Below are 54,923 nucleotides of genomic sequence, written 5' to 3'. Positions count from 1 at the left end.
CACGAAGCGCATGCAGAACTGCGCCGAGGTCTCCTGCCGAACCCAACTCGTCATCTGCGACGCCTGTGCCGAGGAACAGCCGCCCGCCTGCGCCGAACACGCGAGCATCGTAGCCGGATAGTTTCCACAGACTTATCCACAGGCCGATCGGCCTAGGCTCAGCTCATGAACACCAAAGACAAGGCTCATCAGCTTCTTCACCTCCACGAGCAGCGCGCCATCCTGCAGGTCGTCAACGTCTGGGACGTCGCGAGCGCCCGTGTGGTCGCCGATCTTCCGGGTACGACCGCCCTGGCCACGGCCAGCCACAGCATCGCCGCCACCTTCGGCTACGACGATGGCGAGAACATCCCGCTCGAACTCATGCTCGACATGTGCGGGCGCATCGCGAGTGCGACCGACCTGCCCGTCTCGGCCGACCTCGAGGCCGGGTACGGCGACCCGGGCGAGACCGTGCGCCGCGCCATCGGAGTCGGAATCGTGGGCGCGAACCTCGAAGACCAGATGAAGCCGCTGATCGAGTCGGTCGAGAACGTGGCCGAGGTCACGAAGGCCGCCGAGCACGAAGAGGTGGGCTTCGTTCTCAATGCCCGCACCGACGCGTTCATCAAGGCCGGCGACCGACCCCTCGACGATGTGATCGCCGATGCCATCGAACGCGGCCGCGCCTACCTCGACGCGGGCGCCGCGTGCATCTTCGTGCCCGGGCTACTCAGCGAGCAGACCGTGATCCGTCTCGTCGAGGGAATCGGCGAGCACCGCATCAGCGTCATCAATGTTCCCGGATCGCTCACCCCGGCGCGGCTCGAGCAGCTGGGCGTCGCGCGCATCTCGTACGGACCGTGGACGCAGCGCGTCGCACTCACCGCGCTGCAGGCATCCGCCCGCGAGCTGCTGGCCGGCGGCCACCTGCCCGAGGGCACTCAGCCGCTCAACTGACCAGCGGTCAGAACGCGCTGCTCGGCAGGTCACGGGCGCCGGATGCGATGGCCTCGACGATCACGTCGGCCACGTGATCGGCGTCGTGACCCGCCGGGAATGCCGGCGGGGTTCCGGCGATCGCCCGAGTCACGAGGCCGGTCTCGGTGTGGCCGGGTCGCGCGTCGAGCATACGGATGCCGGCCCGTCGGTTCTCTCGAGCAGCGGCCACCATAAAAGCAGCGAGGGCCGCTTTCGATGCCGAGTAGGCGGCGAGTCCTGCGGTTGGAGCCTCGGCCACGATGCCGCTGATCGTCACGACGACGGGTGCGCGCTTGGCCTCTGCGCTGCGCGCCAGGGCGGGTAACGCGGCGCCGATCAGCTCGATCGGAGACGCGGCATTGACCGAGAACAGCTCGGCGACAGTGCCTGATTCGAGTTCTGCTGCCGGACCGAACGCCACGACCCCACTCGCCACGATGACTGCGTCGATGCCGCCCAGGCGACGCTCGGCCTCGGCCACAACGGCCGCCGAGTCGCTGCGCAGATCCGCTGCGATCGTTTCGGCGGCGATGTCGAGAGAGTCGAGCCTGCCGGCGTCACGGGCGCTGAGCGCGAGAACGGCGCCCGCATCCGAGAGGCGCTGTGAGATCCGCGACCCGAGACCTCCGGTCGCCCCGACCACGAGAATGCGTAATCCGCTGAGTTCTGTCATGCGCCCACGCTAGGCGCGACCGCAGTTACGGGCTGAGACATTGACAGATCGGTATCGAGGGCGGATATGGCGGAAAGCTCGCGCCCACGGCCGTGTCCGATTTCCGCTAGCCGCCCGCATCCGGATGCGGCAGGGTTGAGTCATGGATTTCGGCGAGCGGTACCGCGTGATCGAATCGCGCGACGCGCGCTTCGACGGTCGTTTCGTGACCGCCGTGCGCTCCACCGGCATCTACTGTCGGCCGAGCTGCCCGGCGCGCACCCCGAAGCAGGCGAACGTCACCTTCTACCCGACGAGCGCGGCCGCCCATCTGGCCGGATACCGTGCGTGCAAGCGCTGCCTGCCGGAGGCCACGCCCGGCAGCCCCGAGTGGAACCTCCGCCAGGATGTCGCCGCGCGGGCCATGCGACTCATCGCCGACGGCGTGGTCGAGCGCGACGGGGTCGACGGCCTGTCTCGACGAATCGGTTACTCCGCGCGGCAGCTGAACCGCATTCTCATGGCCGAGCTCGGAGCCGGACCCATCGCTCTGGCCCGCGCCCATCGCGCCCAGAACGCCCGCACTCTCATCACGGCAACGACCATGCCGATGGCCGACGTGGCGTTCGCGGCCGGGTTCACCAGCATCCGCCAGTTCAACGACACGGTCGCCGAGGTGTTCGATCTCACGCCGTCCGCGCTGCGGTCTCGATCTCGCACGACCTCGACATCCGGTGCGCCGGATGTCGCCGGTTCGATCCGTCTCGCCTTGCCCTACCGGGAGCCGCTCGACGTCGACGGTCTCTTCGGCTGGTTCCCGCCCCGGGCGGTGCCCGGGGTCGAGACGGTGGGTCCACGCCGCTACGCCCGCACCGTTCGACTTCCGCACGGCGCGGCCGACGTCGATCTAAGCGCACCACAGCACACGGGAGCCCGCCCCCGCATCGATGCGATCGCCCGGTTCGAGAATCTCGCGGATCTACCGGCCCTGCTCAGCAGAGTGCGTCGGCTGCTCGACCTCGATGCGGATCCGCAGGCCGTCGACGCCGTCCTCTCCCGAGACGCGCGCCTCTCAGCCGAGGTCGCGCGCGTGCCCGGCATCCGGGTTCCCGGTGCTCTCGACGCGGGCGAGATGCTGATCCGGGCGCTTCTCGGCCAGCAGGTCACGGTCTCGTCGGCACGCACCCAGCTGGCGCGACTGGTCGACGCCCTCGGAGAAGAGGTGCCGCCCTCGATCGCACCCGCGAGTGCCAGCCCCGGCGATACCGACCTCGATGGGGTTGAGGCTCGCAGCCGCCTCTTTCCCACGGCGGCCGCGATCGCGGAACACGCGCACGAGATCCTCCGCGGCCCCGCAGCCCGAACCGACACGGTGCGCCGCGTCGCCGAGGCGCTGGCCGACGGGTCGCTCGCCATAGATGTCTCCGACACCCGCGACGACGTGACGGCCCGGCTCACCGCGATCAGGGGCATCGGCCCGTGGACGGCCGACTACGTGGTCATGCGCGCGCTCGGACACCCCGATGTGTTCGTGCGCGGCGACGTGGCGATTCGGTCGGGCGCACGATCGTTGGGCCTTGCCGACAGCGCTGCGGCGCTCGCCACCGAGACCGCCGCCTTCGCCCCCTGGCGCAGCTACCTCTCCATGCACCTCTGGCGGGCGGCCGCACCGGCACCCGCTTCCGCTCACCACCCGCCTCCCTCTCCGAAGGAACACGCATGACCGCGACAGCCCTCCTCCACACCATCGACACGCCAGACGGGCCGTTCACGATCCTCGAAGACGACGAGGGCCGAGTGCTGTCGTCGGGGTGGACGGAGTCTTTCGACGAGGTGGTGGCTCGGCTGGCTCCTCGCAACCAGCCCGTAGCTCTGGCAGGACGGTCGCACAATACGCAGGCCGTCGACGCGTTCTATTCGGGCGACATCCACGCCATCGACGACGTGCCCGTGCTGCAATTCGGCACACCCCTGCAGACCGTCTCGTGGGCCGAGCTGCGGCTCATCGATCCTGGTAAGCCCATCACCTACACGGAGCTCGCCGCCCGAAGCGGCAATGCCCGCGCGGTGCGCGCGGCCGCGAGCGCGTGCGCCCGCAACGCTCCCGCACTCTTCGTGCCGTGCCACCGCGTCGTCAACACAGCCGGCGGACTGGCCGGTTTCGCCTGGGGCGTTCCCGTCAAGCGTTCTCTGCTGGCCCGAGAGGCCGCCGCGGCAAACGCCGCGTAGCCGCAGGCATCCGGGGCCGAGCCCACTAGGCCGCTCGTGATGAGCGGCGCAGAAGCCGCCGGCTGCGGCGCGCGTCGCGTCGCCCGTTCGAATTGCTCGTCGTGAAGTCGCGCGCATCCGAGTCGGAGAGGGCGACCAGCACGAGAATGTCGAGCGACAGACCGAGCAGCCCTCCGTTCTCGAGCGTGAACGACGTGCCATCGGCGAAGAAGTCGGCGGCCGACCCCAGCACCAGGATCGTGGCAAGGATCATCGCCACGAACCGCGCCCGGTTGCTGCCCGTGAAGATGAGCCGTGCCACCACGAGGTCGATGACCACGGCGACGCCGAAGAAGACCATCAGCACCACGAACACGATGCTCGAGATCTCGGCTGCATCGGCACCCGTGCCCACGTCGAGCGCGATGTCGACCTTCTTCCAATCGAAGGCGATGTTCACCGCCGTCACGATCGTGGTCACGGTTCGCAGCAGAATCAGCAGCACGCCGAGGTAGATCGAGATGGGCCGCCTCACGACGCCGACCCCGCGCCCGCGGCCGACCCCGCGCCCGACGCCACGGGCACCTGCCTCAGGTCGATCTGCGGAAGGTCGCCGTCGGTCGCAATGGCGTCGCCGCCGCCGTTCACGGCGTGATACCCGGTCGAGAAATTGCGGATGACGGACACGACCGCGGCCGGATTGGCCGCCGTGACCGTCGACACGATGTGGTCGCGTTCCACATCGGTATCGGCGTCGATCTTGTGCGTCACCTGCAACGTGAACAGCGACAGCCCGACGCTGCGATCGTAAGTGCCGGCCGCGAGCCACTGGGTCGGGATCCCACCGGGCAGCAGCCACCCGTCAGGCGCTCGCCAGAACCGCACGTGATGTCTCTGCGCCGGGTTGCCGGCGACCTCCTGCTGGTAGGTGAAGTCCTGGATGTTGCCGAACAGATAGAGCGGGCTGACGGGCGCGTCGGAGTAGCTACGGCGCATGATCGTCGACATCACGATGCGCCAGGCCGAGGTCAAACTCACCTCGTCGGCGCGGGTCCACCCGGCCGCGACCATGGCGGCGTGCACCTGCTCTGCGCTGCCGAAGAGCGACAGATTCACCGGATCGCCGAGCAGACCCTCTCGGGTGCGGGCGCGACCGATGAAGTAGTCGGGCACGTAGATCACGGTGAGCAGCGTGTGGATGCGCGGCAACAGCAGGTAGGCCAGCACGACCCAGAAGATCAGGATGAACCAGAGGTTCTGCCATCCGCGTGTGAACGACTCCGTGACGAGCAGATAGCCCAGCCACGCCGTGGCTATGGTGCCGAACACGAAGAATGCCCGGTCGAAGAGCCGCACGATTCCGAGGCGCTGGCGCGCGGCATCCGGATTCGCGTCGCGCTCGTCGGCCTCGAGTTCGTCGAGCGGCGTCGACATGACTACGCCGACGCAGCCGTGACGGGAACGGCGGTCGACGGCAGCTGCAGCAGCGCGCCGCGGGTGCGGCAGGTCGCGGCAGCCACCGCCATCGCCCGCTCGAGAACCAGTTGCCACTCGTCGCCGGTCTGTGGCAGTTCGCCCGCCCGACGAGCCTCGACAAGGCTGGCCGCGACGCTCGCCAGCGTCGCATCGCCTGCGCCCATCGTGTCGACCACGGGCTCGGACATCAGGGTGATCGGCTGATGCACGAGAACGCCGGATGCCGTCGCGATGGATGCGCCCTCGCGGCCGGCCGTCGACAGCACGGTCTGCGAGCCGGTCGAGGTGAGGCCCTCGGTCAGCATGAGCAACGATGCGTTGTAGAGCAGCGCGGCGTCTTCGTCGCCGACCTTCACGAGAAGCGCGGTGGCCGCGACGCGCTCGAAGTTGGTGACGAAGTCGTGTACCGAGTGCAGCATGCCCTCGCGAGGGTTCGGGTCGATCAGCAGTCGGTTCTGCGGATCAGACACCGCGTCCTCGAGCAGCGCGACCTGGTCGGCCGAGTCGAAGCGCAGGCAGCTGACCACCACGAAGGGGGCCTCGTCGACAGCGCGTCGCACTCGCTCGTCGAACTCGATGAAGCGCTCGACCGAGGCCTCGTTGAAGCTGTAGCGCGGCTCGCCGTCGGTGCGATCGGAGATCGCGCGGGCCGTGCCGCGAGCGCTGGGAGTCGCGATGAGGTCGACACCGTACTCGGCGAGAAACTCTCGGATCTTGTCGCCGTCGGAGTCGTCGCCGACCATGGCCACGAGGGTGGTCTCGACGCCCAGGCGAGCGAGGCCTACGGCCACGTTGAGCGCAGCCCCGCCCACGAAATCCTCAGACCCCTCCGGAGTGCGGAACTCGTCTATCAATGCGTCGCCGATCACGACGACGGAACCCGTCGCATCCACCATTGCGCGCACCCTCACGTTCGACAAGCCTCAGGATGCACACTCTATTACTGGTGACTTCCCACGCGCACCCGAATAGGGTGGTGTGGATGCCTCGACTACTCGCCCCTGACACCCGCCGCGAAGTCCGACCATGACCGCGGGCGTGACCATCGAGTTCTCCGGCCTCACGAAGACCTTTGGGGCGGTCAAGGCGGTCTCCGATCTGTCGTTCACCGTCGAGCCCGGCCGGGTCACCGGTTTTCTGGGGCCCAACGGCGCCGGCAAGACCACGACGCTGCGCATGCTTCTGGGCCTCGTGCGGCCGACATCCGGCACCGCGACCTTCGGCGGAACCGCGTACCGTGACCTGCCCACCCCGCTCGCGACCGTCGGTTCGGCGCTCGAAGCCGCCAGCTTCCACCCGGGTCGCAGCGCCGCGAACCACCTGCTCACCTACACCCAGGCCGCGGGGCTCGACCGCGAGCGCGTGCAGCTCGTTCTGCACCGCGTAGGCCTCGGCGCCTACGGCGATCGACGGGTCGGCGGGTATTCGCTGGGCATGCGTCAGCGCCTGGGGCTCGCCTACGCACTGCTCGGAGACCCCCGAGTGCTGGTGCTCGACGAGCCCATCAACGGGCTCGACCCCGAGGGCATCAAGTGGATCCGGCTGCTGCTGCGCGAGCTCGCCGACGAGGGGCGCACCGTGCTCATCTCGTCGCACCTGCTCAGCGAGGTGCAGCAGAGCGTCGACGAGGTCGTCATCGTGTCGCACGGCAAGCTCATCCACCGCGGTTCGCTGGCCAGTCTCGACCAGAGCGAGCAGAAGCAGGTGATCGTGGATGCGACGGATCGCGCCGCTCTGGCCGCGGCGCTCGAGGCGGCCGGCTACACGGTGAGCCCCCTGCGTGGCGGCGTGCTCGTCGAGAATGCCGAGGCCGCAGACGTGGGGCGCATCGCCTTCGCCGCGGCGATACCCGTCACCGCGCTGTCGCAGAAACGCGTGGGCCTCGAAGAGAGCTTTTTGCACCTCGTCGGAGAGGAGGGAGCGCTGTGAGCCGGTTCGGCGGAGCCCTCCGCTCGGAGGTCACCAAGATCACGTCCACCCGCATGTGGTGGATCCTCGCGATCATCATGGTCGCCTACGTCGCCGTGTGCGCCGGCGGAGCGGCGGCTCTCTTCGGCGCACTCGGTGGTTCCACGAACGGTCCCTCCATCTCGGGTGAGAGCCTGGCTCCCCTGATCTACAGCTTCGGGCCGACTCTCGGCTACGTGTTCGCGGTGCTGCTCGGCGCCCTGGCCACGACGAACGAGTTCCGTCACCAGACGTTGACTCCGACGTTCTTGGCGACGCCTCGGCGCGGTCGAGTACTCGTGGCGAAGCTGGTCGCGCTCACAGGGGCGGGCGCCGTCTACGGCGTGCTGGCCATGGTCGCGGCGGTCGGCGCGGGCGCGGGTCTGCTCCTCGCATTCGGTATCGATCCGCAGCTGGGCGACCCCGCAACCTGGGCGCTCGTCGGCCGGTCGGTTCTGGCCATGGCCCTGTGGTCGGCCATCGGCGTCGGTCTCGGAGTACTGGTGCCGAGTCAGGTCGCCGCGATCGTCATCGTGCTGGCCTTCACGCAGTTCGTCGAGCCCATTCTGCGGCTCGCCTCGTCGATCGCGGAGTGGACGGCGCAGATCGGCCAGTTCCTTCCCGGCGCGGCGAGCGACGCGTTGGTCGGGGCGAGCTTCTTCACTCTTGCGGGAGGCGCCGGAGGACCCAGCCTCGAGTGGTGGCAGGGCGGCCTCGTGCTGCTCGGCATCGCCGTCGTGGTCAGCCTTCTGGGCTGGTTCACGAGCTGGCGCCGCGACGTCACCTGACAACGGCACAACGCCTCGTCACGCACGCACGCCAGGCTGGTTGCGGCGACCGCGAAGCACGCGCAGGATGGATAGACGACGAAAGGAGTTCTTCATGAGCAGCCTGCCTGATCCCCTGCTTGAGCCCGCCCGCGACCCTGACGCGGAGCGCGAGGTCGACCTCGAGGTCGACGAGCTCGACGTGCCGAACACGATCGACCCCGACGAGCGCGTCGAACTCGACGACGACGACCCCGAAGTGCTCGAGGGCGACGGTCCGCGCGCCTGAAGCCCGTCGATCGCTCGACTCGTTAACTTCCTGTTTCCATCTGATTTCGCTGGCTTTTTGCTGTGAATCTGCCGGTTAGGGTTTTGTCGACCCACCGGCGGGCCGATTGCTTGCTCCGCACCGGTGGGGGAACAGCGCATCGGAGCGTGAGGCGGGTCTTCCGACCCCTCTCACCTCAGGAGCAGCTTGTCTATCTCAGCGCGCCCATGGAGAAACGTGGCCCTGGCCACGGCCTTCTTCATCGCAGCAACACCCGCTTTCGCCAGCGTTCCCGCATTCGCGGCCGGCGTGACCCAAGACGTCGCGCCCGCCGCCATCAGCGGTGACGACTGGAGCATCACCGAAGTTCCCGGCGGCTACGAGGTCAGCAAGACCCTCGCAGAGCCCGTCGAGATCCGCAGCGACTACCCGACCCTCTGGGCCGACGGCGTCGAGCTCGGCATGGCCACCACCTCGCTCGACGGCCTGACCCTCACGGTCACGACCGATGACGACAGCGTCCTCTCTGCAACGTCGGTCAGCCAGGGCTGGTCGGGCGCGGGCGACCCGGCGGCAGACGACTCGGCCGCCGACCGTTCGGGCGCCGCGTCGCGCCAGGTCAACAGCCTCGCCGCCCCGGCCGTCGCGCCCGTGCTCGACGCCGACCCGACCGCATCCGGCCCGTACGCCGTGGAGCGCGACGACTACGACCTCGGCGACGAGGCGGTCGTGATCCGCGACTTCAACCGCAAGGGCGAGATCCGCGCGGCCGTGTTCATGCCCGTGGGCGCCACCGGCGAGCGCCCGGTCGTCGTGTTCCTGCACGGACGCCACTCCTCATGCTCAGGTGCGATCCCGGCAGGAGCCGTCGCGCGCGCCTGGCCCTGCTACCCCGCGGACCCGGCCACCGGCTACCGCGGCCAGGTCGACATCGAGAGCTACCTCGGCTACAACGACGCGGCCACCATGCTCGCCTCGCAGGGCTACGCGGTCGTCTCCATCTCGGCCAACGCGATCAACGCGCTCGACGGATCGCTCGCCGACGACACCGGAGCCGCCGCCCGCGCCCAGCTCGTGATGGACCACCTGTCGCTGCTGCGCCAGGCCAACGCGGGTACCGCCGCGGGCCTCAGCGCGTCGCTCACCGGCAGGCTCGACCTCGACAACGTGGGGCTGATGGGCCACTCGCGTGGAGGCGAGGGCGTGATGCGCGCCGCACTGCTGAACGCCGAGCAGGCAGAGCCGTTCGGCATCAAAAGCGTCCTCCCGCTGGCGCCGACCGACTACACGCGCATGACCGTTCCCGGTGTCACCACCGCGGCCGTGCTCCCCTACTGCGACGGCGACGTCGAAGACCAGATGGGCCAGAAGTACATCGACGACACGCGCCACGCGTACGACGATGACGTGCTCCGCTCCTCGGTGTTGATCATGGGAACGAACCACAACTATTTCAACACCGTGTGGACCCCCGGCAAGTACCCCGTCGGCACCAGCGACGACTGGGCGATCATGGACCGCAACCAGACCGACCCCACCTGTGGAGCCAGCGCCCCGACGCGTCTCGACGCCGACGAGCAGTACGCCGCCGGAAACGCGTACATGGCGGGGTTCTTCCGCCTCACCCTGGGTGGCGAGCAGCAGTTCCTGCCCATGTTCGACGGATCCGACGCGAAGCCCGCGTCGGCCGGTCGCGCCGACGTTCGCGTCTCGGCGACCCTCCCCGCATCCACCCGGGTCGACATCACCAACTTCGACACGACCGACACCACCATTCAGGCCGTCGGCGCGGGAACGTATGCGACCTGCGAGAGCATGAGCCCGCTCGAGGTGCCGGCCACGCTGCCCTACTGCGTGACGAAACTCGGATTCGCGCAGGCACCGGATTACGGCTTCCTAAGTGCGCCGTTCGGCAACGGTCGGGCCACGTCGGTTCCGTCGACGCCGTCGATGCACTTCACCTACACGGCGCCGGCAGGAACCGCCGCCGCCGGTGAACTGCGCGTCGTCGTTCCGGATGCCGCCGCGGACTTCTCGGCTCACAAGAGCTTGTCGTTCCGCGTCTCGCCCGACGACTCGATCCCGGTGGGCGGCAACACCGACCTCACGGTGACGGTCGTCGACGGAGCCGGCGGCTCGGCCTCGGTGACGGCGTCGCAGTTCGGCGATGCACTCACCGTGCTTCCCGGCTCGACCGATCCGCTGCGCAAGGTCCTGCTGCAGCAGATCGCGGTTCCCGTCGAGTCGTTCGTCGGCGCCGACCTCTCCGACATCCGCCAGGTGCGCTTCACGGCTCCCCGCGCTGCCGGTGGTGTGCTGCTCTCCGACCTCACGCTGCAGGATGCCGCGACGATCGGAACGCCCGAGCTGTCGACCCGGCCCGTCGCATCCATCCCCGACGTGACGATCGAAGAGGGCGCCGGTATCGGCTCGGTCGACCTGCCCGTCGTGCTCTCGCGCGCTGCGGAGGAGGCCGCGTCGGTCTACGTCTCGACCATCGGAGTGCGTGCCGCCAGCCAGGTACTGCCGGCCATGCAGAAGGTCGACTTCGCACCGGGCGAGCAGTGCAAGGTCATCAGCGTTCCCGTGCAGGGCGACTCGACAGCCAGCCGCAGCGCCACGACCTCGTTCATCACGAATGTGACGAACACGCAGCAGGGCGTCACGATCGGCGACTCGTTCGGCAAGATCATCATTCGCGAAGACGACGGAGTGGTCACGTCTGCGGGCCTCCCCGCTGACTCGGTCCCACCCGTCGGCATCCAGGGCGATGCCTGCGCCGAGGCCCTCTCGGGCACCGGGGCCCTCACGGTCACCCCTGCGGCCGCCGTTCCCGGCACGCCGGTCGTCGTCTCCGGAGCGGGCTTCCGCGCCGGAGAAGCGGTGGACTTCGTGTTCCACTCCGAGCCGGTCGCGCTCGGCCAGCTCGTGAGCGTCGACGGAACGGTCACGTTCGAGACCGTGGTTCCCGCCGACGCCGAGTTCGGTGCGCACGAGTACACCGCAACGGGCTACGGCTCGGCGCGTGCGCTGGCCGCCCCGTTCGAGGTGCTCGATCCGGATGCTCCGGTCACCCCGACCGATCCGGGCACAGACCCCGAGGCGCCCGGCACCGACCCCGGCACGGGTGCTCCCGGAACTCCGGGCACCGGCGGTGGCACCTCGGTGCCGGCCGGTTCCGTCTCGGCCGGGGATGCGGCATCCGGCAATCTGGCGGCCACCGGCCTGCAGGTGACCGGCTGGGCGCTGGCCGCGTCGGTACTGCTGGCCGGAGGCATCCTGTTCGTGATGTACCGACGGCGGTCGCGGGCGGAGTCGCGCGACTAGCATCGGCGTTCACCGATCGAGGGGCCCCGCGCTCGCACATGCCATGCGAGCGCGGGGCCTCTTTTTCGTCGTCAGGAATGATTTCGTCACACTGACGTGTTTGCCAGAGAGGCGCTCTAGCCTCGACAGACACCTCATCGAACGAAAGAAGCATCGTCGTGCAGCTTTTCTCCCCCGTCTCGCTCGGCTCTCTCAATCTCGACAACCGTGTGGTGATGGCACCGCTCACTCGTCTCAGGGCTGAAGAGCACGGCGTTCCCGGCGAGCTCATCGCCCTGCACTACGCGCAGCGTGCCACCGCCGGACTGGTGACCACCGAGGGAACCTTCACCTCGGCCGGCGCCCAGGCCTACGCCGGCCAGCCCGGCATCGAGACCGAGGAACAGGCCGAAGGGTGGGGCCGCGTCGCCGCCGCCGTGCACGACGAAGACGGCCTGATCGTGATGCAGCTGATGCACGCGGGCCGGGTCACTCATCCGCTGATCAACAGCGGGCTCACGATCTACGCCCCCAGCGCGACCGCCATCGAGGGCGAGGTGCGCACGCCCGACGGAGCGTTCCCCTACCCCGTTCCGACCGCCGCCACCGAAGACGACATCGTGCGCATCATCGAGGAGCACGTCGCCGCGGCCCGCCGTGCGGTCGAGGCCGGATTCGACGGCGTCGAGGTGCACTCGGCCAACGGGTACCTGCTGCACCAGTTCCTGTCGCCCACAAGCAACACGAGAACGGATGGCTACGGCGGCTCGCCCGAGAAGCGCGCCCGTTTCGGCGCCGAGGTCATCACGGCGGTGGCCCGGGAGATCGGGGCCGACCGAGTCGGCGTGCGCATCTCACCCGAGCGAAACATCCAGGACGTCTTCGAGAAGGATGCTGACGAGACCCGCCTCACCTACGAGACGCTGGTCGACGCGATCGCCCCGCTCGGCCTGGCGTACCTCAGCGTGCTGCACCCCGAGCCGGGCTCCGAGCTGGTTCAGGACCTTCGCCGTCGCTTCGGAGGCGCGATCATTCTGAACAACGGATTCACGACGCCGACCACCCGCGAGGAGGCACGCAGCCTGGTCAACGACGGACTCGCCGACGCGGTGGTCGTGGGCCGCGCGCTTCTCGCGAACCCCGACCTGGTGCGCCGCTGGCGCGAAGACGCCGAGCTCAACGAGCCCGACGCGAAGACGTTCTACGGGGCCGGAGCCACGGGATACACGGACTACCCGACGCTGTAGCCACATTTCTGCGCTGGTCGAGTAGACGCGCGACGCAGGAGCCGTCGTATCGAGACCACTCTTGAGGGTCTCGATACGGCCGCGAGCGGCCTACTCGACCAGCGACATAATCAGTCGGTGGCGATCTCCTTGGCCGGGTCTTCGATAGCCGGCGGCAGCCGCAGCGCCCGCAGCAACTCGAGCGCGTGCGTCGTGGTGATGATCACGCGCATGAACTCCGACCCGTCGCCGTCGATGTCTATGACCACCGAGGTGCGGGTGCCCTTGATGAGCAGGAAGTCCTTGCCGTCGTGCACCTTCCAGGTGCCGATGGCCAGTGTCAGCGGAACCGCCGAGCCGGGGGCCCTGATTCCGCGCACCCACACCCACGGGTCTTCGGTAATGACGGCGGAGCGGATGCGGTCGAGCGGGATATCGATATTCGTGCGGCGCAGCGAGAGGATCTTCTCTGCGCGGGTCAGGCGTATCTCGAGTCGATCGGTGTGCACGAACAGAACAGCCATACGTCTATCCTGCCCGCCGTAGCTGGCGATATGCGCAATTCGGCCGTCGCTGCTCGTCACGATCTGACTACGACCGGCGATCGGCCGGAGCCTCAGCCGATCGCGACCACGCTCACCGCGATCACGGGCAGCGCCGACGCCGGAGTGCCCTCGGGCGCCTGCTGCAGCAGATGCTGCAGCACGGCGGCGTGCACGCGTTCGCACACGGCTCGCGACGCGTCGGCGTCGGCGATGCCGATCCGGATGCGCACGGTCGGTTCGACGAGTTGGGCCGCGACGCCGCGGGCCAGGTCTGCCACCGGCGTGGGCAGGCCGAGGATCTCGGGCAGCTGCGGGTAGACGCTCGTGACCCCGGGAACGGCCCGCACGACATCGTCGATACTCGAGGCCGAAGCGTTCGTCTCGTGGATCACAGCACGTCTCCCTCGTTCGAAGCCGAACCGTGCTCTTGCCCGTCCGGCACATCGGACTCGCTCACCTGCGCGAAGTACACATCGTGCACCGTGATGTCGATGCTCGCGATCGTGAGCTCGGTGTGCTTGAGCAGTGCGGAGTAGATGGCCTCCCGCGCACGGTCGACGGTCTCGACGATGCGCTCGCCCCAGAAGACGGATGCGTCGATCGACACGGTGATCGGCGTTCCGGGCACGGTGACGTCGCCGTCGAGACGGCAGCGACCGATGATGAGTCCACCGGAGCGGTCGCCGGCGGCGCGGATCAGCCCGCGCACCGCGCCCTCGGTCACCGACAGGCTCGCTCGCGGCGAGGGCGGCAACAGCGGGATGTCGCGCCCCGCCCGCGCCTCTCGGCCGATGCTCTCGAGGATGCCCCCCAACCAGTCGTCGTTGCGCGGGGCCTCAGCCGCGGCATCCACCTCGACGAGCGACTTCGAGATCTGGCGCAATCGCTCGAGGGAGCTCAGGGCGATGCGACACCCGGCAGACCCTTCGATCGATGGGTCGAGCGGGGTGCGTCCGCGGTCGAGGTAGTCGCTGAGTTCGTCGATCGTGTGGCCGTCGAGATCGTCATTCTCATCGCGAGCATCATGTGCGTCGTTGTCGAGATCGGTCATCGCCAGGCCTCCATTTCAGTCATGAGATTGCGTCGAGCGCGCGAGAGCAGCCCGCGCACTGTGCTGGCGGGAATGCCCATCTGCTCGGCGATCTCGTCGTAGCTGTGTTCGCCCACCTCGCGCAGCACCCAGCAGCGCTGCTGATCGAGGGGCAGGGTGGCCAACGCGCGAGACACCGCCTCGTGCAGCGAGGCCGCCTCGCTGATGGCGTGAGGCGAGAGCCTGTCGGGCTGGGCCGCATCGACGTTGTCGACGTCGAGGTGGTTCTTGCGTGCGCGAATGCGGTCGATGCTCTTGTGGCTGGCTATGCGCATGAGCCAGCTCTTCACCACGGCGCCGTCGTTGAGCGACGGCAGATCTCGCCAGGCCGTGATCAGGGTCTCTTGGACGACATCGTCGACCTCGTCGCTCGAGCCCAGGATGCGGCGGGCATAGGCGCGCAACAACGGGCCGTAGCGGCGGGCCAACACCTCGAAAGCGCGAGTGTCGCCGTCTGCGGAGCGGCCCGCGAGGATGCGATCGTCGGCGTCTTCGAGGGAGAAGCGATAGGGAACTGCGCTCACCGACCCCCCTGTTCCTTCGACTTCGAAAAAAGTTCTGCCTGATCTGTGACGATCTTGCTACTGGATACGACCTACCAGTGAACTATTCCACACCGAGAAGGAGAAACCTCATGGCCAGCACGAGCACCTCGAACGTGGCGACCCCCGCCAGCGTCAGCACTCCGACCAACCTGCAGACCGCCCTCGGCAAGACGGTGATCAACGACGGCGTCGTCGCCAAGGTCGCCGGCATCGCGGCCCGCGAGGTCTCCGGCGTCTTCGCTCTCGGAGGCGGAGCAGCGCGCGCCCTCGGCGCGATCCGCGGCGCGATGAACAGCACCGATCTCTCGCAGGGAATCAGCGTCGAGGTCGGCGAGACCCAGGTCGCCGTCGATGTGACGATCGTGGCCGAGTACCCCGCGCCGCTGCAGCAGGTGGCCGACGGCGTTCGCGCATCCATCATCTCTGCGGTCGAGACCCTCGTCGGCATGGAGGTCACCGAGGTCAACGTGACCATCGTCGACGTGCACATCGCATCCGACGACGACAACGAGCCTGAGGCAGAAGCGCGGGTGCTGTAACCCGCGAGCACGTGCGGAGGGGATTTTGACGCGGTGGTACCTGTCTCAGGTGCGGGCGCGTAGTATCGGATTCGTCAGGCGCCCGCACGGGAGCCAGTGTCCGGAAAAGGGGCACGAAGTCGGTTGCGCAGTCGCACCGAGCGAGACATATACGGAATCCATCCGTTGCGTCTCGAAAGGCTCTCCTGTGCCCACTGTCTCCGCGCACGTCGCTCTCACCCTCTCCCGCTTCGTCGATCACGTCTTCGGCGTGATGGGCAACGGCAACGCGTACTTCCTCGACGCCCTCGAACGCGACACGGCGGTGCTCTACACGGCGGCACGGCACGAGGCCGGTGCCGTCGTGGCCGCCGACGCCTATCACCGGGCCGGCGGCGGGCTGGCGGCGGCTACCGCCACGTACGGCGCCGGCTTCACGAACACGCTCACCGCGCTGGCCGAGGCTGTTCAGGCGAGGGTTCCGCTCGTGCTCGTGGTGGGCGACGAGCCCACCTCGGGCCCGCGCTCGTGGGATGTCGATCAGATCGCCCTCGCCTCGGCCGTGGGCGCCCGCACCTACACGGTCGGGCGAACGGATGCCGCGGCCACCACGGTGATCGCCGTCGAGCACGCGCTCACCTACGGCGTGCCCACGGTTCTCGCCATCCCCTACGACGTCGCGACGCTCGAGGCCGGGCCGGTTCCGGATGCGCCCGAGCCTCGCTTGCCGAGGCCGTTGACGCCGTCGGGCCCCTTCGTCGATGCCGCGATTCGAGATGCCGCGGCCCTGCTCGCGACGGCGAAGCGCCCCTTCCTCCTTGCCGGGCGCGGCGCGTGGCTCTCCGGTGCGGGGCCTGCGCTCGGCGCGCTTGCCGAGGCCACCGGCGCACTCACCGCCTCCACGGCACTCGGCCGAGGCGTCTTTCCCGACAGCCGTTACGACCTGGGCGTGACCGGCGGGTTCGGTGCCGAGGAGGCAATGCAGCTCGTCACTCAGGCCGATGTGGCCGTGGTGTTCGGCGCCTCGCTCAATCAATTCACCATGCGCTTCGGCAGCCTCTTCTCGCCGGGTACCCGCGTGGTGCAGATCGACGTCGCGTCCACCGCGACCCACCCTCACGTGGGCTCGTTCATCCGAGGCGACGCCCGGGTCGTCGCCGAGCTGATGCTGAACGACCTCGCTGCTCAGAGCGGCGGCGCGGTTGCGGCGCGAGCAGATGGATGGCGCCACTCGGTCGATCTGAACGGCACGCAGGCGCGGCACCCGGGCGACGGGCTGGCCCCCGACGGGCGGCTCGACCCCCGCTCAGCGGCCCAGCGCATCGGAGAGCTGCTGCCCGAAGACAGGGTGGTCGTCTCTGACGGCGGCCACTTCATCGGGTGGGCGAACGCGTACTGGCCTGTGGCGACCCCCGACCGCATGCTCATGGTGGGCACCGCGTTCCAGTCGATCGGCCTCGGCTTCGCGAGCGTGCCGGGAGCGGTGCGAGCGAAGCCCGACTCGACCGTGGTTCTGACCACGGGCGACGGCGGTGGCTTGATGGCCCTGGCCGATCTCGAGACCGCCGTGCGCGTGGCGGGCGGCCACGGCCTCGCCGTGGTGTGGAACGACGCGGCGTATGGCGCCGAAGTGAATCTCTACGGACTGAAGGGGCTGGCCGAGGGGCCCATGCGCATCCCCGAGGTCGATTTCGCCGCCCTCGCCACCGCGATGGGCGCGCGAGGCGTGGCCATCCACACCGTCGAACAACTCGACGTGCTGGCCGACTGGGCTGCGACGCCGGCCGACCAGCGACCCTTCCTGCTGCTCGACCTGCGCATCTCGTCGGCCGTGCTGTCTCCGCACCAGGAGGAGATCATCCGCGCCGCCGGCTGAGTCTCAGCAGCCGGCGGCACGGGGTTCGATCAGGCCCGGTTGCTGGCGTAGAGCGGTGACACCGCCTGCTCCTCTTCGTGGTCGGGGCCGAGCGGGATGCCGCTTCTGTCGCGCAGAAGAAGCGTGGCCACGAGGCCGAGCGCCGTCATACCCGCCAGGTACCAGGTGACCGACATCGTCGTGCCCGTGGCCTGCACGAGTGCGGTGGCGATCGTCGGAGCGAAGGCGCCTCCGAGGATGGCTCCGATCGCGTACGAGATCGAAACTCCCGAGAAGCGGATCGAGGCGGGGAACAGCTCGGCATACAGGGCAGCCTGGGGGCCGTAGGTGAGGCCGAGACCGATGGTCAGAATGGCGATGCCCGCAAACAGCCCGCCGATCGATCCCGTGTTGACGAGCGGGAACAGGGTGAACACTCCGACGAGCTGCAGCGCCCAGCCCGCAAGGTAGGTGGTGCGACGACCGATCTTGTCGGAGATCCATCCGGCGAAGAGGGTCGACAGCAACCAGGTGACGGCGCTGCCCGCGACCGCCCAGAGCACCGGGCCGCGCTCGAGGCCGAGCGGACCCTCGGGGTTCGTGGCGTAGTTCTGGATGTAGCCGCCGGTGGTCATATAGCCGACGGCGTTGTTGCCGGCGAAGACCAGGGCCGCGATCACGACGAGCAGCGTGTGCTTCTTGAAGAGCTGCACGATCGGCATGCGCGCCTTGACCTTGCGCTGCGCCAGCTCGGCGAACACGGGGCTCTCTTCGACGCTGCGACGAACCCAGTATCCGATGGCGATCAGCACGATGCTTAGCAGGAAGGGCACACGCCAGCCCCACTCGAGGAAGGCATCGCCGGGAGCGACCACGGCCATGATCGCCATCATTCCCGAGGCCAGCAGGAGCCCGAGCGGCACACCCATCTGCGGCGATGCGCCGAAGAGGCCGCGCTTCTTGGTGGGAGCGTGCTCGACGGCCATCAGAACGGCGCCGCCCCACTCACCGCCGGCCGAGATGCCCTGGATGATGCGCAGCAGGATGAGCAGGATCGGCGCCGCGATGCCTATCTGCGCGAACGTCGGCAGCAGTCCGATGAGTGCCGTCGCCGCCCCCATCAGAATGAGGGTGAGCACGAGCACGACCCGCCGGCCGTATTTGTCGCCGAAGTGTCCGGCGAGGAACGCGCCGAGCGGGCGGAACAGGAAGCTCACGCCCACCGTGGCGAACGAGAGCAGGATCGCGGCCTGCTCGCCCGCGGGCTGAAAGAAGAGCTGCCCGAACACGAGTCCGGCGGCCGAGGCGTAGATGAAGAAGTCGTACCACTCCACGGTCGTGCCGATGATGGTGGCGAACACCACTTTGCGGCGATCGGCCACCGCTGCGAATGACCCCGTAGGCGTCAACGAACCCGAACTCATATGTACTCCCTTGTACGACGAGGGCAAGCAGTGTTCGATTATCGAACACGCGTTGCTACTATCGAACTCAGCGTAGCGCGGCGGCGCTCCGGCGCAAGGGGGTCTTGGCTCCTAGACGGCCAGGGTCGGCGACGCGGATGCCGCTGCGCGGGCCGCCGCCGGCAGAGCGTCGAGAATGCGACCGATGGCCTGCTCGTCGTGAGCAGCCGACACGAACCACGCCTCGAACACCGATGGCGGCAGCGAGACTCCCGACTCGAGCATCGAATGGAAGAACGCGGGGTAGCGGAACGCCTCTTGCCGCTGCACATCGGCGTAGGTGCGCGGGGCCCCGCCGGCCGACGGCGTGTAGTCACCGAACACGAAGCTGAACAGGTTGCCGGCGCGCTGCACAGAGTGCGTGACCCCGACATCGGCCAGGGCTTCGGACACCGACGACGACAGCAGATCTGCGGTGGCGTCGAGACGCTCGTAGACGGATGCGTCGGCCAGCGTCAGCGTGGCGATTCCGGCGGCGACGGCCACGGGGTTCCCCGAGAGCGTTCCAGCCTGGTAGACCGGGCCGAGGGGCGCGAGGAAGTCCATGACATCGGCCCGTCCGCCGAGCGCCGCCAGGGGCATGCCGCCGCCGATGACCTTGCCGTAGGTCACGAGGTCGGGGACGTATGAATGGGACACCGCGGCATCCGACACCGCGGCATCCGACCCCGCGGCGGCCTGCGCCTCGGACTCGAGAGCCCAGTAGCCAGCGGGGTGCACACGGAAACCGGTGAGCACCTCGTCGATGATGAGCAGGGCGCCGTTCTCGTGGGCGATGGCCGACAGCGCGGCGTTGAATCCGGCATCCGGCGCCACCACACCCATGTTGGCGGCCGCGGCCTCGGTGATGATCGCGGCGATGCGGCCGGGGTGCAGCGCGAAGGCCTCACGCACCGCGTCGAGGTCGTTGTACGGCAGCACGAGAGTGAGCGCCGCGGTAGCGGCGGGCACGCCGGCGGATGCGGGCAGCCCCAGCGTGGCGAGACCCGAGCCGGCTTCGGCCAGCAGCGAGTCGGAGTGCCCGTGATAGTGACCGGCGAACTTGATGAGCACGTCGCGCCCCGTGAATCCGCGGGCGAGACGGATGGCCGTCATCGTGGCCTCGGTGCCGGTGGAGACGAGGCGGATCTTCTCGATCGGCGACTGTCCGCCGCTCGTGACGCGGGCGCGCACGAGTTCGGCGAGCTCGGTCTCGCCCGGCGTCGAGGCGCCGAACGAGAGGCCGCGACCGGCGGCATCCTGAACGGCCGCGACGACCTCGGGATGCGCGTGGCCGAGAATCGCGGGGCCCCAGCTCGAGACGAGATCGACGTACTGCGTGCCGTCGGAGTCGGTGACGTACGGGCCCTTCGCCTCGACGAGGAAGCGCGGGGTGCCGCCCACGGAGCGGTACGCACGCACGGGCGAGTTGACGCCGCCGGGAATGCTGAGGCGAGCGCGGTCGAAGAGTTCGTCGTTGCGGGTCATGGGTCAGTCTCCCTGTCGAAGGGTCGTGGCGAGCTCTGTCGCCCAGTAGGTGAGCACGGCGTCGGCGCCGGCCCGTTTGATGCTGAGAACCGATTCGAGGATGGCGCGGTCCCGGTCGATCCAGCCGTTGGCGGCGGCGGCCTCGATCATCGCGTACTCCCCCGACACCTGATAGGCCCAGACCGGAACCGGCGACCAGGCCGAGACGTCGGCGAGCACGTCGAGGTAGCTGCCGGCGGGCTTCACCATCACGATATCGGCGCCCTCTTCGACGTCGAGCTGCGCCTCGCGCAGACCCTCGCGGCGGTTGGCGGGGTCGAGCTGGTAGCTGCGGCGGTTGCCGGTGAGCGTCGACTCGACGGCCTCGCGGAACGGTCCGTAGTAGGCGCTGGCGTACTTCGCCGAGTAGGCGAGCACGGCCACGTCACTGCGGCCGGCGCCGTCGAGGGCGTCGCGCACCGCGGCGACCTGGCCGTCCATCATGCCCGAGAGGCCGAGCAGCGCAGATCCCGCGTCGGCCTGCGCCAGCGCCATGTCGCGGTATCTCAGAAGAGTGGCGTCGTTGTCGACCCGGCCATCGGCATCCAGAACCCCGCAGTGGCCGTGGTCGGTGAACTCGTCGAGGCAGAGATCGGTCTGCACGACGAGGCTGTCGCCGACCTCGGATGCGATCACCCGGGTCGCCTGATTGAGGATGCCGTCGGGGTCGGTCGCGCCGGTTCCGGTGGCGTCGCGATGCTCGGGCACGCCGAAGAGCATGACCCCCCCGATGCCCGCGGCGGCGGCCTCGGCCACGACGCCGCGCACGGAGTCGAGGGTGTGCTGAACGACGCCGGGCATGGAGCTCAGGGGGCGAGGCTCCGAGCCTTCGCGCACGAAGAGGGGCAGCACGAGATCGGCGGGGTGGAGCCGGGTCTCGGCGACCTGTCGACGGAGGGCGGGGGTGGCGCGAAGACGGCGCGCACGCACTACGGGAAAGCCAGAAGTCATGGGTTCCAGCCTATCTTCGTGCGCTGGGCAGGAGCCTGCGGAGCGGAATCGAGAATCACCTGTCGAACGGCGGCAACATCGATCAGCTACACCCGACTATCCCAGTCGCTTGCGCATCTGAACGGCGAAGGTCGAATAGTCGAGTCGTTCGTAGAGTTCCCTCGCGGTCGCGTTGTAGCCGAAGACGTTCAGCCCTATCGACTCGACGCCCAGCCCCCTCGCATGGTCCTCCGCGAGGCCGATCGCCGCGGCGGCCACACCGTGACCCCTGTGGGCTTCGTCGACGAAGACATCCCAGATCCACCAGTCGACACCGGCGCCCTCGTTGGCTGGCCCGACCCACGCCCATCCGACCCGCGCCTCTGATTCGAGGATGTGCGCGATGAGGTGCTGGTCTCGGCGCTTGCCCTCCGGAAAGAGTTCAGCCCATTCCTTCTGCGATCGCGCGTGCGCGCTTTCAGGAGACTGCCCCGACCGTATCCGAGACTCGGCGTAGGCGGCACTGCCCCGACGAATCCAGTCGGGTAGCTCGTCGTCGTGTATCGACTGAAGTCGAATAGCGCTCATTCGGCGAGTTTAAGTCGGCGACGCTGTGCGCCCGGTGGCTATTCGCCGTCGGACTTCTGAGCCTTTGCCACGTCGACGATGGCGTCGATCAGCGACACCGCGCTGCGCTCCTTCGCCACGAGGTCGACGCGCACACCGTAGGACTCGGCGTCGCGGGCCGTCTGCGGGCCGATGGCCGCGACGATCGTGGTCTCGGGAAGGGTGCCGAACTGCAGCTGCACCTGCTCCGCGACACTTCCCGACGTGACGAAGACGGCCTTGAACTCCCCGGCCTGGATGTCGCGAATGATCGTTTCGTCGACCGGAACACCGATGGTTCTGTAGGCGACGACCGATTCGACGGTGTGACCGCGAGCGATCAGACCCTCGGTGAGAACGGGCTTGGCGATGTCACTGCGCAGCGTGAGAATGCGCAGCTCTGCGCCGTACTGCTCGAACTGGGCGAGCTCGCGCAGCAGTCCTTTGGCCGAGTTGTCCTCCGGCGGAACGAGGTCGACCTGGTAGCCGGCCGCCGTGAGAGCCGCCGCGGTCGTCTCTCCGACGGCCGCGATGTGCGTCGATGCCGGAACGGTGGCCTGGTGGGCCGAGAGAACGTCGACGGTGGTGGCGCTCGTGACAGTCAGCCAGTCGAAGGCACCGTCGGCCAGCGAAGCCAGGGCCACATTCAGGGCCTCGTCGTCTGCCGCGGGGGCGAAGTTGATCATGGGGGCGACGACGGGCGTCGCGCCCGCCGCGCGCAGATCGGATGCCACGCCGTGGCCCCACGGGCCACCTCGCGGAACCAGCACGCGCCATCCGCCGAGCGGACGATTGCTCCACGGCGTCATCATGCAGCCCCTCCGAGCGGAGCCAGCTCGGCTGCGCCATCTTCGAGCAGCTGGGCGGCAACCGCGGCGCCGAGCGCCTCGGCCACCACACCATCATCGATACCGGTGAGCGTCGCGCTGCGGGTGCATCCGAGCTCCGCCTCGCCAGACGGGTCGTAGACGACAGCGGTGAGAACGAGAAGGTCGCCGTCGAGAGTGGCGTGCGCGCCGATCGGCGCCGCACACCCGGCTTCAAGGGTGGCGAGAACAGATCTTTCGGCTCGAACAGCGGTGCGTGTCAGCCCGTGTTCGATGCTCAACAGCTCAGTGATGTCGTCTCCTTCTCGCGCCTCGATGGCGAGAGCGCCTTGGCCGGGCGCGGTCGGCCACAGCTCAAGATCAAAGAACTCCGACGCCTCCGCCAGCCGACCCAGTCGTTCGAGTCCGGCTGCAGCCAACACGACGCCGTGAAGGTCTCCCCGTTCAACCGATCGTAGTCGTGTGTCGACATTCCCTCGAATATCTACGACCTCCAGATCAGGACGAAGTGATAACAATTGGGCTCGGCGGCGCGGAGAACCGGTTCCCACTCGAGCGCCCTCGGGCAGATCGGCGAGCGAGACGCCGCCCTGTGTGCAGAGAACATCGCGCGCATCTTCTCTCTCGGGAACCCCGCCGATCACGAGGCCAGGATAGGCCGCCGTCGGAAGATCTTTGAGAGAGTGCACGATCAGATCGACCTCGCCGCGAGTCAGAGCCTCACGCAACGCACTCGCGAAGACACCCGTTCCGCCCAGCGACGCCAGCGATTCTTTCGACGTGTCGCCCTCTGTCTTGATGATCACGAGTTCGGTCGGAACGCCCGTCGCCGCGGTGATCTGGTCGGCGACCATGCCCGTCTGGGCGCGCGCGAGCGCGCTGCCACGGGTGGCGATGCGAAGTACTCGGGTCAAGACAGAAGAGCTTTCAGGATGGAACGAAGGGTTAGGGCGCGAGTCCGGAGATCGCGGGCTTGAACCCCAAGCGTACGTTCTCGCAGCAACCCGGGCGGCACACGTCGTACCAGGGTCCGAGTTTCGTGACTGCCGGACGCTCCTCAGCGGGCGTAGCCTGCACCCGTTCGAGAACGAGATCGACGAGCCCTGAGACGTAGGCGGGGTGGATGCCTGGGGTCGGCACCCGCACGGCCGCGAGGCCGGCTTCGGAGGCCGACGTCAGGGCCTCGTTGTCGAGGTCCCACTTCACCTCCATGTGGTCGCTGACGAAACCGAGGGGCACGATGATGACAGCCCGGATGCCGCGTGCCGGCAATTCGGCGATGGCATCGTTGATGTCGGGCTCGAGCCACGGCTGGGTGGGCGGGCCGCTGCGCGACTGGAACACGAGCTGCCAGGGGGCACTGGACTCGGCCGCGAGCATAACGGCCTCGGCGACCGCGAGGTGCTGGGCCTGATAGGCGCCGCCCTCGCCGAAGCCACGGGCCTCGGGGCCCGAGCGTGCGGCATCCGTCGACGGGATCGAGTGCGTCGAGAACAGAACCTCGACCTCGGTCTCGAGGTTGAGGTCGGGCATCTGATTGGCTAACTCGACGAAGCCCTCGCGCACACCCTCGATGAACGGCTCGACGAAGCCGGGGTGGTCGAAGAACTGGCGCACCTTGTCGATCTGGAGCACGTCGCCGAGCCCCGACTCCTCGAGCGCCATCGCGAAGTCCTCGCGGTACTGGCGGCAGCTCGAGTACGAGCTGTAGGCGCTGGTCGCGATGGCGATCAGCTTCTTGTGGCCGGCACCGGATGCCTCGCGCAGCGCGTCGGCGAGGTACGGGTCCCAGTTGCGGTTGCCCCAGATCACCGGCAGGTTGAGTCCGCGGCGGTCTACCTCGGCCTGCAGAGCGATCTGCAGCGCACGGTTCTGCGCGTTGATCGGGCTGATGCCGTCGAAGGCACGGTAGTGGTGAGCGACCTCTTCGAGCCGCTCCTCGGGGATGCCCCGGCCGCGGGTGACGTTGCGCAGGAAGGGGATGACATCGTCTTGCCCCTCGGGTCCGCCGAACGAGGCCAGCAGAATGGCGTCGTACTGCGTCGGCTCGGTGACGTGCTCGGGGCCTTCGGCCGCGGCGGGCGTCGCGTTGCGTACCAACTCGCTCACTGGAGCACCTCGATGATCTCGGCGGTGGTGATGCGGCGACCCGTGAAGAACGGAATCTCTTCTCTGACGTGACGACGCGCATCCGTCTGTCGCAGATCGCGCATGAGGTCGACCAAATTCAGCAGGTTGTCGTCTTCGAGGCCGAGGATCCACTCGTAGTCGCCGAGGGCGAACGAGGCCACCGTGTTGGCGAGGACGCTGCGGAACTGGCTGCCCTTGCGGCCGTGCTCGCCGAGCATCGCGCGGCGCTCCTCCTCGGGCAGCAGATACCACTCATAGCTGCGCACGAACGGGTACACCGTGAGCCAGGCTGCGGGCTCCTTGCCACGCATGAACGCGGGCAGATGGTTCGAGCTGAACTCCGCGTCGCGGTGCACGCCCATGGCGTTCCAGGTGGGCAGCAGCGGCTGGATCAGGCCCGTGCGACGGAGCTCGCGGAGTGCCCACTGGAGCGTCTCGGGAACGGCGCCGTGCAGCCAGAACATGACATCGGCATCCGCTCTGAGACCAGAGACGTCGTAGAGGCCGCGCACGACGACACCCTCGGCCTCGACGATCGCGATGGCGTCGTCGAGCTGGCCGACGGCCCGTGCCACATCGTGTCCGTCGAGTGCGGTCGCTCGGTCGGGGTTGCGTCGGAAGACCGCCCACAGCGTGTAGCCGATGACCTCATCGGCGGGCGTGGTCGTCTGGTCGACTGTCGGGTCAGTCATGTTCCTCATTCACTTGCTCGGCGAAGTCGCCGCTCGGCTGGTTCGGGCCGCCCGACGGACGGCGAGGATGAATGTGTGACGCGTCAGCGTCGGGAGATGAGTCGTACGGCGAGGAAGACTGCCCCGCCGACGGCTACCGCGATGCCGCCGATGCCCGCGGCCAAGGCCACCGGGTTCTCATCGCGCAGCACGCGGATCTTGTTGGAGATGTCGGCCGCAGCGAGCTTTGCCTGCTTCGGCACATTGAGCTTGTACTCGATGGCGTCGAGGGTCGAAGCGAGAGCTTCTCGGTTCTTCACGATGTCGGCGGCGAGTTCCGCGGAGCTCCGCTGCGGAGCATCCGGCTTGCCGTCGCCCTGCAGCGCCGTCTTCGCCATCTGAGTCGTGGCGCGAACCGCGGCGCCGTCGACGGGTGCGTCTTTCTTATCGCTCATCGGCCGAGTCCTTTGATCGCATTGACGTCTTTCTTGAGGCTGTCGACCGAGTTCTCGGGCACCGGGGGGATGCCCTTCTTGATCGAGCGCACACCGACGAGCACGAGGATCGCGACGATGATGAGCAGCACACCGGCCACGATCAGGGCTGCCGCCCAGGGCTCGAACACGGTTGCGAGGCCCAGGACCGCCGCAGCGATCAGCACTGCGAGGGCGAAGAACCCGAGAAGCGCGGCTACGACGAACAGAGCGGCGCCGACTCCGAGCTTGGAGAGCCGCGAGGTGATCTCGCGCTTCAGGCCCTCGATCTCGTCTTTGACGAGATTCACGAGCAGGCCGGGAAGCTCACCGAGGAGTTCGCCGAGCGACTTCTTGCGAGCCGGGTTGGGAGGGTTCGTCACGACGGGCCTACTCGTCGTCTGCCGTGGGGGCGGGCGTCGCCGGCTTCATCGTCGAGGTCTTGGCCGGCGTCGTGCTCGCGGCCGACTTCTTGCTCACCGAACCGGCGGACTTCGAGCCCGCAGCCTTGGTGGGCGTGTCATCGAGGTGCAGCAGCGAACGCACGGCCTTCTTGGTCGCGTTTCCTGCCTTCACCTGCACGGTGTCGACGCGCTGACCGGCGAATTCCTTGACCGCGCCCGCGACCTGCTGCACCGGAGCGAGGTTCCAGACCTTGTCTGCCCCCGACTTGATCTGCTCGTACCGTGGCCTGCCGGCACGCGAGCCGAGAACGTAGCCTGTGGCCAGACCGACCACCAAAATCAATTTGCCGCGCATAACGACTCCGATCCCTAGAGAGTTGGCGTGAGCTATAAGCGTAGACCTTGCCGCCTGTGCGGCGAATGGGATCCCTTTCGCTCGGCCGGTGTGTTAGGCGGGTGCTGCGAGCGCGACACCGTTCGCCGACGCGCTCGCTTCTATGCTGGCGCTATGGACGGACTCCTCTCGGGCGGCAACATGAACGTGGTCGAGCGCCGCGGCGACACGGTTCTTCGACAGGCCGGGCCCTGGACTCCCACCGTGCACCGCTACCTCGACTACCTCGCCTTGGCGGGAATCGAGTGGGCGCCGCGACCGCTCGGTATCGAGGGAGAGCGCGAGCGGCTCTCGTTCATCGACGGCGACGTTCCGCTGTATCCGCTTCCGGAGTGGGTGTGGAGCGAGTCCCTGCTCGCCGAGTGCGCCGCCCGACTGCGCGAACTGCACGATGCGAGTATCGGCTTCGGCCTCGACGACGCCGTCTGGCAGTCGCGCGGCAAGGTTCCGGCCGAGGTGATCTGTCACAACGACTTTTCACCCCACAATCTGGCCTTCCGCGACGGACGCTTCGTGGGCGCCATCGACTTCGACATGTGCTCGCCTGGTCCACGCCTGTGGGACATCGCCTACTTCGCGACCCGCATCGTTCCCCTGACCGGCTCGACACCCGAGGGGGCGCCCGGCATGGAGGAGGCGCGGCGCCGCGTGGGCATCATCCTCGAGGCGTACGGCTCCGACGCGAGTTGGGACGACGTGCTTCGCGTGGCGATCATCCGGCTCGTCGATCTGGCGCAGATGTCGATCGAAAAGGCAGAGGAGCTGTCTAAACCGCACCTTCTCGACGAGGCCGCGTACTACGAGGCCGAGGCTCAATACCTGCGCGGGGTGCGCAAGGCCGGCTGAGCAACCTGCGTCATCGTCGACGGCCGGGGTCAGAGCGCGCCGGCGCTCAACTCGAAGGCGAAGTCGGATGCGACGGTGCGCGAGCGCGCGACCGTTGCCGCGAGTCCCGTGCCCGCCACCCAGGCGCCGACCACGAGCAGGCCCGGCACGGCATCCGTCTCTGCGAGCACCGCGTCGACCCGCTTGCGGTGACCGACGGTGGCGAAGGCGAGCGAGTCGTCCCACCTCGTGACGTCGAAGCCCCTCACCGTGGCAGGGTCGATCGCGAGGCCGAGCAGCTCGCTGGCATCGGCCAGCGCCTCTGCCTGGGAGGGCGACGCCGCCCCGGGCGCGATCGTGTACGACAGTCGCAACACGTGGCGGCTCGGTCCGGCGAGGGCCGCGAGCCAGCTCCACTTGGCGGTGGCGTGGGTGAGCGCCTTCGCTCGAACGCTGCCGACTCCCTCGGCGACCAGCACCCCGGTGCCTCGGGGGGCCGCGTCGAGACGGGCATCGTCGAGCACGATGGTGGCGAGTTCGACCGAGGCGGGCTCCGGCCAGGCGTCGGCGGCACCCGTGTCGACGCCGAGCGCGCCGAGCAGCGACAGCCCAGATCGGAACGATGTAGCGACGACGACAGCGCGCGAGGTGATCGCGAGCGGCTCGGACTCGCCTCCGACGGGCGCGGTCGTGGTGTTCCAGAGGCCGCTGCCTTCGGAAAGCGGGCCGGTGCTTCGAACGGCGGTGGACATCCGGAATTCGACGCCGAACTTCTGACAGTCGGCGACCAGCGCCTCGACGAGCCGGAACATGCCGCCGTCGATGCCGCCCACCGCGGATCCGGCCTTCACCTTGGTGCCGCGCTCCTCGAGAAGGGCGAGCACCGCCCCAGAGAGGGAACCCTGATTGGTCATCGCCTTCGTGAGCCCGGGAGCGACGGCGTGCACGTCGACCACCAGCGGCGACGCGGAGTGCACTCCGGCCACGATCGGCGTCACCAAGCGGTCGAGCACCGCCCGCCCCATACGGCGGCGCACGATGCCGCCGAGGTCGGTCTCGGGTCGCACGCGCAGAAGGGGCATGTAGCGGTCGAGCTGAGCCCGCAACGCGCCCTTCCAGCCGAGGATGCGGCGCACGTCGTCGGCGAGCGGGGCGCCGGGGATCCCGAGGAGGCTGAGCTTGGGCAGTGGAGCAGCACCATCGGGCAGCTGAACCCACGCGCCGCGGGGGTTCGGAGCGACGATGTCGTCACCCAGGCCGAGGTCGGCGATCAGGCTCGCGACGGGGCCGGGCTTGCCCTTCTCTCCCCCTCGGGTGGCGAAGCTCTCGGCTCCGCTGTCGAGCCGGATGCCGGCCACAGAGTGCGTGGCGACGAAACCACCCGGGGTCTCGGCCGCGTCGAGCACGACCACCCGGAGGCCCTTGCGCGCGCACTCCCGCGCCGCGACGAGCCCGGCCACACCGGCGCCGATGACGACGACGTCGACGACCTCTTGTTCTGAGAAAGAAGCGTGCCCGTCGCTCTTGGCCGAGGCAGTCATCGCGAGTGAACGAGTTCGACGATGCGAGTCAGCACATCGGGGTCGGTCTCGGGTGGAACCCCGTGGCCCAGGTTGAGCACGTGGGCCGGCGCGGCCTTTCCGCTCTCGAGAACATCGAGCACGTGCCTCTCGAGCACGGGCCAGGGCGCGGAGAGCAGCGCGGGGTCGACGTTGCCCTGCAACGGCACTCCCCCGCCGAGACGACGGCTCGCCTCCGCGAGTGGGATGCGCCAGTCGACGCCCATCACGTCGGCGCCGATGTCGTGCATGGCCTCGAGAACCTCGCCGCTGCCCACGCCGAAGTGCACGCGGGGAACCCCGAGTTCGGCCACGTAAGAGAGCGCCTTCGCCGAGTGCTTCTGCACATGAGCGGTGTAGTCGGCGAGCGACAGCGACCCCACCCACGAGTCGAACAGCTGCGCGGCCGAAGCGCCGGCGAGCACCTGGGCGCGCAGGAACTGGCCCGTGACCGTCGCGGCCCAATCGAGCAGGCCGGCCCAGGCATCCGGATCGGCGTGCATCAGGGTGCGCGCCCGCAGGTGGTCTTTCGACGGACCACCCTCGACGAGGTACGCGGCCAGGGTGAAGGGGGCACCGGCGAATCCGATGAGCGGGGTGGTACCCAGCTGCGCGACGGTTCGTGCAACGCCCGCGGCCACAGGAGCGAGGGCGGAGGGATCGAGCGTGGGCAGCGCGGCAACGTCGGCGGCGGTACGAACCGGCTTGCCGAGCACGGGCCCGCGGCCCGGAACGATGTCGACGTCGACTCCGGCCAGCTTCAGGGGAATCACGATGTCGCTGAAGAAGATGCCGGCGTCGACTCCGTGCCGACGCACGGGCTGCAGCGTGATCTCGCTCGAGAGTTCGGGGTCGAGGCAGGCATCGAGCATCTGCGTTCCGACCCGCAGCTCGCGGTACTCGGGCAGCGAGCGGCCCGCCTGCCGCATGAACCACACGGGCGTCACGTCGCCGCGTTGGCCCCGGTAGGTGGTGACGAGAGCGCTGGATGCCGTGCGCCCGTCGACCAGGGGGTGTTCGGCGGGCAGGGCGGGTGCGGCGGTTGTCGAAGTCACCGGGCGATTTTAGCTGCGCTACCTGAGCGGTGTTCTACGCGACGTAGACTTGTCAGGTGCTGCTCTGCCTGACTGCGAACCATCGCAACGCCAGCTTCGATCTTCTCGAGAAGCTGTCGATCGGCGCACCCTCCCTCGCCACCTCGCTCGTCACCGAGAGCGACTTCATTCAGGGCGCCGTGGTTTTGGCCACGTGCAACCGCTTCGAGGCCTACCTCGACGTCGACGAGCCGCTCACCGCAGCCGCCGCCCTGGCAGCCGAACAGGCTATCGAAGTGCTGGCCGAGGCATCCGTCGTCGACGTCGACGACGTGCGCGACACCCTCACCGTTCTCTGCGGCGACACCGTCGCCGAGCACCTCTTCTCTGTGTCGAGCGGCCTCGAATCGGTCGCCATCGGCGAAGACGAGATCGCCGGGCAGGTTCGTCGCGCCCTCACCACCGCCCGCGTCGAGCACACCACTTCGGGCGACCTCGAGCGCCTGTTCCAACGCGCATCGAAGACCTCGCGCGGCGTCAAGACCAAGACCGGCCTCGGCGGAGCGGGGCGCAGCCTGGTTCGCCTCGCCCTCGACCTGGCCGAGAGCCGCGTCACCGACTGGGCCGGCACCACCGTTCTTCTCGTCGGCACGGGTCGCTACGCCCGTGCCAGCCTCGCCGCCCTCCGCGATCGCGGCGTCACCAACGTGCGGGTCTACTCGCCGTCGGGCCGCGCAGCGAACTTCGCCGCGTCTCATCAGCTGCAGGCCGTCGCCAAGGCCGAGCTGGTCGGGGCCATTGCGGCATCCGATGTGATCGTCACCTGCAGCACCGCACCCACGGTCGTGCTCACCGCCGAGCAGCTCGTAGCCGCGGCCGACATCGACGGCGCGGTCGAGCGCCGCCTCGTGATCGACCTCGGTCTGCCGCGCAACGTCGACCCGGCGGTCGCCACGGTCTCGGGAACCGAACTGCTCGACCTCGAGACCGTCAGCCTGCACGCTCCCCTCGAAGAGCTGAACGCCGAGTCGCACGCCCGCGCGCTCGTGGGCGAGGCCGCGGCCGAGTACCGCGCATCCCGCGCCGAGGCCGAGGTCGCCCCCGCCGTGGTCGCCCTGCGCTCGCACCTCTTCGACCTGCTCGACGCCGAGATCGAACGGGCCAGATCGCGCGGAGACTCGTCAGACGAGACCGAGCGGGCGCTTCGACACCTGGTCGGCGTGATTCTGCACACCCCGTCGGTGAGAGCCCGCGACCTCGCCCGCACGGGCGGAACCGAGACGGTCTTCGCGGCCGTCGAGGCGCTGTTCGGCCTGCAGGCCTCCCCCGCGGCGGCGGAGGCTGTCGTCGCCTCCACCCTGCCCCTCACCCACCGCGCGCCCGGAGCCTGAGTGGGCGACGAGGCCGTGCTGCGAGTCACGCAGCCTCTCCGCACCGAGCGCCTCGTCTTGCGAACGCTCACTCCTGACGATCTCGACGACGTCTTCGCCTACGCGGGGCGCGACGACGTGATCCGCTATCTGCCGTGGCCGAAGCGCAATCGCGACGAGGTCGCCGAGCATCTGTCGCGCAGGCTCAACACGACGCTGGCCGCCGACGGCGACGTGATCGTTCTCGGCATGGAGTTGCCGCCATCGCCGAGCTATCCGACCGCGCGCCCTCGCATCATCGGAGACATGACGCTGGTGCTCTCGAGCATCGAGCACCGTCAGGCCACGATCGGCTGGGTGCTGAACCCGGAGTACGAGGGCAGAGGCTTCGCGACCGAGGCCGCATCCCGGGTTCTCAGCCTGGCCTTCGACGATCTCGGCTCGCACCGCGTCATCGCCGAACTCGATCCGCGCAACACGGCCTCGGCCGCGCTCTGCGCCCGCCTCGGCATGCGCCTCGAGGCCCACTTCGTGCACAGCGAGATCTTCAAGGGCGAATGGGGCGACTTAGCCGTCTACGCGATCCTCGACGTCGAGTGGAACGCCCGGAACGCGATCGATGGCTGAGCTTCCGACCATTCTCGTCGCGGCTGTGGCCCTCGTGCGCGACCGGCGGGTTCTCATGGTCACGGCGCGCGGACGCGACGTCATCTACATGCCGGGCGGCAAGATCGATCCGGGCGAGACGGCGTTCGACGCGGCCATCCGCGAGGCTCGCGAAGAGGTGTCGGTCGAACTCGAGCGCGCGTCGGTCGACGAGCTCTTCACCGTGAGGGTGCAGGCGCACGGCGAACCGGATGGCCGGCTCGTCGAGATGCGCGTCTTCGCAGGGTCGACGAACGACGAGCCCGTCGCATCCGCCGAGGTCGACGCGGTGCACTGGGTGACCTCGCGCGATGCCCACCGCTGTCCGCCGGCGGGCCGCGAGACCCTCGCCCGGTTGGCCGCCCTCGACCTGATCGACTGACTGCGGCACCGGTTAGGGTTGGCGCATGACTTTGGATGCCGGCCTCGCCTCGATCGCCGACGAGCGTTTCGTGTCGCTCACCACCTTCCGCAAGACCGGCGAGGGCGTGCCCACTCCGGTGTGGATCGCCCGAGACGGCGACGCGCTCATCGTCACCACGCCCGACGGAACCGGCAAGGTGAAGCGGCTGCGCAACAACGACCGCGTCGAGCTGCGCCCGTCAGACCGCATGGGCAAGGTCGCCGACGGCGCCCCGACCGTCGCGGCTCACGCTGAGATCGTCGACAGCGACGCGGCCCGCGCCAGCCAGGAACGCATCTTCCTGGCCAAGTACCGGTTCGAGTACCGCATCTTCATGTTCATCGAACGCCTCGGCAAAAAGGGCAAGAAGAAGCGCGTGAGCCTGCGCATCACCGCGTGACCGGTTTCTCTGCCGAGCTCGCATTCGCGGCCGTGCTCGTCGCCGTGAGCATCGCGGGCGTCGTGCTCGTGGTGCGCCGTGCGCGTCGAACCGCGAGCGATCGAACCACGAGCCATCGAACTGCCGACGGCACTCCGCGTGGCGACCGCGTCGCCGTCGCCCTCTCGCTGGCCGCGTGGCTCGCGGGGCTGCTCTTTCTGACGATGCGTCCGAGCTCCGGAAAGGGCACGCTGCTCAACCTCGTGCCGTTGTCGTTCCAAGGCCCCGGCGCGGTCGTCGACGCGGTGCTCAACGTGGGCGTGTTCATTCCGCTCGGGCTGCTGCTCGTCGCGGCGGGCATCCGCTTCGCCGTCGCCCTGCTGATCGGGCTGCTGCTGTCGGTGGGCATCGAGCTGAGTCAGTACCTCGCCCAGGTGGGCCGCACCGCCGACGTCAACGATCTGCTCACGAACACCACGGGCACCGTGCTCGGCTGGGCCGTCGGGACGGCGATCGTGCACGTCACTCGCCGTGCCGACAGCTAGCGCCTCGTCGGTCGTTCGCGAGTTGCCGATTCGATCGCCGAGGAGTCCCGGGTGTTGCCAGTTCAGACCAACGGAACTGGCAACACGAGACCTCCGGGGCGCCTATAACGTCAACTCGACGTCGGGGCCACGGCGAGTGCTGCGAGTATGTCGGCGACGTCCTGCTCGTCGTTCCAGAGGTGGAATGCCACCCGCGCGCAGCCGGCCCGACCCGAAGCGACGATGCCGGCGGCGATCAACGCCCTGAGGTGCCGGCCATCGGCATCCGGCCAGGTGACGATCGCCTGACCGCGCCGGGGAATGCCGAGCCCGTCGCAGAGCGCATCGCCCAGGGCGACGTTGTGCGCGTGCACCTCTGAGAGGTCGAGCGATGCGAAGAGTTCGATAGCGGGCTCTGCCCCCACCCACACGGGCCAGGCCGGCGACACGTCGAAGCTGCGGGCGTCGGCGGCGAGGTTCATGGTGGGGCCGTAGCAGGATCCCCAGATCTCTTGGCCCGCGTACCAGTTGGCCTGAATGGGCGACAGCGTGCGCTGGTACTCCTCGGAGAGAGTCATAAAGGCGGCTCCTCGCGGGGCACACAGCCACTTGTAGGCGTGGCACACGGTGGCATCGAAGAGCGAGGCGTCGACGGGCATCGCGCCCGCCGCCTGCGTGGTGTCGCACACGGTGAGCGCGCCGTTCTGGCGGGCCGCCGACACGATGGCATCGACGTCGGCGACCTTGCCCGACGCGGATTGCACCAGAGAGAAGGCCACGAGGTGCGTGGTCGGGGTGATAGATGCCGCGAGCGCCTCGAGAGGAACGTGTCGCACCACGACGCCGCGCTTCTCGGCGACCACGAACGGGAAGACCATCGAGCTGAAGTCTCCGTCGACGCAAAGCACTTCGGCGCCGTCGGGCACCGCCGCCGCGAGAACGCTCACCATGGCCGACGTCTGCGACCCGATGGCCACCCGGCTGGCCTCGATGCCCATCATGCGGGCGAAGGATGCGCGGGTGCGGTCGATGGTCGCGTCGTATTTGGCGGGCGAGCAGAGCCCGGCGGCCCAGTCGGCCTGGTCGGCCTGCATCGCCGCGAGGGTCGCCGTGCCCGCCAGGCCGAGCGAACACGCGCCGAGGTAGCGCCGGCCACCGACGAACTGTGAACGAGCCTTGGCGAGTGTTGTCATGCATCCAGAATGATCGCGTTCAAGCCATTCGACAACGGCAATTTCAAGATCATGAGCATAAGCGCTCGTTATGATGCGTCCATGACCTTTGCGCCCGCCTCACGCTCCGCCGTCGCCACGGACCTCGATTCCCAGACGCTGCGCGTGATCAGGGCGATCGCCGACCGTGGATCGATCACGGCAGCAGCAGCGGCGCTCGGCTACAGCCAGCCGGCGATCAGCCAGAACATCAAGCGCCTCGAAGAGAAACTGGGAATGCCCGTGCTCACCCGGGTGGCCCGCGGGGTGGAGCTGACCGAGGCCGGCGAGGTGCTCGCCCGGCACGCGGCCACGGTGCTGCGCGCCATCGACTCGGCGGCCGACGAGCTCGCCGATCTGTCGGGGCTGCGCTCGGGTCTGGTGCGCATCGCGGCATTCCCCTCCGCCTCGTCGACCGTCGTGCCGAGGCTCCTGGGCGATATCACCGGGCGGCATCCCGGGGTGCGCTTCAGCTATCTCGAGGCCGAGCCGCCCGAGGCGGTGCAGGCCGTGCGCGACCACGCCGCCGACATCGCCCTCACGTTCAGCTACCCGGGCGACCCCGACGATCCGCACCGCGCGAGCGCGTCGGGCCTCGTCACCCTGCCGCTGTGGCGCGAGCAGATGCTGCTCGTGGTTCCGGATGCTCCCGGGCTCGGTGACGGGGCGATCGAGCTGTCGAGTCTCGCCGACTCGGGGTGGATCGCCGGGTGCCCGCGGTGCCGCGGTCACCTCGTCGAGCTGTGCGAAGCATCCGGATTCACCCCCGCCCTCGGCTACGAGACCGACAATGTGCAGGCCGTTCTGGCCATGGTCGCGGCAGGGCTGGGCGTCGCGCTCCTGCCCTCGCTCGCCCTCGCGGCCACGCCGCTGCCCGCCGGCGTCGCGACGCGCCCGCCGGCCGCCACCGACTACCGCACCGTTCACCTCGTCACCGCACAGGGCGCCACCGCCGTGCCCGCGATCGGCGCGACGATCGCCGCCATCCAGTCGTTGGATGCCGCCGCCTGGGGCCTCGAGACCCAGCACTGACGGCGGCTTTTGTGCCCGAATCCCTCCAAACGTGCGTCTCCCACGGCCACGAATGGAGGCATTCGGGCACGAACGCGGCCTATGCGCCCTCGACCTCGTAGCGGCGCTCGATGCCGGCCGTCGCGCGGCCCCACGCGCTGTCGGCGACGCGTCGCTGGTGCGCCGCAAACGACTCCGCATCGCTAAAGAGCTCGTCGACCTGCCACACCAGCGGGTCGTGCGTTTGCGTCACCTCGAACGAGACGCATCCCGGCTCCGCGCGAGTGAGTCGCGTGTGCAAAGGCAGATTCTCCTCGACCGCTCGACGCTGTTCCGCGGTGCCGCAGACGAGCTGGCCGGTCAGACGCACAGAACTCATGAATCGAGAGTGGCACACGGCCGACGATAGGGTCGAGCCATGGCCTCCCGAGTTCCCGTCGCCCTCGCGGCGTCACTGCTGGCCTGCACTCTCGGGCTCGGGCTCGCGGGCTGCACGACGCCCTCCCACTCGGTCGAGCGCAGCGCCGACGAGGCCGAGGCGACGCTGGAGGCGATCCCGGGTGTCGACGACGCTCGCATCGGCCCCACCAAAGACGGTTTTCAGACGTACATGAGCATCAACATCGAGCTCTCCGACGACTTCACGGGCTCCGACCGCGATCTGCTCGATCTGGTGCTCAGGCAGGTGTGGTCGCAGACCGAGGTCGCGCCAGAACGGTATGCGGTCATCCGCGTGACCGGAGCGGGTCGGACGGTACCCGACGTGGCGACCGCACTGGTGGAGCTCGATATCGGCTGGCTGCCGTACACCGAGTCCTCATTGTCGATGATCGGCGACGATCTCGAGGCCCGCTACGGTACCTGGCCCCGATCGCTCTCGCCGCAGGACTGACATCCGCCGCACACAGCCTCGGGCACGCTCGGCGGCACTATTCTTGGCTGGCGTGAACGCAGATTCAGGAGACCGAGCTGAGGAGTCGCCCCGACGGAGGGCCGCTATCGTCGTCAATCCCGCCAAGGTCTCGATCGAGACTCTGCGCGCAGCCGTTGCTCGCGAAGAGAGCCTCGCGGGCTGGTCACCCTCGGCATGGTTCGAGACGAGCGCCAGCGACGATGGCAGAGCGGCGGCCGAAGACGCGGTGCGATCGGCACCTGAGCTCATCGTGGTGGCCGGTGGCGACGGCACCCTCCGGGCGGCAGCCGAGGCGCTGACCGGCAGCGGCATCCCGCTCGGGCTGGTGCCGTCAGGCACCGGCAACCTGTTCGCCCGGGAGCTGAGCCTGCCTCTGAACGACCTGACGGCATCCATCGCCACGGCCTTTCGCGGTGTCGACCGGCCGGTCGACGCCGGTATCGCGATACTCGAGCGGGCGGATGGGCGCGAGTCGCAGCACGCGTTTCTCGTGATGGCCGGCATCGGCCTCGACGCCCACATGGCCGGCCACACCAACGAACGATTGAAGAAACGCATCGGCTGGCTCGCGTACTCCGACCCCATCGCGCGCAGCATCTTCGGCAACAAACAGTTCGACCTCAGCTACCGCCTCGACGACAGGCCGGCGGTGCAGACTCGAGCGCACACCGTCATCGTCGGAAACTCCGGCATGCTCACGGGCGGTCTCCTCCTGCTCCCCGCCGCTGCCATAGACGATGGCCGCCTCGACGCCGTGATCTTCCGCCCCGGCCGCGGGTCGGGATGGACCAACATCGGCTACCGCCTCGCCTTCAACCGGATGCTGCACCGCACCCGGTTCGGCCGCCTGGTCGCCAGCCTCACCCCGACGCCGCGGGCGATCCGCTGGGCACAGGCCTACGAGATGCGGGTGCGCTTCACCGAGGCTCAGGAGATCCAGCTCGACGGCGACGCCCACGGGCTCATCTCGGCCGCGTCACTCTCTGTGCAGCACCACGGACTGATCGTCAGAGTGCCGCGTAGGTCGGCTGCGACAACGCGCGCCTGACTAGAAGACGTACTCGAGGATGTCGGTGCCGAGGGTGCGCATGCCGTCGAGCACGGCGAGACGACCCGTGAGGTCGGTGTCGTTGAAGCGCATGGTCACGGCGTAGGCCACCGAGCCGCTCGGCCCGCGCAGAACGCCCGCCTCGCTGCGCACTCCCGTGTCGGTGCCCGTCTTGTTCGTGAGCAGCAGGCCGTGATCGCTGGTGCGGTGCGCCAGCGGGTCGAGGCCGAAGGCACTGGCGACCATCGACAGGTCTGAGCCGAGCGCGAGCCATTCCATGACCTGCTGGCTCGTGGCCACGTTCACGATCTCACCGCGCGACAGGCCAGCGAAGAGGGTCGCGAGCTCGCGCGCCGATCCGACGGAGAGCTGGGGCGCGTCATCCGGCCCGCGATAGTCGCGCACCGTGTCGAGCAGGAACGTGCGGGTCAGGCCGAGTGCTTCGCCGCGAGCGCGCACGGCGTCGAGACCGACTCGCCGGATGAGCACGTTGGTCGCCAGGTTGTCGCTCGCGGCGCCGACGAGGGCGGCGACGTCGGCGACAGGCAGGGCCGGCACCTGCAGGTGCTGCCAGAGACCCGAGTCGGCCACCGAGTCTTGGGCCGTGCGATTCAGGATGCCGTGGGCCGACTTGTCGCCGGCGCTCAGCCTGGCCGCGATCTCGATGAGCAAGAGGACCTTGCCGATCGACGCGGTGGGAACAGAGAGGTGGTCGTCGACGGAGAACAACAGTCGATCGGTCTTCACGTCGATGACGCAGGCCGTGATCTGAACCCCCGAGAGGGCGAGCTGGGTCAAACTCGCAAAGCCTCGACGGAAGGCGTCATCTCCGGCGGTCGCGGCTCCGGAGCGTGCGCGACGGGCCGTGGGCGCATCCGGGGAATCGCCCCGTCTGTTGCGCCTTCTGGTGGACTCCGCCATACCGTCCCCACATCTCCCGAAACACTCTCCGCACACCCGAACCGATCGAATCTCGCGTGAGGGATAACGGGTATCGTGCCACATTCACCTGTGATCGGCCATCGAGTCGGCTGTCTGCGGCGGGTGCGCAAGCCTCGTTCTTGGTGGGAGACCTCTGACAGAATCGATCCATGTCCGATCCCCGTGAGCCCTCCGAGCCCGAGTCCACCGAGAAGACCCCCGCGACGCCCGCGGAATCCGCGCCAAGCACTCCGAGCATGCCGCCGTTCCCGTCTGGCGAGCCCACGTCGCCGCCGACACCTCCGGCCCCGCCAGCTGCTCCACCGGCTCCCATCGAGACGCCTTCCTCCGCGCCCAGCGCACCTTCGGCGCCCAGCGCACCCAGCTACGGTCCGCCGAGCACCGGCGGCTCTGCACCGTCGGCACCCGCGGCACCGTCGGCACCCGCGGCACCGACGGCACCGTCGTACGGCCCGCCCAGCACCACCGGTTCATCCTCGCCCGCGCCGTCGTACGGAGCGCCCCCGGTCTACGGAACCCCGGCATCCGGTACCTCGTCTGCGCCGACGCCCGTCTACGGCTCGACGTCGTCGCCGGCCGGCGCCCCGCCGTCGGGTCAGCTGCCCTACACGACTCCCTACGCGCCTGGGCAGGTTCCGCCGCGCAACAAGGGTGGCTGGATGGGCATCGTCAGTCTCATCCTCGGTGGTCTCGCCCTTCTCGCCTGCTGGATCCCGTTCCTCAACTTCATCACGGTCTTCGGCGCGATCGGCGGCCTGGTGTTCGGACTCATCGCCGTATTCCGCAAGTTCGGATCGCGCGTGCTGTCGCTCATCGGCACGATCGTCTCGGCTCTCGCCTTCGTCTTGAGCATCGTGTTCATCGTGACCTACACGGTCTCGTTCTTCCAGGCGATCGATTCGGTTCCCAACTACGACGACAGCCCGTCGACGTCGAGCCCATTCAGCGACCCCTCCGAGACGGACTCGCCCGACGCTCCCCAGCCCGGCGACCCGACGGCCGTGCCGGGAGATCCCACCCAATCGGCCGGCGCCACCGTCTGCACCGACGGAACCGCGATCGCCCTGGGCAAGGCCGGAATCTTCACCTACGACGGCGAGAACCAGGCCGAAGTCACCATCGATGAGGCGAACCTCGACGCCACCGACGAGATGCTCAACGAGAACTCGTTCAACGAGACCCCTCCCGACGGATACCGGTACGCGCTCTTCTCCGTGACGGTCAAGCAGCTGGGCATCGAGTCGTTCCCGGCGGGCGCGACCCGGGCCACGTTCAAGGGCGTCGCCGAAGACCTCGCGGCGCCTGCCCAGTTCGCCGTCGTGCCCGAGCCGTGGCTGCTATTCGCACCCGACCTCGCCCCCGGAGAGTCCGTCACGGGGAACATCGCCGTATACGTTCCCACCTCGGGTGCCGAGTCGGGCTCGGTGCTGCTCAGCAACTACCTGGGCGACAACGCGTGCGAGATGAAGGTCGGCTAGCCGACGCGCGCACCCATCGTCAATTCCGGTTCTGCGTTGGCAGGAACGGGGAACCAGGCGAGGAACGTAACGCCCTCGCTGGTCGCGTCGAAGCGGGCGATTGTCTCGTTTCCCGGTTCGTAGAAGGTGTCGCCGGGGTGGAGTACGCGCTGGGCGTTGACTCCCACTTGGAAGTACGCAGACCCTGATTCGATGACGCCGAAGACGGGACCGTTGTGCCAATGCGCTCCGGCGTGAAAGTCCGGTGCGATCGTGATCCGCCGCACCTCCACGGAAGCGAAGCTCGGGGCCCCGTCAAGCTCGAAGGTATTCAGAGTCACTCTCTCGACCGGTGATTCGCTCATCTGTCGATGATGCCAGGTGGTCGGGGCGCAACCGGAGGACTCGGCAAGCGCTCGAAATCGATCTGATGCGTATCGAACCGGAGGCCTGACGCCTATGGCAAGACACTAACGAGAACCTGGGCGCCCATCGCGATGAGCGAGGCGGAAGCCAGTCCTGCGAGGCAAGCGCGTAGTGGCGGTGATGTGCTGAGGCGAGGAATGCGTCGCTTTTCGGCTCAGCGGAAAGCACGGCTGACCGCGCCACCCGTCTGGAACAGGGTGATCCAGACCAGGAACCTCTGAAGGGGACGCAGGGGAAGAGCGACGAGCCTCCGCCAACCCGGGCGTCGCGACCATGACCTGGTGACCTGGACCTGGGTGCCTCCGGTCGTGTTCACCAAGGTGAACTCCGTCAGAATCGCACTGCTTTCTGGGGCAGCGGGGTAGGTGAAGCTCCACGCGATCCTGTGCGGTTGGTGGGCTGTGACGAGTTCGATGCTGCGACGGCGGAATCGTGGCTTCACGTTCACCGGCTTCCCGTCCGGACGACTTTCCGGCGCGAGGCCTTGCCAGACCATGCCGGGCGTGGAGCCCTGCACTGCATGATCGATAGAGCCGACACTCATCTCCCAATCGGGGATGCGCGCCGGGTCCGCGAGGAACTGCCACACTGCGTCAACCGGCGCTGGAACGAATGTCTCGATCGACCCTGACACCCGTCCCTTCACTTGTGCGGGCCTTGTCGCAGTTCTTTCGGCAGCAGCGTCGAATCGGTCGAGGTGTTCGAGCACGGCCTGGGGAGTCGTGCCGAGGCGCTCGAGGATATTGGCGATCAGACCGCTGGGCTCCGAGACAAGTTCTCGAAGCACTGCGGCGGCGTCGCCGTTCTTGTCTTTGTCGACGGAGCGCGCGATGAGGGCGTAAGCGCGCTTGCTCCAGTCATATCCATCCGTCTCGTGAAATACGATTCGTCCGGCCTCGGGGAATGAAGCCTCGATGCCGAGTGATGCCAGCTGGGCCGCGTGGGCTTCCTCGACGGCGCGGCGGGCGCCGTCGATATCGATGCCCATGCTGCGCAGCGAGACTCCAGCAGGTTGATCGCTGATCACGAGAGCGAGGAACAGGTGTTCGAGGTCTGCTACGCGGAGCCCCGCTCGGGATGCTTCCTCCATTGCAGCGAGTGAAAGCGATTGACTGGTCTGCGCTGCGAGAACGAACTTGCTCATGTGTTCCTCCTGGGGATCGGGATCGTGGAATCGACTCGTTTGGAGTACTTCTTGTGCACGGCCTGCCGGGTGACCCCAAGCGCGTCAGCGATGTCCTGCCATGTCATCCCTGCCCGCAGCGCGGCCTCGACTTGCCGAAGCTCCAATGTGTCCGCGAGAACGCGCAACGTTGTCACTGCCCGCAATCCTGCTTTGGGGTCGCTGGTGTCGGCTGCCACTGACGCGATCTGTGAGGACTCCATGTCGTCAACCTACGTTGCTAACGATCCAGTTGTCAACCTGGGTTGCTCTCGTCCCAGCCCGATACACCTTTTTCAGCTGGCTGCGATTGCCCTGATCTCGGTACTGATGACCTGAGTCGCCCACGTGGTGTCGGAACCGCTGGGCTGTGTCAGGAGATGAAGAGCGAGCCCGTCGAGAAGAGCGTGGAGCCGCCGGGCGACGAGCTCTTGAGTCGGGCGTGGCCCGCCTTGCAGACCGGCGACTATGAGTTGGCACGCTCCGAACAACTCCGCGGTGGCGGCATCGCGCACATCCGCCAACTCTGGCAGAGCGGGAGTCTCTGCGATGAGGGCAAGGTTGACCTCCAGCTCAGTGCGACTGTCTGGCGTCAACGGTAGGAGTTCTCGGATGATGTTCTCGGCGTGCGTGATGGGGTCCGAGGCCGGGGCAAGGCCGCGTATGCGCTCCGTTGCGCGTCGAGCCATCAGTTCCGCCGAGTAGCGAAGTAAGCCCGCCCGGTTGGGGAACAGGTGACGGAGTGAACCGACAGCGACGCCGGCTTCTTCGGCAACTATTCGCACCGAGACCGAGCCGATCCCGCGTTCCCGGATGACCCGCCACACCGCTTCAGCCAACTCGACTTTGCGTTGGTCACGGTCGATCAGTCGCGGCATTTGTCGAGATTAGCACGACCGTGCTAGTTTTTTGATAGCACGACCGTACCGACAAAGGAGCCCTCACATTCTCGCCATCATCATCGCCTGCGAAGTCGGCTTCTGGGTCGTGATCCTGGCGGGCCTCATCGCTCGTTACCCCCTGAAAAGACGACGCCTCGGGCTTGTGCTGCTCGCCCTCACACCGGTACTCGATGTGATCCTGTTGGCTGCGAACGCGATCGACCTGAGCCGCGGATCGACCGCCACATTCGCGCACGGTCTCGCCGCGATCTACTTGGGTGTCTCCGTCGCCTACGGCCACAAGATGATCCAGTGGGCGGACACGCGTTTCGCCCACCGTTTCGCCAACGGCCCCGCCCCGGCGAAACGATACGGATGGGCCTACACCGCAGAGTGCTGGCGGGATGTGGTGCGAACGGGCATCGCGGTCGCAATCGCGGCAGGCGTTCTCTGGCTACTCATCACCATCAGCAGTGATCTACAACGATCAGCTGCGCTGACCTCGATGTTCGGCATCCTCGGGATCATCGCCGCAGTGGAACTCGTTCGGGCCACCAGCTATACACTCTGGCCGAAGAAAACCCCGGTCACCGCGTAGGGACGATCTATCTCGCCCTAATCGACCCGTCACCGGCCAAAGGCACTGCGTGAGCTACCTTCTCGCGGCGAGAACGACCACGCACCGTTCACACGCGCGAGCTACCAGATCGTGACGCGCTCCTCGGGAGCCAGCCACAGGGCATCCGACTCGCTCACGTCGAACGCGGCATAGAACTCGTCGATGTTGCGCACGATCTGGTTGCAGCGGAACTCGTTCGGCGAGTGCGGGTCGATCGACAGCAGGCGAACCACCTCTTCATCGCGCGACTTCTGCTGCCAGGCCTGCGCCCACGACAGGAAGAAACGCTGCACGCCGGTGAGGCCGTCGATCACCGGCGGCTCCTCGCCATCGAGCGACAGCAGGTATGCGTCCCACGCGATGCTCAGGCCGCCCAGGTCGCCGATGTTCTCGCCGATCGTGAGCGCGCCGTTGACGTGCTGGTCGGGAACCTGCGCCGGAGCGAGCGAGTTGTACTGGTCGATCAGCGACGAGGTGCGCTTCTCGAACGCCTCGCGGTCGGCCTCGGTCCACCAGTCGGTGAGCCGGCCGTCGCCGTCGAAGCGCGATCCCTGGTCGTCGAATCCGTGCCCGATCTCGTGGCCGATCACCGCGCCGATCGCGCCGTAGTTGGCCGCGGCATCCCGGCTCTCGTCGAAGAAGGGGTACTGCAGGATGGCCGCCGGGAAGACGATCTCGTTGAAGCCGGGGTTGTAGTACGCATTGATCGTCTGCGGGGTCATGAACCACTCGTCGCGATCGAGCGGCTTGCCGATCTTTCCCAACTCGCGCTGGAACTCGAACTCGCTCGTGGCCCGGATGTTGCCGGCCAGGTCCTTCGCGTCGATGGCCAGAGTGGAGTAGTCCCTCCATTTGACCGGGAACCCGATCTTGGGGGTGAACTTGTCGAGCTTCTCGAGCGCCCGTTCGCGCGTGGCGGGGGTCATCCACTCGAGGTCGGTGATGGATGCCCGGTATGCCTCGATGAGGTTGGCGACGAGCACGTCCATGGCCGCCTTGGCCGTCGGCGGGAAGTGGCGGTCGACATAGATACGGCCGACGGCTTCGCCCATGGCACCCTCCACGAGCGACACACCGCGCTTCCAGCGAGCGCGCATCGTCGGCGTTCCCGTGAGGGTGCGGCCGTAGAAGTCGAAGTTCTCGTTCACGAACACGGCGGGCAGATAGGCCGCAGCGCCGTGCACGACCTGCCACGACAGCCAATCGCGCCACGCATCGAGTCGATCCTCGGTGAGCAGCTCTGCGATGCCCGAGACGAACGACGGCTCGCGCACCACGAGCTCGTCGAAGACACCCTCGGGGGCGCCGAGCGCCGAGCGCCACAGCTCGAGGTCGACCGAGGGGGCCGAGGCGGCGAAGTCGTTCCAGCCGACGAGGTTGTAGGTGGCCTGGGCGTCGCGGGTGCGCACGTTGTCCCAGTGCGTCGCCGCGATCGCGGTCTCGAGGTCGAAGACGCGCTGCGCGCGCACGGCAGGCTCCGAGAGGCCCGCGAGCGCGAACATCCGCTCGATGTGCTTGAGGTACGCGGTTCGGATGTCGGCGAACTTCTCTTCGCGGAAGTAGCTCTCGTCGGGCAGCGAGATGCCGCCCTGCTCCAGGAACACCAGGTAGCGCTCCGGGTTGCCCGGGTCGTTGTCGACGAACAGGCGGAAGAAGCCGCCGACTCCCTGGCGCTCTAGGTGGGCAGCGGTCTCGAGCAGCTCGCGCACAGTCGAGACGCGGGCCGCGTCGGCGAGCTGGGCCTCGATCGGCGTGGTACCGAGGTCTTCGACGCGCTCCTCGTCGAGGAAGCTGGCGTAGAGGTCGCCGAAGGTGCGCTCCTCTGTGCCGGGCTCGGCATCCTGCGCCTCGATGATGATGTCGCGCACGGCCTTCTCGGCCTCTTCGTGCAGCTGATAGAACGAGCCGTCTCGAGCCCGGTCGTCGGGAATGACCGTTCGGGCAATCCACTTGCCGTTGACGTGCCTGAACAGGTCGTCCTGCGGGCGGATGGAGGGGTCGAGTTCGTTCAGATCGATGCCGGAAGTCGTCATTGGGCAAGCCTAGCTAGGCTCGCAGTGTGAAGGCTCTGGATCGCGACATTCTGCGTCTCGCCGTTCCGGCCCTCGGGGCCCTCGTCGCCGAGCCCCTGTTCCTTCTCACCGACACCGCCCTCGTCGGGCACCTGGGCGAGACGCCGCTCGCGGGCCTGAGTATCGCCAGCGCCCTGCTGCAGACCGCGATCGGCCTGCTGATCTTCCTCGCCTACGCCACGACTCCCGCGGTCGCACGTCGACTCGGCGCCGGCGACAGGCCCGGCGCCATTCGCGCGGGTATCGACGGTCTCTGGCTCGCTCTCGCGCTCGGGGTCGTGCTCGTCGTCGTCGGCCTCGTCGCGGCCAGGCCCCTCGTGCACCTCTTCGGCGCGACTGCAGCGGTCGAGGAGCAGGCCGTCATCTACCTGACGGTCTCGCTCGCCGGGTTGCCCGCGATGCTGCTCGTGATCGCCGCGACCGGACTGCTGCGCGGGTTGCAAGACACGAAGACCCCGCTTATCGTCGCGGTCAGCGGCTTCGCGGCGAACGCGGGCCTCAATGCGCTCTTCATCTATGGTTTCGGCGCGGGCATCGCCGGTTCCGCCGCGGGCACCGTCGTAGCCCAGTGGGCGATGGCCGCCGTGTATCTCGTGATCGCCGTGCGGGCATCCCGCAGCAACGGCGTCAGCCTGCGGCCCGGGCTGGCGGGGGTGACCGGCGCCGCGGCATCCGGCGGCTGGCTCTTTCTGCGCACGGCGAGCCTGCGCGCCGCCCTGCTCGCCACGGTCGTCGTCGCGTCTGACCTCGGCGTCGTCGAACTCGCGACGTTCCAGATCGCATCGACGCTCTTCTTCACGCTGGCGTTCATCCTCGACGCGCTGGCCATCGCGGGGCAGGCCCTGGTGGGCCACGGCCTCGGCGCTCAGGATGTCGAGCGCGTGCGGGGCGTGATGCGGCGCCTCGTACTGTGGGGAATCGGCGCCGGGCTCGCTCTCGGCATCGGTATCGCCGCCCTCTCTCCCCTGCTCGGCCCGATCTTCTCGTCGAGCCGCGACGTGCAGCAGGCCCTGGTCGCGGTCGTGCTCGTGATGGCCGTCGGCGTTCCTCTGGCCGGCTACGTCTTCGTTCTCGACGGCGTGCTGATCGGGGCCGGCGACGCCCGCTACCTCGCCCTCGCCGGGCTCGCGACCGTTCTGATCTACGCGCCGCTCCTGCTGCTCGTCGCCCTGTTCGGCCCCGACGGCACGACCGGGCTCATCTGGCTGTGGCTGGCATTCGGCTTCGGCTACATGACGGCGAGGGCGATCACCCTCGGGCTGCGCGCTCGGGGAACCGCCTGGATGCGCAGCGGCGGTTAGGCTGATCATCCACGTCTTTGGGGGTCATCACATGCCGCATCTGCTCGTCACCGGCGGCGCCGGTTTCATCGGCAGCGAGATCGTGCGCCAGGCTCTGGATGCCGGATGGTCGGTGCGCGTGCTCGATTCGCTGCGGGCCGACGTGCACGAGACGGCCCCCGCGCTCGACGAGCGCGCGGAGTTCGTGCTCGGCGACGTGCGCGACGAGGAGACCGTGGCGCGGTCGCTCGAGGGCATCGACGCGGTGTGCCACCAGGCCGGCAAGGTCGGCCTCGGGGTCGACTTCTACGACGCCCCCGACTACGTCTCGTCGAACGAGCTCGGCACGGCCGTGCTGCTCGCTGCCATGACGCGTGCCGGCATCGACCGCTTCGTCGTGGCCTCGTCGATGGTCGTCTACGGCGAGGGCAGCTACCGCAACGAACTGGGCGAGAAGGTGCGTCCTCCCGCGCGACGTGTGGCCGACCTCGAGGCCGGACTCTTCGAGCCCCTCGACCCGAGCAGCGAGACCGCCCTCATCCCCGAGCTCATCACAGAGGATGCGCCGCTCGATCCGCGCAACGTCTACGCCTCGTCGAAGCTGGGCCAGGAGCACCTCTCTGCGTCGTGGGCCCGCTCGGCCGGTGGGCGCGCGATCGCTCTGCGCTATCACAACGTCTACGGGCCCGGCATGCCGCAGAACACCCCCTACGCCGGAGTGGCCTCGCTGTTCCGTTCGGCGCTCGCTCGCGGCGAGGCGCCAAGGGTGTTCGAAGACGGCGCCCAGCGCCGCGACTTCGTGCACGTGAGCGACGTGGCCGCGGCGAACCTCGCGGCCCTCGACGCGACGGCCTCGGTCGAATCGTCGTCGTTCGCCGCCTACAACGTGGGCAGCGGCGTCGTGCACACCATCGGCGACATGGCGGCCGCGATCGCCCGTGCATCCGCCGGAGCCGACCCCGTCGTGACGGGCGAGTTCCGCCTCGGCGACGTGCGTCACATCACCGCATCGAGCGACAAGATCGCCCGCGAGCTCGGCTGGCGCGCAGCCGTCGACTTCGACGCCGGAATGGCCGAGTTCGCCACGGCCCCGCTACGCTCGGCCGCATCGTGACCGACGCCGCCCTCGTCGACGTCGTGCTGCCCTGCCTCAACGAGGCCGAGGCCTTGCCCTGGGTGCTGTCGCGACTGCCCGACGGCTATCGGGCCATCGTCGTCGACAACGGCTCGACGGATGGCTCGGCCGACATCGCGCGCGCGGCCGGCGCAACGGTGGTCGCCGAATCGCGCCGCGGCTTCGGCGCGGCAGCGCACACCGGCCTGCTCGCCGCGACCGCGCCGATCGTCGCCTTCTGCGACGCCGACGCCTCGATGGATCCGGCGGAGCTGCCGACCCTCGTCGAGCGGATCACGGCCGATCGAGCCGATCTCGTGCTCGGCCGACGCATCCCGACGACGGCAGGGGCCTGGCCCCTGCACGCGCGCTTCGCCAACCGTGCCCTCTCGTTTCTCATCAAGCGTCGGGCGCACATCGCGATCAAGGATCTCGGGCCCATGCGCGCGGCCCGTCGAGAGGGTCTGCTGTCGCTCGACCTGGCAGATCGCCGAAGCGGCTATCCGCTCGAGATGCTGTTGAAGGCATCCGCCGCTGGGTGGCGCATCGAGGAGTTCGACACCCCCTACAGCCCGCGCGTCGGCCGGTCGAAGGTCACCGGAACGATCCGTGGCACCTACATCGCCGTGAAGGACATGTCGAAGCTGCTGCGCGAGGTGAAACGCCGAGGCTGACGCTCCGTCAGAGGACTACCCCCGCGTCGCCAGCCACGCGCCGATCGCGGCGTCGAGTTGATCGTCATCGACGGTCTCGTCAGGTTCGATGGGCACGCCGTAGCGCTTGCCGGTGCGGTCGGCGTCGACCGCCACGGTGAGGTTCACCACCGCTCCGTCGTAGAGCCTGAACGGCTGATTCGCCGTGCTGAAGCCGTAGCTCGGCTGCCCGAAGACGCGCACGTTCGCCTGGCCGATGAAGGCGATCGCGACCGCCTCCGCTGAGCTGCCGGTCATGCCGTTGACCACCACCGCGACCGGGCCGTCGACCTTCGGTTGAGGGGCGCTCGCCTCGCTCTGCTGTGTGCCGCCGGAGGAGACCGCGCCTCCGTCGACGGAGATGACGGTCGAGGCGTCGACGGATTCGAACGTCTCGACGGTGCCGTCGTCGAGAAGAGGTGCCACGGCAGCGAGCATCGGCCAGACGTTGCCGCCGTGATTGTCGCGCAGATCGACGACCCAGGCCGAGGTGGTCGGGGCCGCCGTGCCGATCGCGGAGACGACCGTGTCGATGTACTTCTGACCGAAGGAGTCGCTCCCGGTGCCGCCGCCGATCAGCGTGGGAAGCCGAATGGTCGTGACGCCGTCGGCACTCGAGACCGTCGGCAGCTGGTTCGCCGACGTGCTGCCCGACGACGGGCCGAACATCTCGGCGGCCTTCGCCGGATCGGCGAACGTCGTGTGCGGGCCGCCCAGCTCGGTGGCCGCTGTGGCGAGCGCGTCGTAGGTGTCTGCGTAGTCAGTGGCGTTCGCCACCTCGGAAAGAGTCTCGGCCCGCACGTCGTCATACCGGCTCGGCGTCGCCTCGAGTCCGTGGCGCATGTCGTCGAGCGCGTACTCCGCGTACTGCTGAGGCGACGGCGGCGCGACGTAGATGCCGTACGTGCGCAGCAGTGGAGCGGCCGCGACGATGCCTCCGACTCCCAGGGCGGCCACACCGACCAGGGCGACGCCCACGATGATCCCCGCGCGACGTCGACGCCGCCGTCTGTCTTCCGGCGTGCGGGGTGTGGTCGACGGGTGAGTTGAGGTGTCTCCGGGCATGATGTCACTCTACGAATCGTGAATCCGAGCCGCGTCAGACCACGGCACGATCCCGGCCCGACGTTCCTCGACCTGCAGTACGACCGAGACGCCGCATAGCGCACATCATCGGCGAAAGGAATCCGATCGGGCCTTCGCGACGAAGTACATACAGTGACCAGTAAGGGTCGCTCGATAACGTGCCTCGCTACAGAGACCAACCGGAGACCAAGCCAGGAGGCCTCATGCTCACCATCGCAGTCATCGCCAAGGAGTGCATACCCGGGCGCGTGAAGACGCGGTTGCACCCGCCGTTCTCGCTCGAGGAGGCCGCTGAGATCGCATCCGCGAGCCTGGGCGACACGCTCGACGTCGTGTCGGCCATCCCCGCCGACCGGCGCATCCTGTTCTTCGACGGCCAGAACCCGCCCGCCGAAGCCGACGGTTTCGAGGTTCTGCAGCAGAACGAGGGAACGCTCGACCAGCGCCTGGGCTACCTGTTCGACTCGGTCGACGGCCCCCTGCTGATGATCGGCATGGACACGCCGCAGGTGACGCGCGAGCTGCTCGAGCCGGCGCTCACCCGGTGGCACGACGACATCGACGCATGGTTCGGCTTCGCGAGCGACGGCGGATTCTGGGCTCTCGGCATGCGCGAGCCCGACGGCTCCCTGATCCGCGGGGTCGCCATGTCGGAGGCAGAGACAGGGCGCGATCAGCTCGAACGCCTGCTCGAGGCCGAGCTACGGGTCAAGCTGCTGGCAGAGATCAACGACGTCGACTCGATCGATGACGCCCGCGAGGTCGCCTCGATCGCTCCCGACGGACGGTTCGCCGAGGTGTTCGACCGCGTCAGTGTCAGGGCCGGCGTGCGCGACCTGCAACTCGACCGCAGAGCCTAGGCCGACATCGTGAGACGCCTTCTCGCAGCGACGCAGCAGGCTCTCGCGGCGCCCCCTCGCAATCCCCGCATGGCGGTGGTCATCGGCCGCCTGCTCGCCATCGCCTTCCTCCTCTGCTTCGGCACCGGCCTCTACAGTCACTTTCTGCAGGAGCCGGAGCCGTGGATGCGGTTCTCGACGGTGCCCGCGCAGCTCTACCAGGTGACCCAGGGCATCCACATCACCGCCGGAATCGCCTGCTTTCCGCTGATCCTCGGCAAGCTCTACACGATCTACCCGCAGCTGTTCCAGACGCCGCCCGTGAAGAGTCCGCTGCACCTGCTCGAGCGCGCATCCATCGCGCTGTTCGTCGGCGCCTCTCTCGTGCAGATCACCATCGGCCTGCTCAACACCTACCAGTGGTACCCGTGGAAGTTCGGCTTCCGCGAGGTGCACTGGGCACTCTCGTTCGTCGTCATCGGATCGCTGGCCATCCACATCGCGGTGAAGCTGCCCATGATCGCTCGCTTCTGGACGCGCAATTCCGAGGGCACGCGCGAGCTGCGCGGCGAGACACCGGGTGGCGAAACACCGGGTGGCGAGACACCGGGTGGCGAGACCGCTCCGGATGCCGCTGCTCCCGTCGCCGAATCGGCTCCGGTCGGCGGCGTCACGGGCCGCATCTTCCGTTGGATCGACGGCGCGCCGTCACCCGAGCCCGCGGTGAGTCGACGTGGATTCATGACCGCGGTCGGCGTCTCCACGGCCACCGTCGTGGCCCTCACAGCCGGGCAGTCGTTCGCCGCGCTCAGCCCCTTCAACATCTTCGCGCCGCGCGTGAAGGGAACCGGACCGAACGCCCTGCCCGTGAACCGCACGGCGAAGGCGGCGCAGGTTCTCGACACCGCGGTGTCGCCCGACTGGGCGCTCACCATCTCGAACGGACCCCGCACGGTCACGCTGACCCGCGCCGAGCTGCTGGCGCTGCCCCAGACCACCGTCGAATTGCCGATCTCGTGCGTCGAGGGCTGGAGCCAGATGGCCACCTGGAAAGGCGTGCGTCTGCGCGAGCTGCTCAACAAGGTGGGAGCAGACACCTCGCAGGGACTCAAGCTCACGAGCCTCGAGAAGAAGGGCGGCTACCGGGTCACCCAGATGGGCCCGGAGTATGCCTTCGACGCGTCGACCCTCGTCGCGCTCGAGGTCAACGGCGACACTCTCGATATCGACCACGGCTACCCGGCGCGCATGATCGCTCCCGGCAGACCGGGCGTTCTGCAGACCAAGTGGCTCAGCAAGCTGGAGGTCGAGGCATGAAGATCACACGCGTCATCCTGATCGTGCTCGGCCTCGCCGGACTGTTCCTGGGCGCCCTGATCATGGTGCAGAAGGAGCGCCCCGACCAGATCGTGGGCGTCGTCGTCTGGATCGTCGCCGCCATCATCGTGCACGACGGCATCCTGTCGCCGCTTCTCCTGCTGCTCGATGTCTGGATGCGCCGCGCCGGTCGCCGCATACCGTTCGGCGTGCTCGCCATCATCCAGGGCGGCGTCGTGGTGGGCGCGATCATGAGCATGCTGGTGCTGCCCGAGATCTACAAGAAATCGCTCGGCACGAAGAACCCCACGATCCTGCCGCTCGACTACGGGCTGAACCTGGCTCTCTTCTGGGCCGGGGTCGCGGTCCTCACTGCGGCGGCCTGCGTCGTGTACCTGCGGCGCCGACGAGCATCCGCATCGGCGTCATCCGCGTCGATCGGTTAACCCCGCGGCCGAACTCAGGGGCGCGACCGACTCGCGTGCGTGCGCGCCTTCATCCGGTTGCCGCACGTGGCCATCGAACACCACTTGGCCGTACCGGGTCGGCTGTGATCGACCAAAAACAGGTTGCACTCGTCGTTCGCGCACGCGCGAAGCCGGCCGCGCAGCTGCGTCGTCACTGCCGACCAGGCGAGAACGGTCTGCACGGGAAGACGTCTCTCAATCGGGGCGTCGAGCTCCCACATCACGCCGTCTGGGGTGACACGCGGCGTACGCGCGGCGCCGGCGAGGAGGTCGGCGAGCTCATTCACCGCGGCCGGATCGTTTTCGCGGATCACCGACTGGATCGCGTCGCGGGCGCGCCGCAACTGCGCGAGCTCGTTCGCCGTGCCGGTTCCGCCCCAGCTGCGCGCGAGCTCTTGCCCAGCGGCACCATCCAGGCCGTCGAGCGGTCGTCCGTCGACCACGGGCGCGCTGTTCAAGACGGCCAACAGCAGTTCCTCGTCCCGATCCATGGCTCCTCGCTCCCGTGCTCCGTGTGCAGCGTCCCGTCTATGCTACCGTCTGACTAACCAGTAAAACAAACTTAAGGGGTTAGCAATGGTCACCGTCCACCACCGCACCGTCTCTGTCGACGGGCTCGAGGTCTTCTGGCGTGAAGCCGGGCCCGCCGACGCACCCGTGCTCGTCCTGCTCCACGGATACCCGAGCAGCTCGCACATGTTCCGGCACCTCATCCCGAGGCTGGCAGAGCACTATCGCGTCATCGCGCCCGACCACATCGGCTTCGGTCGCTCGTCCGCGCCATCCGTCGACGACTTCGAGTACACCTTCGCCGCCCTGGCCGAGACGACGGCTCGGTTCCTCAGCACCATCGGCGTGACGCGGTACACGATCTACGTGCAGGACTACGGCGCCCCCATCGGCTGGCGACTGGCGCTTCGCGGCCCTGCCGCGGTCGTCGGCGTCATCACGCAGAACGGCAACGCCTACGAAGAGGGATTCGTCCCCGAGTTCTGGAACCCGATCTGGGCCGATGCCGCCGAGCGTACAGCCGAGACCCGCGAGGCGCTTCGTCCGGCCCTCGGTCGTGCGGCCGTCGAATGGCAGTACACGCACGGCGTGCCCGATCCGTCGACCGTCGATCCGGATGCGTGGGAGCACGACCTCGCGCTCCTCGCCCGGGCGGGTCAAGACGACGTGCAGCTGGCTCTCTTCCGCGACTACTCGAGCAACAGGGATCTCTACCCGGCCGTCCACGAGTGGATCCGCACCTCGCACGTGCCCGTCCTCGCGATCTGGGGACGCAACGACGAAATCTTCGACGCCGCCGGCGCCCACACGTTCCTGCGTGACGCACCAAACGCCCGCCTCGAGCTCCTCGACGGCGGACACTTCCTCCTCGAATCCCACCTCGACCTCGTCGCCACCAGTATCACGAGCTGGCTGGCCGAGAAGCGACCTGCCTGAGGGGCATGATGGGGTCGTGCGCATCATTCGGAGCCCCCGCCTGACCCTGCGGCCGTGGGAGTCGGGCGACGCCTCCTTTCTCCTCGATCTCGAGTCCCGTTGGGAGACCGTGCGCTATCTCACTCCCGATCCCACGACGATGGCGACGCTCGACGAGGCCGCCGCCTCGATCCTCCGTCGCCGCGCCATCGATCATCCTGTGCACGGGATCTGGGCGATCACGCTCACCGAGACCGGTCGGTTGCTGGGCAATCTGCTGCTCAAGCCGATCTCGGTGAGCTCGGGAGTCTCCCGGCCGGCGCCTGTCGAGATCGGCTGGCACCTGCATCCGGATGCCTATGGCCACGGCTACGCGACGGAGGCGGCCGACGCGGTGCTGCGCGACGCAGCGGCGCGGGGGCTCGAGTTCGTGATCGCCGTCACCGACCCGCGAAACCTCGCCTCCCAGCGCGTCTGCCGGCGGCTCGGCTTTGCCGAAAACGGCGCCACGCGCGACTACTACGACACCGACTATCTGCTGTTCGAAAAGTCGTTGGTCTGATTTCTTTCGAATCGAACCAAACCATCCGCGGGAGGGTGCCGAATCATTCGTGTCTGCAACACCACCCAGCGAAGGAATCAACACCATGCGCAACTTCACGAAAGCAACACTCGGTCTTCTGACCGCCGGCATCCTGACCGTCTCGATGGCCGCCTGCTCGAGCTCATCCGAGTCGACGGAGTCGACCTCGTCGTCGCCCACGTCGTCCGCCGAGTCGACCCCCACACCGGTCGCGTCGATCCCGTCGCTCACCGGAGTCGACACCGCNGAGTCGACGGAGTCGACCTCGTCGTCGCCCACGTCGTCCGCCGAGTCGACCCCCACACCGGTCGCGTCGATCCCGTCGCTCACCGGAGTCGACACCGCCGTCAAGCTCGACGCCGGATTCGCCTCCGCACTCACCACCCTCGGACTCACCCCCGGCACCGTCGGCACCGCAACCCTCGTCGACGGCTCACTCATCTTCCCCATCACCGGCGGAAACGTCGACTACTACGACCCCAACGAGTCGTACCGCCCCTACGTCCAGGGCACCATCGAGCACGAAGGCTCCGGCTTCTCCCTCACCGCCGGTGACACCGTCGTCGAACTCACCAACTTCACCATCGACCCCGGCACCTCCAAGCTCTACGGTGACGTCGCCGTCAACGGCACCTCCGCCGTCAAGCAGGCCCTGCTCTTCGACCTCCACGGAGGAACCCTGAAGCCSCTCCAGACCGGCCCGAACGACACCGCCATCCTCGAAGGCACCACCGTCCACATCTCCTCCGACGCCGCCGGCCTCCTGAACGACACGTTCAAGACCGACGCCGTCAAGGCCGGCCTCCTCGTCGGAGTCGCCAAGATCACCGTCAACACCAAGTAACACCCCCGCMCAACCAGAACGGCCCGCC

General features: G+C 68.3%; 62 protein-coding genes (1 of these 62 running past the window's edge). 31 read left to right on the top strand and 31 right to left on the bottom strand.

Annotation, left to right across the window (positions count from 1 at the left end):
* Positions 1–121: the final stretch of an oxygen-dependent tRNA uridine(34) hydroxylase TrhO gene (gene trhO, locus ASF79_RS00305; protein WP_055850595.1), read on the top strand. It extends 824 nt beyond the left edge of the window; only the last 121 of its 945 coding nucleotides appear in the window; the start codon falls outside the window, past its left edge; the stop codon is at positions 119–121.
* A gap of 44 nt (positions 122–165) precedes the next feature.
* Positions 166–939, top strand: coding sequence for an isocitrate lyase/PEP mutase family protein (locus tag ASF79_RS00300; protein ID WP_055850592.1), 774 nt, complete (start codon positions 166–168; stop codon positions 937–939).
* Positions 940–946: 7 nt separating this feature from the next.
* Here ASF79_RS00300 and ASF79_RS00295 read toward each other — a convergent pair whose 3' ends face one another.
* Entirely contained in the window at positions 947–1,633 is a 687-nt protein-coding gene (locus ASF79_RS00295) for an SDR family NAD(P)-dependent oxidoreductase (RefSeq protein ID WP_055776981.1), read from the bottom strand.
* 142 nt (positions 1,634–1,775) lie between these two features.
* Here ASF79_RS00295 and ASF79_RS00290 point away from each other — a divergent pair, with 142 nt between their 5' ends.
* The gene (locus tag ASF79_RS00290; protein ID WP_055850588.1) at positions 1,776–3,335 is read left to right on the top strand and encodes a DNA-3-methyladenine glycosylase 2 family protein; all 1,560 of its coding nucleotides are present in this window, start codon (positions 1,776–1,778) and stop codon (positions 3,333–3,335) included.
* Positions 3,332–3,841: a methylated-DNA--[protein]-cysteine S-methyltransferase gene (locus ASF79_RS00285; RefSeq protein ID WP_055850584.1), complete on the top strand. Its 510-nt coding sequence runs from the start codon at positions 3,332–3,334 to the stop codon at positions 3,839–3,841. The genes ASF79_RS00290 and ASF79_RS00285 overlap by 4 nt, the downstream gene beginning before the upstream one ends.
* Before the next feature lie 25 nt (positions 3,842–3,866).
* Here ASF79_RS00285 and ASF79_RS00280 read toward each other — a convergent pair whose 3' ends face one another.
* From ASF79_RS00280 to ASF79_RS00270, 3 genes are read right to left on the bottom strand one after another with little or no spacing between them, the layout of a single operon-like run.
* Positions 3,867–4,355: a hypothetical protein gene (locus ASF79_RS00280; RefSeq protein ID WP_055850581.1), complete on the bottom strand. Its 489-nt coding sequence runs from the start codon at positions 4,353–4,355 to the stop codon at positions 3,867–3,869.
* A complete protein-coding gene (locus ASF79_RS00275) occupies positions 4,352–5,254 on the bottom strand; it encodes an LssY C-terminal domain-containing protein (RefSeq protein ID WP_082495597.1) in 903 nt (300 codons plus the stop codon). The genes ASF79_RS00280 and ASF79_RS00275 overlap by 4 nt, the downstream gene beginning before the upstream one ends.
* Positions 5,255–5,256: 2 nt before the next feature.
* On the bottom strand, positions 5,257–6,207 hold the full coding sequence (locus ASF79_RS00270; RefSeq protein WP_268751118.1) for a PfkB family carbohydrate kinase: 951 nt from the start codon (positions 6,205–6,207) through the stop codon (positions 5,257–5,259).
* A 115-nt stretch (positions 6,208–6,322) separates the two neighbouring features.
* Here ASF79_RS00270 and ASF79_RS00265 point away from each other — a divergent pair, with 115 nt between their 5' ends.
* The 5 genes from ASF79_RS00265 to ASF79_RS00250 all read left to right on the top strand — a co-directional run bounded on the left by ASF79_RS00265 (position 6,323) and on the right by ASF79_RS00250 (position 12,831).
* On the top strand, positions 6,323–7,225 hold the full coding sequence (locus tag ASF79_RS00265; RefSeq protein WP_055776997.1) for an ATP-binding cassette domain-containing protein: 903 nt from the start codon (positions 6,323–6,325) through the stop codon (positions 7,223–7,225).
* On the top strand, positions 7,222–8,031 hold the full coding sequence (locus tag ASF79_RS00260; protein WP_235500583.1) for an ABC transporter permease: 810 nt from the start codon (positions 7,222–7,224) through the stop codon (positions 8,029–8,031). Before ASF79_RS00265 ends, ASF79_RS00260 begins: the two co-directional genes overlap by 4 nt.
* Before the next feature lie 94 nt (positions 8,032–8,125).
* Complete coding sequence (locus tag ASF79_RS17255) at positions 8,126–8,299, top strand: hypothetical protein (protein ID WP_156366110.1); 174 nt, start codon at positions 8,126–8,128, stop codon at positions 8,297–8,299.
* A gap of 216 nt (positions 8,300–8,515) precedes the next feature.
* A complete protein-coding gene (locus ASF79_RS00255; protein WP_055850574.1) occupies positions 8,516–11,605 on the top strand; it encodes an alpha/beta hydrolase in 3,090 nt (1,029 codons plus the stop codon).
* A gap of 158 nt (positions 11,606–11,763) precedes the next feature.
* Positions 11,764–12,831, top strand: a complete 1,068-nt coding sequence (locus tag ASF79_RS00250) for an alkene reductase (RefSeq protein ID WP_055850570.1) — start codon at positions 11,764–11,766, stop codon at positions 12,829–12,831.
* A gap of 110 nt (positions 12,832–12,941) precedes the next feature.
* Here the strand turns inward: ASF79_RS00250 and ASF79_RS00245 are convergent, their stop codons facing one another.
* The 4 genes from ASF79_RS00245 to ASF79_RS00230 form a co-directional block, all read right to left on the bottom strand.
* The gene (locus tag ASF79_RS00245) at positions 12,942–13,334 is read right to left on the bottom strand and encodes a hypothetical protein (RefSeq protein ID WP_055777003.1); all 393 of its coding nucleotides are present in this window, start codon (positions 13,332–13,334) and stop codon (positions 12,942–12,944) included.
* 92 nt (positions 13,335–13,426) lie between these two features.
* Positions 13,427–13,747: a hypothetical protein gene (locus tag ASF79_RS00240; RefSeq protein ID WP_055850567.1), complete on the bottom strand. Its 321-nt coding sequence runs from the start codon at positions 13,745–13,747 to the stop codon at positions 13,427–13,429.
* Positions 13,744–14,406: an Asp23/Gls24 family envelope stress response protein gene (locus ASF79_RS00235; RefSeq protein ID WP_055777011.1), complete on the bottom strand. Its 663-nt coding sequence runs from the start codon at positions 14,404–14,406 to the stop codon at positions 13,744–13,746. The genes ASF79_RS00240 and ASF79_RS00235 overlap by 4 nt, the downstream gene beginning before the upstream one ends.
* Positions 14,403–14,969: an RNA polymerase sigma factor gene (locus ASF79_RS00230; protein ID WP_055850564.1), complete on the bottom strand. Its 567-nt coding sequence runs from the start codon at positions 14,967–14,969 to the stop codon at positions 14,403–14,405. The genes ASF79_RS00235 and ASF79_RS00230 overlap by 4 nt, the downstream gene beginning before the upstream one ends.
* A 110-nt stretch (positions 14,970–15,079) precedes the next feature.
* Here ASF79_RS00230 and ASF79_RS00225 point away from each other — a divergent pair, with 110 nt between their 5' ends.
* On the top strand, positions 15,080–15,529 hold the full coding sequence (locus ASF79_RS00225; protein ID WP_055850561.1) for an Asp23/Gls24 family envelope stress response protein: 450 nt from the start codon (positions 15,080–15,082) through the stop codon (positions 15,527–15,529).
* Positions 15,530–15,716: 187 nt separating this feature from the next.
* The gene (locus ASF79_RS00220) at positions 15,717–17,384 is read left to right on the top strand and encodes a thiamine pyrophosphate-binding protein (protein ID WP_055850558.1); all 1,668 of its coding nucleotides are present in this window, start codon (positions 15,717–15,719) and stop codon (positions 17,382–17,384) included.
* Positions 17,385–17,413: 29 nt separating this feature from the next.
* Here the strand turns inward: ASF79_RS00220 and ASF79_RS00215 are convergent, their stop codons facing one another.
* The 11 genes from ASF79_RS00215 to ASF79_RS17250 all read right to left on the bottom strand — a co-directional run bounded on the left by ASF79_RS00215 (position 17,414) and on the right by ASF79_RS17250 (position 26,728).
* Complete coding sequence (locus ASF79_RS00215) at positions 17,414–18,787, bottom strand: MFS transporter (RefSeq protein ID WP_055850554.1); 1,374 nt, start codon at positions 18,785–18,787, stop codon at positions 17,414–17,416.
* Between the two features lie 111 nt (positions 18,788–18,898).
* On the bottom strand, positions 18,899–20,293 hold the full coding sequence (hemL, locus tag ASF79_RS00210; protein ID WP_055850550.1) for a glutamate-1-semialdehyde 2,1-aminomutase: 1,395 nt from the start codon (positions 20,291–20,293) through the stop codon (positions 18,899–18,901).
* 3 nt (positions 20,294–20,296) lie between these two features.
* A complete protein-coding gene (gene hemB, locus ASF79_RS00205; protein ID WP_055850547.1) occupies positions 20,297–21,283 on the bottom strand; it encodes a porphobilinogen synthase in 987 nt (328 codons plus the stop codon).
* A gap of 96 nt (positions 21,284–21,379) precedes the next feature.
* Positions 21,380–21,850, bottom strand: coding sequence for a GNAT family N-acetyltransferase (locus tag ASF79_RS00200; protein WP_055850544.1), 471 nt, complete (start codon positions 21,848–21,850; stop codon positions 21,380–21,382).
* 38 nt (positions 21,851–21,888) lie between these two features.
* Positions 21,889–22,677, bottom strand: coding sequence for a uroporphyrinogen-III synthase (locus ASF79_RS00195; protein WP_156366172.1), 789 nt, complete (start codon positions 22,675–22,677; stop codon positions 21,889–21,891).
* Positions 22,677–23,609, bottom strand: a complete 933-nt coding sequence (gene hemC / locus ASF79_RS00190; RefSeq protein ID WP_055850536.1) for a hydroxymethylbilane synthase — start codon at positions 23,607–23,609, stop codon at positions 22,677–22,679. Before hemC ends, ASF79_RS00195 begins: the two co-directional genes overlap by 1 nt.
* A gap of 31 nt (positions 23,610–23,640) precedes the next feature.
* On the bottom strand, positions 23,641–24,804 hold the full coding sequence (locus tag ASF79_RS00185) for a ferrochelatase (RefSeq protein ID WP_055850531.1): 1,164 nt from the start codon (positions 24,802–24,804) through the stop codon (positions 23,641–23,643).
* A complete protein-coding gene (gene hemQ / locus ASF79_RS00180; RefSeq protein WP_156366109.1) occupies positions 24,801–25,526 on the bottom strand; it encodes a hydrogen peroxide-dependent heme synthase in 726 nt (241 codons plus the stop codon). Before hemQ ends, ASF79_RS00185 begins: the two co-directional genes overlap by 4 nt.
* A gap of 74 nt (positions 25,527–25,600) precedes the next feature.
* Positions 25,601–25,951 (bottom strand): DUF3618 domain-containing protein, encoded by a 351-nt coding sequence (locus ASF79_RS00175; RefSeq protein ID WP_055850525.1) that lies wholly within the window; start codon positions 25,949–25,951, stop codon positions 25,601–25,603.
* Entirely contained in the window at positions 25,948–26,352 is a 405-nt protein-coding gene (locus ASF79_RS00170; RefSeq protein ID WP_055850523.1) for a phage holin family protein, read from the bottom strand. The genes ASF79_RS00175 and ASF79_RS00170 overlap by 4 nt, the downstream gene beginning before the upstream one ends.
* A gap of 7 nt (positions 26,353–26,359) precedes the next feature.
* Complete coding sequence (locus tag ASF79_RS17250; protein ID WP_156366108.1) at positions 26,360–26,728, bottom strand: YtxH domain-containing protein; 369 nt, start codon at positions 26,726–26,728, stop codon at positions 26,360–26,362.
* A gap of 153 nt (positions 26,729–26,881) precedes the next feature.
* On the opposite strand from ASF79_RS17250, the gene ASF79_RS00160 reads away from it, so the two are divergent.
* Positions 26,882–27,613: a phosphotransferase gene (locus ASF79_RS00160; RefSeq protein ID WP_055777052.1), complete on the top strand. Its 732-nt coding sequence runs from the start codon at positions 26,882–26,884 to the stop codon at positions 27,611–27,613.
* Between the two features lie 29 nt (positions 27,614–27,642).
* On the opposite strand, the gene ASF79_RS00155 is transcribed toward ASF79_RS00160, so the two are convergent.
* Positions 27,643–29,133 (bottom strand): protoporphyrinogen/coproporphyrinogen oxidase, encoded by a 1,491-nt coding sequence (locus ASF79_RS00155; protein WP_055850520.1) that lies wholly within the window; start codon positions 29,131–29,133, stop codon positions 27,643–27,645.
* Positions 29,130–30,206, bottom strand: a complete 1,077-nt coding sequence (gene hemE, locus ASF79_RS00150) for a uroporphyrinogen decarboxylase (protein WP_200933504.1) — start codon at positions 30,204–30,206, stop codon at positions 29,130–29,132. The genes ASF79_RS00155 and hemE overlap by 4 nt, the downstream gene beginning before the upstream one ends.
* A 56-nt stretch (positions 30,207–30,262) precedes the next feature.
* Here hemE and ASF79_RS00145 point away from each other — a divergent pair, with 56 nt between their 5' ends.
* Genes ASF79_RS00145 through ASF79_RS00125 form a run of 5 tightly spaced genes read left to right on the top strand, consistent with a single transcriptional unit; the run spans position 30,263 to position 33,527 of the window.
* Positions 30,263–31,576, top strand: a complete 1,314-nt coding sequence (locus ASF79_RS00145) for a glutamyl-tRNA reductase (protein WP_055850517.1) — start codon at positions 30,263–30,265, stop codon at positions 31,574–31,576.
* Entirely contained in the window at positions 31,577–32,182 is a 606-nt protein-coding gene (locus tag ASF79_RS00140) for a GNAT family N-acetyltransferase (protein WP_055850514.1), read from the top strand. It begins immediately after the preceding gene.
* A complete protein-coding gene (locus tag ASF79_RS00135; protein ID WP_055850511.1) occupies positions 32,175–32,582 on the top strand; it encodes an NUDIX hydrolase in 408 nt (135 codons plus the stop codon). Before ASF79_RS00140 ends, ASF79_RS00135 begins: the two co-directional genes overlap by 8 nt.
* Positions 32,583–32,607: 25 nt before the next feature.
* Positions 32,608–33,003, top strand: a complete 396-nt coding sequence (locus tag ASF79_RS00130; RefSeq protein WP_055850507.1) for a PPOX class F420-dependent oxidoreductase — start codon at positions 32,608–32,610, stop codon at positions 33,001–33,003.
* Positions 33,000–33,527 carry a VanZ family protein gene (locus ASF79_RS00125; protein WP_156366107.1) on the top strand — a complete coding sequence of 176 codons (528 nt, stop codon included), beginning with the start codon at positions 33,000–33,002 and terminating at the stop codon, positions 33,525–33,527. Before ASF79_RS00130 ends, ASF79_RS00125 begins: the two co-directional genes overlap by 4 nt.
* 110 nt (positions 33,528–33,637) lie before the next feature.
* Here the strand turns inward: ASF79_RS00125 and ASF79_RS00120 are convergent, their stop codons facing one another.
* Entirely contained in the window at positions 33,638–34,699 is a 1,062-nt protein-coding gene (locus tag ASF79_RS00120; protein WP_055850504.1) for an aminotransferase class V-fold PLP-dependent enzyme, read from the bottom strand.
* Between the two features lie 81 nt (positions 34,700–34,780).
* Here ASF79_RS00120 and ASF79_RS00115 point away from each other — a divergent pair, with 81 nt between their 5' ends.
* Positions 34,781–35,749 (top strand): LysR family transcriptional regulator, encoded by a 969-nt coding sequence (locus tag ASF79_RS00115; protein ID WP_055852876.1) that lies wholly within the window; start codon positions 34,781–34,783, stop codon positions 35,747–35,749.
* A 79-nt stretch (positions 35,750–35,828) separates the two neighbouring features.
* On the opposite strand, the gene ASF79_RS00110 is transcribed toward ASF79_RS00115, so the two are convergent.
* The gene (locus tag ASF79_RS00110; protein WP_055850501.1) at positions 35,829–36,107 is read right to left on the bottom strand and encodes a putative quinol monooxygenase; all 279 of its coding nucleotides are present in this window, start codon (positions 36,105–36,107) and stop codon (positions 35,829–35,831) included.
* A 39-nt stretch (positions 36,108–36,146) separates the two neighbouring features.
* On the opposite strand from ASF79_RS00110, the gene ASF79_RS00105 reads away from it, so the two are divergent.
* Together ASF79_RS00105 and ASF79_RS00100 are read left to right on the top strand one after the other, a co-directional pair.
* The gene (locus tag ASF79_RS00105; RefSeq protein ID WP_055850498.1) at positions 36,147–36,620 is read left to right on the top strand and encodes a hypothetical protein; all 474 of its coding nucleotides are present in this window, start codon (positions 36,147–36,149) and stop codon (positions 36,618–36,620) included.
* A 52-nt stretch (positions 36,621–36,672) separates the two neighbouring features.
* Entirely contained in the window at positions 36,673–37,689 is a 1,017-nt protein-coding gene (locus ASF79_RS00100) for a diacylglycerol/lipid kinase family protein (protein ID WP_235500582.1), read from the top strand.
* Here the strand turns inward: ASF79_RS00100 and ASF79_RS00095 are convergent, their stop codons facing one another.
* Positions 37,690–38,487: a serine hydrolase gene (locus ASF79_RS00095; RefSeq protein ID WP_055777082.1), complete on the bottom strand. Its 798-nt coding sequence runs from the start codon at positions 38,485–38,487 to the stop codon at positions 37,690–37,692.
* Between the two features lie 293 nt (positions 38,488–38,780).
* On the opposite strand from ASF79_RS00095, the gene ASF79_RS17245 reads away from it, so the two are divergent.
* On the top strand, positions 38,781–40,109 hold the full coding sequence (locus ASF79_RS17245) for a hypothetical protein (RefSeq protein ID WP_156366106.1): 1,329 nt from the start codon (positions 38,781–38,783) through the stop codon (positions 40,107–40,109).
* On the opposite strand, the gene ASF79_RS00085 is transcribed toward ASF79_RS17245, so the two are convergent.
* The 4 genes from ASF79_RS00085 to ASF79_RS00070 form a co-directional block, all read right to left on the bottom strand.
* Positions 40,106–40,453 (bottom strand): cupin domain-containing protein, encoded by a 348-nt coding sequence (locus ASF79_RS00085; RefSeq protein WP_055850493.1) that lies wholly within the window; start codon positions 40,451–40,453, stop codon positions 40,106–40,108. The two genes, ASF79_RS17245 and ASF79_RS00085, sit on opposite strands and share 4 nt — an antisense overlap.
* Positions 40,454–40,668: 215 nt before the next feature.
* Positions 40,669–41,604, bottom strand: a complete 936-nt coding sequence (locus tag ASF79_RS00080) for an SRPBCC family protein (RefSeq protein ID WP_235500655.1) — start codon at positions 41,602–41,604, stop codon at positions 40,669–40,671.
* A 50-nt stretch (positions 41,605–41,654) separates the two neighbouring features.
* Positions 41,655–41,900, bottom strand: a complete 246-nt coding sequence (locus tag ASF79_RS17610) for a hypothetical protein (protein WP_055777099.1) — start codon at positions 41,898–41,900, stop codon at positions 41,655–41,657.
* Between the two features lie 72 nt (positions 41,901–41,972).
* The gene (locus tag ASF79_RS00070) at positions 41,973–42,554 is read right to left on the bottom strand and encodes a TetR/AcrR family transcriptional regulator (RefSeq protein ID WP_055850487.1); all 582 of its coding nucleotides are present in this window, start codon (positions 42,552–42,554) and stop codon (positions 41,973–41,975) included.
* 31 nt (positions 42,555–42,585) lie between these two features.
* Between ASF79_RS00070 and ASF79_RS00065 the strand changes: the two genes are divergently transcribed.
* Complete coding sequence (locus tag ASF79_RS00065) at positions 42,586–43,155, top strand: hypothetical protein (RefSeq protein WP_235500581.1); 570 nt, start codon at positions 42,586–42,588, stop codon at positions 43,153–43,155.
* A 101-nt stretch (positions 43,156–43,256) separates the two neighbouring features.
* On the opposite strand, the gene ASF79_RS00060 is transcribed toward ASF79_RS00065, so the two are convergent.
* Positions 43,257–45,209, bottom strand: a complete 1,953-nt coding sequence (locus ASF79_RS00060) for a M13 family metallopeptidase (protein ID WP_055850484.1) — start codon at positions 45,207–45,209, stop codon at positions 43,257–43,259.
* A 26-nt stretch (positions 45,210–45,235) separates the two neighbouring features.
* On the opposite strand from ASF79_RS00060, the gene ASF79_RS00055 reads away from it, so the two are divergent.
* Genes ASF79_RS00055 through ASF79_RS00045 form a run of 3 tightly spaced genes read left to right on the top strand, consistent with a single transcriptional unit; the run spans position 45,236 to position 48,316 of the window.
* Positions 45,236–46,549 (top strand): MATE family efflux transporter, encoded by a 1,314-nt coding sequence (locus tag ASF79_RS00055; RefSeq protein ID WP_055850481.1) that lies wholly within the window; start codon positions 45,236–45,238, stop codon positions 46,547–46,549.
* Positions 46,550–46,580: 31 nt separating this feature from the next.
* Positions 46,581–47,642, top strand: coding sequence for an SDR family NAD(P)-dependent oxidoreductase (locus ASF79_RS00050; RefSeq protein WP_055850479.1), 1,062 nt, complete (start codon positions 46,581–46,583; stop codon positions 47,640–47,642).
* A complete protein-coding gene (locus ASF79_RS00045) occupies positions 47,639–48,316 on the top strand; it encodes a glycosyltransferase family 2 protein (RefSeq protein ID WP_055850476.1) in 678 nt (225 codons plus the stop codon). The genes ASF79_RS00050 and ASF79_RS00045 overlap by 4 nt, the downstream gene beginning before the upstream one ends.
* 15 nt (positions 48,317–48,331) lie before the next feature.
* On the opposite strand, the gene ASF79_RS00040 is transcribed toward ASF79_RS00045, so the two are convergent.
* On the bottom strand, positions 48,332–49,399 hold the full coding sequence (locus tag ASF79_RS00040) for a S41 family peptidase (protein ID WP_082495596.1): 1,068 nt from the start codon (positions 49,397–49,399) through the stop codon (positions 48,332–48,334).
* A 224-nt stretch (positions 49,400–49,623) separates the two neighbouring features.
* Between ASF79_RS00040 and ASF79_RS00035 the strand changes: the two genes are divergently transcribed.
* Genes ASF79_RS00035 through ASF79_RS00025 form a run of 3 tightly spaced genes read left to right on the top strand, consistent with a single transcriptional unit; the run spans position 49,624 to position 52,022 of the window.
* Positions 49,624–50,280, top strand: coding sequence for a TIGR04282 family arsenosugar biosynthesis glycosyltransferase (locus ASF79_RS00035; protein ID WP_055850470.1), 657 nt, complete (start codon positions 49,624–49,626; stop codon positions 50,278–50,280).
* A gap of 9 nt (positions 50,281–50,289) precedes the next feature.
* The gene (locus ASF79_RS00030) at positions 50,290–51,576 is read left to right on the top strand and encodes a molybdopterin-dependent oxidoreductase (protein WP_055850467.1); all 1,287 of its coding nucleotides are present in this window, start codon (positions 50,290–50,292) and stop codon (positions 51,574–51,576) included.
* Positions 51,573–52,022 carry a hypothetical protein gene (locus tag ASF79_RS00025; protein WP_055850465.1) on the top strand — a complete coding sequence of 150 codons (450 nt, stop codon included), beginning with the start codon at positions 51,573–51,575 and terminating at the stop codon, positions 52,020–52,022. The genes ASF79_RS00030 and ASF79_RS00025 overlap by 4 nt, the downstream gene beginning before the upstream one ends.
* Before the next feature lie 14 nt (positions 52,023–52,036).
* On the opposite strand, the gene ASF79_RS00020 is transcribed toward ASF79_RS00025, so the two are convergent.
* Entirely contained in the window at positions 52,037–52,534 is a 498-nt protein-coding gene (locus ASF79_RS00020; RefSeq protein WP_055850462.1) for a CGNR zinc finger domain-containing protein, read from the bottom strand.
* An 85-nt stretch (positions 52,535–52,619) separates the two neighbouring features.
* Here ASF79_RS00020 and ASF79_RS00015 point away from each other — a divergent pair, with 85 nt between their 5' ends.
* The 3 genes from ASF79_RS00015 to ASF79_RS00005 form a co-directional block, all read left to right on the top strand.
* A complete protein-coding gene (locus ASF79_RS00015) occupies positions 52,620–53,489 on the top strand; it encodes an alpha/beta fold hydrolase (protein ID WP_055850459.1) in 870 nt (289 codons plus the stop codon).
* A 16-nt stretch (positions 53,490–53,505) separates the two neighbouring features.
* Positions 53,506–54,030, top strand: a complete 525-nt coding sequence (locus ASF79_RS00010; protein WP_055850457.1) for a GNAT family N-acetyltransferase — start codon at positions 53,506–53,508, stop codon at positions 54,028–54,030.
* Positions 54,031–54,298: 268 nt separating this feature from the next.
* Positions 54,299–54,895, top strand: a 597-nt coding sequence (locus ASF79_RS00005) for a hypothetical protein (RefSeq protein WP_235500580.1), incomplete at its 5' end; no start/stop codon positions are given.
* Positions 54,896–54,923: the final 28 nt, after the last annotated feature.

It is taken from the genome of Agreia sp. Leaf335, assembly GCF_001423605.1.
GTDB lineage: Bacteria > Actinomycetota > Actinomycetes > Actinomycetales > Microbacteriaceae > Agreia.
Note: the sequence above shows the minus strand (reverse complement) of the source record. Positions and strands in the feature narration are given on the sequence as shown.

Excerpts from the sequence above, each read along its gene's own strand:
- hemQ (WP_156366109.1), bottom strand. The coding sequence starts at position 25,526 with ATGAGGAACATGACTGACCCGACAGTCGACCAGACGACCACGCCCGCC.
- ASF79_RS00160 (WP_055777052.1), top strand. The coding sequence starts at position 26,882 with ATGGACGGACTCCTCTCGGGCGGCAACATGAACGTGGTCGAGCGCCGC.
- ASF79_RS00080 (WP_235500655.1), bottom strand. The coding sequence starts at position 41,604 with ATGGAGGAAGCATCCCGAGCGGGGCTCCGCGTAGCAGACCTCGAACAC.
- ASF79_RS17255 (WP_156366110.1), top strand. The coding sequence starts at position 8,126 with ATGAGCAGCCTGCCTGATCCCCTGCTTGAGCCCGCCCGCGACCCTGAC.
- hemL (WP_055850550.1), bottom strand. The coding sequence starts at position 20,293 with ATGACCCGCAACGACGAACTCTTCGACCGCGCTCGCCTCAGCATTCCC.
- ASF79_RS17250 (WP_156366108.1), bottom strand. The coding sequence starts at position 26,728 with ATGCGCGGCAAATTGATTTTGGTGGTCGGTCTGGCCACAGGCTACGTT.
- ASF79_RS00195 (WP_156366172.1), bottom strand. The coding sequence starts at position 22,677 with ATGACGCCGTGGAGCAATCGTCCGCTCGGCGGATGGCGCGTGCTGGTT.
- ASF79_RS00115 (WP_055852876.1), top strand. The coding sequence starts at position 34,781 with ATGACCTTTGCGCCCGCCTCACGCTCCGCCGTCGCCACGGACCTCGAT.
- ASF79_RS00225 (WP_055850561.1), top strand. The coding sequence starts at position 15,080 with ATGGCCAGCACGAGCACCTCGAACGTGGCGACCCCCGCCAGCGTCAGC.
- ASF79_RS00290 (WP_055850588.1), top strand. The coding sequence starts at position 1,776 with ATGGATTTCGGCGAGCGGTACCGCGTGATCGAATCGCGCGACGCGCGC.
- ASF79_RS00110 (WP_055850501.1), bottom strand. The coding sequence starts at position 36,107 with ATGAGTTCTGTGCGTCTGACCGGCCAGCTCGTCTGCGGCACCGCGGAA.
- ASF79_RS00295 (WP_055776981.1), bottom strand. The coding sequence starts at position 1,633 with ATGACAGAACTCAGCGGATTACGCATTCTCGTGGTCGGGGCGACCGGA.
- ASF79_RS00060 (WP_055850484.1), bottom strand. The coding sequence starts at position 45,209 with ATGACGACTTCCGGCATCGATCTGAACGAACTCGACCCCTCCATCCGC.
- ASF79_RS00020 (WP_055850462.1), bottom strand. The coding sequence starts at position 52,534 with ATGGATCGGGACGAGGAACTGCTGTTGGCCGTCTTGAACAGCGCGCCC.
- ASF79_RS00025 (WP_055850465.1), top strand. The coding sequence starts at position 51,573 with ATGAAGATCACACGCGTCATCCTGATCGTGCTCGGCCTCGCCGGACTG.
- ASF79_RS00235 (WP_055777011.1), bottom strand. The coding sequence starts at position 14,406 with ATGACCGATCTCGACAACGACGCACATGATGCTCGCGATGAGAATGAC.
- ASF79_RS17245 (WP_156366106.1), top strand. The coding sequence starts at position 38,781 with ATGTCCGATCCCCGTGAGCCCTCCGAGCCCGAGTCCACCGAGAAGACC.
- ASF79_RS00245 (WP_055777003.1), bottom strand. The coding sequence starts at position 13,334 with ATGGCTGTTCTGTTCGTGCACACCGATCGACTCGAGATACGCCTGACC.
- ASF79_RS00130 (WP_055850507.1), top strand. The coding sequence starts at position 32,608 with ATGACTTTGGATGCCGGCCTCGCCTCGATCGCCGACGAGCGTTTCGTG.
- ASF79_RS00085 (WP_055850493.1), bottom strand. The coding sequence starts at position 40,453 with ATGAGCGAATCACCGGTCGAGAGAGTGACTCTGAATACCTTCGAGCTT.
- ASF79_RS00070 (WP_055850487.1), bottom strand. The coding sequence starts at position 42,554 with ATGCCGCGACTGATCGACCGTGACCAACGCAAAGTCGAGTTGGCTGAA.
- ASF79_RS00015 (WP_055850459.1), top strand. The coding sequence starts at position 52,620 with ATGGTCACCGTCCACCACCGCACCGTCTCTGTCGACGGGCTCGAGGTC.
- ASF79_RS00275 (WP_082495597.1), bottom strand. The coding sequence starts at position 5,254 with ATGTCGACGCCGCTCGACGAACTCGAGGCCGACGAGCGCGACGCGAAT.
- ASF79_RS00285 (WP_055850584.1), top strand. The coding sequence starts at position 3,332 with ATGACCGCGACAGCCCTCCTCCACACCATCGACACGCCAGACGGGCCG.
- ASF79_RS00215 (WP_055850554.1), bottom strand. The coding sequence starts at position 18,787 with ATGAGTTCGGGTTCGTTGACGCCTACGGGGTCATTCGCAGCGGTGGCC.
- ASF79_RS00200 (WP_055850544.1), bottom strand. The coding sequence starts at position 21,850 with ATGAGCGCTATTCGACTTCAGTCGATACACGACGACGAGCTACCCGAC.
- ASF79_RS00120 (WP_055850504.1), bottom strand. The coding sequence starts at position 34,699 with ATGACAACACTCGCCAAGGCTCGTTCACAGTTCGTCGGTGGCCGGCGC.
- ASF79_RS00135 (WP_055850511.1), top strand. The coding sequence starts at position 32,175 with ATGGCTGAGCTTCCGACCATTCTCGTCGCGGCTGTGGCCCTCGTGCGC.
- ASF79_RS17610 (WP_055777099.1), bottom strand. The coding sequence starts at position 41,900 with ATGGAGTCCTCACAGATCGCGTCAGTGGCAGCCGACACCAGCGACCCC.
- ASF79_RS00155 (WP_055850520.1), bottom strand. The coding sequence starts at position 29,133 with ATGACTGCCTCGGCCAAGAGCGACGGGCACGCTTCTTTCTCAGAACAA.
- ASF79_RS00035 (WP_055850470.1), top strand. The coding sequence starts at position 49,624 with ATGCTCACCATCGCAGTCATCGCCAAGGAGTGCATACCCGGGCGCGTG.
- hemB (WP_055850547.1), bottom strand. The coding sequence starts at position 21,283 with ATGACTTCTGGCTTTCCCGTAGTGCGTGCGCGCCGTCTTCGCGCCACC.
- ASF79_RS00105 (WP_055850498.1), top strand. The coding sequence starts at position 36,147 with ATGGCCTCCCGAGTTCCCGTCGCCCTCGCGGCGTCACTGCTGGCCTGC.
- ASF79_RS00265 (WP_055776997.1), top strand. The coding sequence starts at position 6,323 with ATGACCGCGGGCGTGACCATCGAGTTCTCCGGCCTCACGAAGACCTTT.
- ASF79_RS00050 (WP_055850479.1), top strand. The coding sequence starts at position 46,581 with ATGCCGCATCTGCTCGTCACCGGCGGCGCCGGTTTCATCGGCAGCGAG.
- ASF79_RS00300 (WP_055850592.1), top strand. The coding sequence starts at position 166 with ATGAACACCAAAGACAAGGCTCATCAGCTTCTTCACCTCCACGAGCAG.
- ASF79_RS00175 (WP_055850525.1), bottom strand. The coding sequence starts at position 25,951 with ATGAGCGATAAGAAAGACGCACCCGTCGACGGCGCCGCGGTTCGCGCC.
- ASF79_RS00040 (WP_082495596.1), bottom strand. The coding sequence starts at position 49,399 with ATGCCCGGAGACACCTCAACTCACCCGTCGACCACACCCCGCACGCCG.